This window comes from Massilia paldalensis (assembly GCF_044901715.1).
Lineage (GTDB): Bacteria > Pseudomonadota > Gammaproteobacteria > Burkholderiales > Burkholderiaceae_D > Telluria > Telluria paldalensis.
This window is the reverse complement of the sequence record NZ_JBJCIU010000001.1, coordinates 1710511-1761037: the sequence shown is the minus strand read 5'-3', so window position 1 is coordinate 1761037 and position 50527 is coordinate 1710511. Positions and strand designations below refer to the sequence as shown.

Sequence of the window (50527 nt, the reverse complement as noted above, 5' to 3'; positions counted from 1 at the left end):
GTGTCGAAATTGCTCACGTAGCGCAGGCGCTCCTCGGCCCCGCGCAGCTGCGTGATGTCGATGCCGGTGCCGAGCACGTAGTCGACACTGCCGTCGTCCCGGCGCAGCACGGTGCTGTTCCACAGGAATCAGGGCCATGCGCCCGAAGCGCAGCAGCAGGAAGCCGAGCGGCTTGCCCGACGCGCGCGCCTGCGTTTCCAGTTCGGCGAAGCGCTCGCCCAGCAGCTGGCGGTTCGGGAGGCCCGTGAGCGTGTCGAAATTGCTCACGTAGCGCAGGCGCTCCTCGGCCCCGCGCAGCTGCGTGATGTCGATGCCGGTGCCGAGCACGTAGTCGACACTGCCGTCGTCCCGGCGCAGCACGGTGCTGTTCCACAGGATCGAGCGGATGTTGCCATCGCGCGCGGCCCACTCGCCCTGCACGGGCTGCGGCAGGTTGTCCGCGACGAGCGCGTCGAACATGCGGTGCGCCGCGTCCGGGTCGCCGGCCTGGCGGATCACGTCCCAGCCGTGGCGGCCGATGGCTTCCTGCGCGCGCCAGCCCAGCGTTTCCTCGCAGGCGCGGTTGAACATCACGATCCGGCCTTCGGCGTCCATCAGAAGTACCAGCGCGCCGGCCGTCTCCACGATGGCGGACAGGCGGTTGCGTTCGTAGCGCAGGGCAGCCGTGCGCTCGACCACCAGCGCTTCCATGCGCGCATACAGGTCGGCCCGCTCGAGGGCCAGGGCGACTTGCTTGGCGACGCTGTCGAGCAGCGGCCGTTCGCCCTCCTCCAGTCCTTCGGCCGCGCACACCAGGTGCAGCACGCCGAGCCTGCGCTCCCCCGCCATCAGCGGAACGCACAGGCGCCGTTCGCCATCGGCAGCGCAGGCGCCGGCGCCCCGGCAGTCCGGGCACACGGAGGCGGCCGCGCCTTCGGACCTGACGACATGCAGCAGCCCGTCCGGTCCCGTCGTGCTGAGCGCGGCGCCGTCCAGGGCCGCCAGCTGCAGCAGACGCCCCAGCGCCGCGTCGGCCACGGCCGCTTCCGTCAGGGCTTCGTTGAGCGCGCCGGCGATGCTGCCCAGCAGGGCCAGCGAGCCGACCATGCGTTCCAGGCCCGCCTGCTGTTCCGCCAGCTCCTCGTTCAGGCGCAAGGCTTCCTCATGGGTGGCGACCAGCAGCTCGTAGATGCGGCGCCGTTCACCGGCCAGGAATTCCAGCGGCCGTTCGTCGCCTGCGGCGCGCTGCTCGAGCAGGCGGCGCACGCGGGCGAACAGCTCCTCGGGTTCATAGGGCTTGCGCAGGAAGGCGTCGGCACCCGCTTCCAGGCTGCGCACGATGTCCTGCAGCGTGGACAGGTTCGTCAGCAGCACGACGGGAACGTGGGCCAACGCGGGATCGTCTTTGATCGCGCGGCACAGCGCGTAGCCGTCCATGCGCGGCATCGCGATGTCGCTCAGCACCAGGTCCGCGCGCGCTGCCCGCATCTGTTCCAGGGCGGCGAGCCCGTCGGGGGCGATGCGGACCCGGTAGCCGCCCGTGCCCTGCAGCAGGCGGGCCAGGTACTGGGCCTGGGTCGGGCTGTCCTCGACCACAAGGATGTCCGCCAAGGGGGCGGACGGCAGGATATCTTGCGTTGTCATCATCGTTCTGCGCCGATTGTTCTGAAACCGCCGGGGTGCGAGCAGCCAGCACCCGAATGTGTCTTGCTGTGATGATAGCCAAGATGGTGAAAAAATAACATTGTTTCGTGAACTTGTCGCAAGAGAAACGTATGTACTGCGCAACCTCCTGCAACCCTCATTCTCGGGCATTCCTCCCATGCCAGGCCATCCCCTATCCTTCGATAGGCATGGGCGTCACATATTTAATGACAGCAAGCTTTCACATTGTTGTTTTGGGGCAACTATATGTGTGCGAATCAGCCTGCGAGGCCGTGTTGCAGCGCGTAGCGGATCAGCGAGGCATTGGTCGACATGCCCATCTTGCGGAAGATGCGGCTGCGGTAGGTGTTCACGGAGCTGACGCTGATGCCCAGTTCCGCCGCCACCTGCTTGATCTGCAGCCCGGCCCCGATCAGGGCCACGATTTCCGATTCGCGCGGGGTCAGGTTCTCATGGGGCGCGCGGCCCGTCGGGTCGCTCTCCTGGGCCAGCAAGGCTGCCACCCTTGGACTGACCCAGGCGCGCCCGGCGCCGGCGGACCGGATCGCTTCCACCAGTTCGCTCGACGCCATCGATTTCGACACGTAGGCGAGCGCGCCGGCGCGCAGGGCCGCCAGCGCGTAGCGTTCTTCCGCATGCATGCTCAGCATGACGATCGGCAGCGCGGGAAAGTGGCGGCGCAACTCGGCCAGGCCGTCCAGGCCATCGCTGTCGGGCAGGCTGATGTCCAGCACCGCCACGTCCGGGCGGACCTGGGCGATCAGCGCGATGGCTTGCTTCAGGTCTGCGGCTTCGCCGACGATTTTTAGGTCGGCGCTGTGGCGGACGATCTTTTTGACTCCTTCGCGGATCAATTCGTGATCGTCGGCGATAACTACCCTGGTCAATGTGCTTCCTTATACATCCGAGCCGGTCTGTCCGGCAAAGCGGGCATTCTAGGCACCGGCCTGATCACATTGCAAACATAATTATTGGAGACTTAACAATTGCATTATCTTTCGAGAGAATTTCGTCGATAAAATTTCGTCGCAAAAAGCCGTGCGCCGCGCTTTAGGCTACAATGTTGCCTCCGCCGCGCCTGCTTGCCACGCGCCTGCCATGTGACGGCGGACCATCCATGAACGACAGGCTGTCCCAGGTCCGGTTCGCACCTTCGGTTCCGGAGCGCAGACGGCAGCCGTACAGATGCCTATGAAATCTCTGATGTTTTACGCGCTGGCCCTGGCCGGCGCAGCCAGCAATGCCTTGGCCGACGATACCGGCGACGTCCCCGATCCGCCCCAATCGACCTACTTCACGCAAGCGCCGACCAAGCCCATTCCCGAGGGCAGCAACTGGTACACCTCGGCGGAACTGGGCGCGATCTCGACCTCCGGCAACACGACGGGCACGTCCGTCACGGGCAAGATCGACGCGCGCCACGAAATGAAGAACTGGAGCAACGAGTACATCGTCAGCGGCTATTTCAAGGAAGACGAAATCGTCAACGACGACGGCTCGCGCGAGCGGACCCGCTCGGCCCAGCGCTATTCGGTGTCGGCCAAGGCGGCCTACAAGCTGCTCACGGACGGCAACCGCGCGTTCGTGCTGGGTTCGCACGTGAACGACAAGTTCGGTGCGTACACCCGCTATTCCTCGCTGTCGGTCGGTTACGGCACGCAGCTGATGCGGCGCGAGGACAAGACGGTGGACGTCGAGGTCGGTCCCGGTTACTTCCACGGCGAGAACGCGGAAGGGGGCATCGAGTCCGGCATGACGGTCCGCGGCGCGGCGCAATTGCGCTGGCGCGTGAGCCCGTCGGCCGCGTTCTCCCAGAGCATCAGCGTGGAGCGCAGCACGGCGAACACCCACTCGATCGCCGAGACCGCCCTGTCGACCAAGATCAACGGGACGATGCAGATGAAGGCGGCGTTCAGCGCCCGCAGCGACACCAACGTCCCGGAAGACAAGAAGAACACGGATACGCAGACGTCGCTGACGCTGGTGTACTCGTTCTGACGCTCTCGTCCTGACGCGTTCGTTCGGCCGCAGCCGCTGCGGCTGCGGCGTACCAGCATGCCGTCCCCGGCGCCGCCGGGGACGACGTATTTCTTATTTCTTCAGCAGGATGCGGCCCTTGAGCTGGATCGTGCCCTGCCCGGTCGCCATGTCCTCGCCACCCAGGATGGCGCCGCTGCCGGTCGCCTTGGCGTAGCGGCCGGTGCCGCCCGTGATCGAGAAGCTGGCGTTGGAGAACACGTACTTGGTGCCCTCGCCCGTCGGCACGAACTGGCCGCTGTAGTTGGCGAACAGCAGCTCGCCGGTCAGCGTGGTGATCATGAACTTGCCATCGGTGAACGTGTAGCTGGTACCGTTCTGGTTGATGCAGTCGCTCGACAGGAAGGTCACGCGGCCCAGCAGCTCGCTGGTACCGTAGCCCAGGATCGTGCCGCCGAATTTCGAGGCGCAGCGCAGCGACACCCCCGGGATTTCCTGCAGTACGCCGGACAGCTCGAGGTCCTGGTAGGCGGTCTTGGCGGCGGATGCACCGAAGGCGGCGCTCAGCAGCAGGGAACCAACGACGGCGCGCAGGGCGAATTTGGACATGGTTTCTCTCCGAAACAGTGTAAAAGTTAATTGGAGTTCAATATTAACTATTTCACATTCGGAGCAGCGCACGGCTGAGTTCGATCAGCCCGGAGGCGCGGCGCCTTCCGCACGCGTACGCGGGTAGCGCGGCAATCCATCGTCGATCGCCAGCCACGCCACGCGCTGGCTCGTGAACGTATGATCGTCGGGCGGGGCCAGTTCCGGGTCGTCCAGGCTGCCCGTCGCGACGTCGATCTCGTCCTTCGCCTCGTCCGTCTGCCACGTCAGCGTCGTGCCGCAGTGCGGGCACAGGCCGCGCTCGACGCCGGGGCCGGAACGGCGCAGCAGCGGCGGCGGCGCCGTCCAGCGCAGCGCGTTCGTCGCGACGCTGAACCAGGCAAACGCCGGGGCGCCGCTGGTACGCCGGCAATCGACGCAGTGGCACAGCGTCCGGTTGGACGCCGGTCCCGTTACTTCATAGCGCACCGCGCCGCACGCGCACCCTCCCTGCCACTTCACGTCCGATGCCATGACCGCCTCCCAAACATGTCCGGGCCTTCAGCGTACCGCGGCAGCCGCCTCCCGCGGCGCACTGCCCGCCAGCAGCAGCGCGGCCAGGCTGACGAGCGCCGCCACGCTCAGGTACCAGCCGACCCAGTCCAGGCCGTGGTTCGTCGCGAGCCAGGTGGCGATGTAGGGCGCCAGCGAGGCGCCCAGGATGCCGGCCAGGTTGAACGTGAGCGACGCGCCCGTGTAGCGCACGGCGGGCGGGAACATCTCGGACAGCAGCGTACCCAGTGGGCCATAGGTCATGCCGATCAGGCACTGGCCGATCACCATGAACGCGATCACGAGGGCGAGGCTGCCGGAACCGAACATCGGGCCCAGCACGAGGCCGAACACGGCGATCGCCGCCGATACGCCGATCATGGCGGCGCGCCGTCCATGGCGGTCGGCCAGCACGGCGGCGATGGGGATCGTCAGGCCGAAGAACACGATGGCGACCAGTTGCAGCACGAGGAATTGCTGGCGCGAGTAACCGAGGGCCGTGGTGCCCCAGGACAGCGCGAACACCGTCATCAGGTAGAAGATCACGAAGGTCGACAGGGCCGCCAGCGTGCCCAGCACGAGGGGGCGCCCGTGGTGCGCGAACACTTCGACGACGGGCAGGCGCACGCGCTCGTTGCGGTCCAGCACGGCCTGGAAGTCCGGCGTCTCGGTGATCTTCAGGCGCACGTACAGGCCCACGATGACGAGCAGCGCGCTGGCCAGGAACGGCACGCGCCAGCCCCAGGCGAAGAAGGCGGCGTCGCTCAACGTCTCGGACAGCAGCAGGAAGATGCCGCCGGACAGGAAGAAACCCAGCGGCGCCCCCAGTTGCGGGAACATGCCGTACCAGGCGCGCTTGCCGGGCGGCGCGTTCTCGGTGGCGAGCAGCACGGCCCCGCCCCACTCGCCGCCTAGGCCCAGGCCCTGGCCGAAGCGGCACAGCGCGAGCAGCAGCGGCGCCAGCGTCCCGATCGTCGCATAGGTCGGCAGCAGGCCGATGACGACCGTGGACACGCCCATGGTCAGCAGCGCGGCCACCAGCGTCGCCTTGCGCCCGATGCGGTCGCCGAAGTGCCCGAACAGGGCCGAGCCGACGGGCCGCGCGAAGAAGGCGATGGCGAAGGTGGCCAGCGATTGCAGCGTGGCCGCGGCGGCATCGCCGGCCGGGAAGAACAGCTTGGGAAAGACCAGGACGGCCGCGGTGGCGTAGATATAGAAGTCGAAGAACTCGATGGTGGTGCCGATCAGGCTGGCGAACAGCACGGTCGCCGGTTTGTTGCGCGGTGCAGGTGTCGTCATTCGCCGTCCGCCAGGCTCAATGCGCTCACGACTTCCTGGTCGTCCTCCGGGCGCACGACGCGCGCGATCTCCTGGCCGTTCTTCATGACGATGACCGTCGGCCACAGCTTGACGCGGAACGAGCGTCCCAGCGCGCGGCCAGGCCCGTCCTCGACCTTGATGTGGGCGATTTCCGGGTACTGGGCCAGCGCACGCTCGATGTGCGGCTCGGCGGCCTTGCAGTAGCCGCACCAGTTGGTGCCGAAGTCGATGGCGGTCACGCCACTGCGCGCGTCGATGGCCGCCCGGTCGGGCTGCGCGGTCTCATAGGGCTTGGTCATGCTGGATCTCCTCGTGAATCTCTTCGTTGTCCTTGCCGCTAGCCTACCCCAAATGCGGTTTTACGGGAAGAACGGGCAATCCGGATGCGCGCCTTAGGTGAAACACCGAACGGAATACGGTCCGGCCCGCTGGCATGCTGCAGGCATACCGTTTCGAAGGAGTCCATCATGTCCGACAACCTGAACAACCGCGGCCCGCAGGACCGCAGCCGCATCAGCCTGAGCGAGAAGTGGGAAGTGCAGTACTGGACGAAGGAATTGAACGTGACCGAGGAGCAGCTGCAGCAGGCCGTCAAGCAGGCCGGCAACAGCGTCAACGCCGTGCGCGAGCACCTCGCCAAGCTGCACTGATCGACCCCTGCTGAACGGCGGCCTGTCGTCCGCTTAGTGCCGCCCTGCTGCCCCACCCGGGGCAGCGACCTGTCCGCGTCCGCCGGGCAGCCGCCGCCGGCGCGCCCGGTGCGCCCCTGTGCCATCCACCGCGCCCCCGCCATCCCAACGAAAGGAGCCCAATGGACATCCACGGCTATTTCTCGAACCTCGACATCGAATGGACCAATGCCGCCTTCGCGCTGGCCGCGGCGGTGCTGACCTTCGTCCTCATCCACGGCGCCGTCGCGCTGTTCCGCAAGCGCCTGGCCGCTTTGTCCGGCGAGCGCGCCCACAAGCCCATCGTCGAAGTCTTGCGCCACACGCTGGCGCGCACGAGCCGGTTCGCCATCTTCGCCACCGCCGTGCTGGTCGGCCTGGAAGTGCTGGACCTGCCGGCGCCCTGGAACGCGCGCGTCGACCACCTGTGGTTCATCACGCTGGGCGTGCAGATCGCGCTGTGGCTGCATCGCGCCATCGAAGTCACTGCGCGGCGCTACTTCCGCGTGCACGGCAAGGGCCTGGAAGACGACCAGGTCACCGTCGCCCACACGCTCATGATCTGGGCGCTGCAATGGAGCGTGTGGACGATCTTCGCCCTCGCCATGCTGTCCAACCTGGGCATCAACGTCACCACCTTCGTCGCCAGCCTCGGCATCGGCGGCGTGGCCGTCGCGCTGGCCGTGCAGAACATCCTGGGCGACCTGTTCGCGTCGCTGTCGATCGCCGTCGACAAGCCGTTCGAGGTGGGCGACGCCGTCTCGGTGCCCGAATTCTCCGGCACCATCGAGCACGTGGGCCTGAAGACGACGCGGATCCGCGCGCTGTCCGGCGAACAGATCGTGATCGCCAACGCCGAGCTGCTGCGCAAGGTCGTGCACAACTTCAAGCGACAGAGCACGCGCCGCGTGCAGTACGCGCTGCGCATCAACCCCTCCACGCCGCCGGAACTGGTGAGCCGCGTGCCGGACGCCCTGGGCGACATCATCAAGGCACAGGACAAGGTGAAGTTCGACCACGTGAACCTGACCGCCATGAACCAGGACTACCTGGAGTACGACATCGTCTACAACATGCAGGAAGCGGACTACGGCCTGTTCCTGCGTACCCAGCAGGCCGTGTTGCTGCAGACGATGGCGATGCTGCGCGACCTCGGCATCTCGACGGCGCCGCGCGCCCAGCAGCTGCTGGTGCACGACCCGGCCGCCGATTCGGCCGCGGCGGCGAAGGCTGCCAACGATGCGCGCGGCGCCGACGGGCAGGATGGCGGCGCGATCGAGCTGCCGGACGGCCGCGGCAAGCTGCAGTCGCGCCCCACCCATTGAGGGACCCTTGTTGCGGCGCGGAATACGAACGCCGCGCCGCAGCCGCAGCGCATAGAATTCGAACCTCCACGAATGCAACGGAGGTTGAGAATGCCCGAACAGAACCAGCTACAGCCCGCACAACAGCAGACGCCACCGGGCACCGAGGCCCTGCTCCAGCCGAAGGCCGACCATGGCGAGACGAGCTACGTCGGCCACGGCCTCCTGGAAGGCAAGGCCGCCGTCATCACGGGCGCCGACAGCGGCATCGGCCGCGCCGTCGCCATCGCCTATGCGCGCGAAGGCGCGGACGTGCTGATTTCCTACCTCAGCGAGCACGAGGACGCCAAGGAAACGGCGCGCCTGGTCGAGGAGGCGGGCCGCAAGGCCGTGCTGCTCGCCGGCGACCTGGCCGACCCGGCCCAGTGCCGCGCGCTGGTCGACCGCGCCGTGCAGGAATTCGGCCGCATCGACATCCTCGTCAACAACGCGGCCTTCCAGATGAGCCACGAGTCCATCGAGGAGATCCCGGACGAGGAATGGGAGCGCACGTTCGCCGTGAATATCTCGGCGATGTTCTACATCTGCAAGGCGGCCGTGAAGCACATGCCGAAGGGATCGGCCATCATCAACACGAGCTCGGTGAACTCGGACAAGCCCACGCCCACGCTGCTCGCCTACGCGACTACCAAGGGCGCCATCGCCAACTTCACGGCGGGCCTGGGCCAGCTGCTGGCCGACAAGGGCATCCGCGTGAACTCGGTGGCGCCGGGCCCGATCTGGACCCCGCTGATCCCGTCGACGATGCCGCCGGACGAAGTGGCGAGCTTCGGTTCGCAGACGCCGATGAAGCGTCCCGGCCAGCCGGCCGAACTGGCGGGCACCTTTGTGTTCCTGGCGTCGAACGCGGCCAGTTCCTACATCACGGGCGCGCGCATCGCCGTCACGGGCGGTACGCCGGTGCTGTAAGCCAGTGCTTCAGGCGTCGAGCCGCTTGAGCCGCTGGCCCAGGATCCCCCAGCGGCAATCGACGCCGTCGAGCCGGGCGCACAGCGCCCAGCCGGTGCCGATCTTCTCGACCGTCACGCCCGTCTCGATTTCCCTGGCCAGCTTCTCGGCCCAGATACCGGCCGCGCCCCTGCCCTTGAACAGCTCATTGCCCTCGTAGACGACGGTGGCGTCGAACACGGGCATGGCGAATACGGTCATGGTTTACCTCTGCTTGTTACGTGAAAGCGGCATCGTACCATCGCCGCGGGATCGTTTGCGGCCGCGTGCCGGCGTGCCGGCGCGCGAGCGTCACGCGTCGTTCGGGAAGCGGTTCGCGTCCGCCGGCTGGTCCGCCGGCGGCGCGGGCGCCTCCTCGGCGGGCGGCTGCGGCAGGTCGGCCGGCGGGCCGCCGTCCTGTTCGAATTCTCCACCCTCCTCGACCGGTTCCTCTTCCGGCTCCGCGCGCGGCGCCGGCGGCTGCGGCTTGCGTCCGCCCGGGAACAGCTGGTCGGCGCTGATCTTGCCGCTGTCGAGCATGCCCTTGAAGAAGTCGCCCACGAGCAGGATCGCGCTGTGGCCGCCCTGGCCCCAGTAGTTCGAGCGCATCGTCACCCGGTTGTCGTTGAAGCCGACCCAGGCGCCGGCGACGAGGTTCGGGTGCATCATGATGAACCAGCCGTCCGCATTGTTCTGCGTCGTGCCGGTCTTGCCGGCGACGTCGGCGTAGATGCCGAAGCGGTAGCGGATCGCCGTGCCCGTGCCGCGGTTGATCACGCCGCGCATCATGTCGATCAGCGTCACGGCGCTCTCCTGCGACAGCACGCGCTGCGGCGCCTGCGAGCCGAAGTCGGCGACCACCTTGCCGTCGCGGTCCGTGATGCGGCGCACGAACACGGGGCGGCGGTACTCGCCCTGGGCCGCGATGGTCGAATAGGCGCTCACCATTTCCAGCAGCGTCACGGGGCTCGTGCCCAGCGCGATCGACGGCACCTGCTGCAACTTGCTCTGGCGGATGCCGAGGTTCTGCGCGAGCTTCACGATGGGTGCCACGCCGACGTCGCGCGCGACCTGGGCCGTGATCGTGTTCTTCGACAGCACCAGGCCGTCGCGCATCGTCAGGTGGCGTCCCGTGGTGCCGCTCATGTCGGTCGGCCGCCAGCGCGTGCCGTCGGCGAAGCGGATTTCCGTGACGGCGTCCAGGTAGGGATGCTCGGGGGCGATGCCCTGCTCCAGCGCGGCGGCGTAGACGATGGGCTTGAAGGTGGAGCCGGGCTGGCGCGCGGCCTGGGCCACGTGGTCGTACTGTTCGCGCTGGAAGTCGCGGCTGCCGACCCAGGCCTTCACCTCGCCCGTGGTCGGGTCCATCGCCACGAATCCCGCCTCCAGGCGCGCCTTCGTCGTCTTCAGCGCGCGCATGAACTCGCGGTCGCCTTCCAGGCGCTTCAGCGCGGCGGCCGGAGATTCCCCGCCGTCGACGGCCTTGCGGTACTCGGCCGACTCGCGCACGAAGGTGTCGAGCAGCGCGCCATGCGTCTGCCAGTAGTAGGCGAACGGCGTGACGCCCTCGCGCATACTGGTATAAGTATTGGTCGACGTCGAATTGACCTGCCAGGGATGGGCCCAGTCGACGTCGGCGACTGCCTGCAGCGCGTCGGACTGGCGTTCGACGGCGCGCAGCGCGGCCTGCTGCAGGTCGTAGTCGAGCGTGGTCTGCACCACCAGGCCGTCCTGCTGCAGGTCGGCGTCGTTCTTCTCGGCCCAGTCGATCAGCCACTTGCGCACATAGGTCGTGAAATGGTCGTCCTTGGCCGTACGCTCCTGCTGGCGCGAGAAGCGCAGGCGCAGCGGGCGCTTGACCAGTTGCGCGTAGCGCTTCTCGTCGATGGCGCCGGCCCTGAGCATCTGGCCCAGCACGACGTTGCGGCGCGCCAGCGAGCGTTCCGGATTCGTCACCGGGTTGTAGTAGGCCGTGCCCTTCAGCATGCCGACCAGCGTGGCCGCTTCCGTCTCGTTCAGCTGGGCCGCCGGCTTGCCGAAATAGGTGCGGGCCGCCGCCTCGATGCCGTAGGTGTTGTACAGGAAGGGCACCGTGTTCAGGTAGGCTTCCAGGATCTCCGTCTTGCTGTAGGTGTTCTCGATCTTGAAGGCCGTGATGAGTTCCTTCAGCTTGCGGTTGATGTTGCGCGCGCGGCCGATCTCTTCGCGGAACATATTGCGCGCCAGCTGCTGGGTGATGGTCGAGCCGCCCTGGGCGTCGCCGCGCAGGTTGGCGACCGCCGCCCCGGCGATGCGCGTGAAGTCGACGCCGTGGTGGTCGTAGAAACGGTGGTCCTCGGTGGCGATCAGCGCCGCGATCACGTGCGGCGAGACCTCGGCCAGGCGCACGCGCTCCTGCACGCCGCGCTCGAAGCTGGCCAGTTCGCGGCCGTCGGCGGACAGGACGACGGTCGGGCTGGCCATGCGTGCCTGGCGCACGTCCTTGATGGCCGGCGTCAACGGGAACAGCAGCGCGATATAGCCGGCGAACAGGACCAGCAGCAGCACCAGGCTGCCGGACACGATCCACAACCAGCGCTGCAGCGGCGGCTTCTTCATCAGGTGCGCGCGCGTGCGTTCGTAGCCTTCCTTCGCCTGCGCGCTGGCGCGGTCGATCAGCCGGCGCTCGCGCCCGTCCCACTTGCCGTCGTCATGGTCATCCACGGTGGTCTTGTCCCATCCTGCTTGTCAGAGGCATAAGTATAGCTGAGCCATCCCCCGCGCACGGTTCGCTGCATGACGGCAACCTGCGGCACGGCAGCCCGGCTAGGCCGGCATGCCATGCGGACGAACGTGCCGGCCGTTGCGCAGCAGCGCCTCGACCTCGGGGCCGGAGGCGGCGCGGGCGAACACGTGGCCCTGGACCTCGTCGCAGCCGCGCCGGCGCAGGTAGTCCAGCTGGGCCAGGGTCTCGACGCCTTCCGCGATCACGCGCATGTGCAGGCCGCGCGCCAGCTCGATGATGGCCGACACCAGCGCGGCATCGTCGGGGCTGGACGCGATGTCGCGCACGAAGCTGCGGTCGATCTTCAGCACGTCGACGGGAAAGCGCCGCAGGTAGGACAGGCTCGAGTAGCCGGTGCCGAAATCGTCGATGGACAGCTTCACGCCCATGGCCTTCAGCTCGCCCATGGTCCGGATCGCGCCCTCGACGTCGGCCATCACGAGGCTTTCCGTGATCTCGACTTCGAGAGAGCCGGCGGCCATGCCCGTCTCTTCCAGGACGCGGGCGATCTCGCGCACCAGGCCCGGCTCGGCGAACTGGCGCGCCGACAGGTTCACGGCGATGCGCAGCGGCCCGTAGCCCGCGTGCTGCCAGTCGCGGTGCTGGCGGCAGGCCGTGCGCAGCACCCAGGACCCGATCGGCACGATCAGGCCCGTTTCCTCGGCCAGGTTGATGAAGCGGTCCGGACGCACCATGCCCAGGCTCGGGTGGCGCCAGCGGATCAGCGCCTCCAGCCCCACGACGGACCCCGTGCCGAGGTCGACCTGCGGCTGGTAGAACAGCTCGAATTCGTCCTGCAGCAGCGCGCTGCGCAGCGCGCCTTCCAGGGCCAGGCGGTCGCGGGCCCGCGCGTTCATCGCCGGGGTGAAGAACTGGACGGTGTTGCGGCCCACTTCCTTGGCGCGGTACATCGCGACCTCGGCGTGCTGGACCAGCGTGGCGGCGTCGTTGCCGTCGGCGGGGAATACGGCGACGCCGGCGCTGCCCGTCATGACCAAGTTCTGGCCGCGCAGCACGAGCGGGTGGGCCAGGGCCTCCAGCACGGCGCGCACGGTGGCCGCTGCCTCCCCTTCCGTCTCGCGCCCGGGCAGCACGAGCACGAACTCGTCGCCGCCCGTGCGCGCCGCCGTGTCGCCGCGGCCGATGGCGCCCGCGATGCGCGCGGCCGCCGCCTTCAGCAGCTCGTCGCCGGCCTCGTGGCCCATGGTGTCGTTGACGAACTTGAAGTGGTCGAGGTCGAGGGCCGCCACCCACACGTTGGCCCTTCCGGCGGCGGCATTGATGGCGCCATCGATGCGGTCGTGCAGCAGCGAGCGGTTGGGCAGGCCCGTCAGCGTGTCGAAGCGCGCGCGCGTCTCCAGCTCTGCCTCGTAGCGCCGCGCCGTGCTGACGTCGTACTGCGTCATCACGAAATGGTCGGTCGCGCCGTCGTCGTCGAAGACGGGGGCGATGTAGACCTCCGCATCGATCTCGCGCCCGTCGCCGCAGCGAAGCCGCATCGACACGTGGGCCTCGCGCCGCGCGCGGATGGCCGCGCGCAGCTCGGCGACGGCGGCCTGGTCCGGCTCCTGCATCCCCAGCTCGTGCAGCGGACGCCCGACCACGTCCGCGGGCGCCAGCTTGCGCATGCGCACGAAGGCCGGGTTCACGTATTCGATCGGATAGCCGGGCCGGGTCGCGCTGATCAGGATGATCGCGTTCGCGCTGGCGTCGATCGCGCGCCGGTACAAGCGCAAGCCGTCGAGCGCGCTGCGCAGGTCGGCGGTACGGCGCCGGACCAGGCGTTCGATGCGGCGCGTGCGCTGCACACGCGCCTCGACCCAGGCGGCAACCGCCACGCTGGCCAGGCCGCCGAGGACCAACGTCAGCAGGGGCGCGGTGCCGTCCATCATGCGGCCGGAATAGCCGGCCATGCGCAATTCCCAGGGCTGGCCGGCAAAGGTAAACGCGCGGCTCGCGCGGAAGACGGTGTCGCTCGACCCGGCCAGCCACCAGGGATCCCGCCCCCCGGGCGCCGCCTCGCGCCGGTATGCGAGGCGGCTGCCCATGGCCGAGGGACCGTACAGCTCGATGGTCATGTCGCCCCGCTCCAGCAGCCGCGATCCCCGCATGCTCCTGTCGAGCAGCACGGCGACGTCGATGACGACGGAGGTGTTGCCGAGCACCGTGGCGGCGTTGCGCGGGACGTCTTTCGCATAGACGGGTAGCATCAGGATCAGGGCCAGGTGGTCGGGTTGCTGGAGCAGCGGCATCAGCCCGGTCGATGCCGCCCTGCCCGCGCGAAGCGCTTGCGCGAAGGCTGGCCCCTGGCCCGGCGAGGCCAGCACATCGTAGCCCAGCAAGAATTCATTGCCGGCGAGCGGCGCGACGTAGTCGACGACGAGGTAGCGCTGACGGTTGCTCGCCGGCACCAGGCGGTTGCCCTGGCGTTCGCGGAAGGCGAAGCCGGGATCCAACGCGCGCCGTTCGGCTTCGTAGGCCGGGCGCGCCGCGTCGGCGACGAGCCGGTGGAACACGACGGAACACAGGTAGGCGTGGTCGTCGAGCAGCGGGCCGACAAATGCGGCGAACTCGTCGCGGCCCACGATGCCGACGGCGGCGAATAGTGAGTTGACGGCGCGCAATATGTCAGACGCACCGCCCAGACTGCGCGTCACGGCCGCCTTGCGCACTTCGGCCCGCTGCAGGAATTCCGCGCGCTCCCTTTCGATCTCCGCGTCGCGCACCACGGTAAACAGCACGGCCGTGACGACGAGCCCCGCCAGCAGCGTGAGCAGCGTGGCGGCGGCGGGCAGCCGCATGCGTGCGCGGGCGGTGGGCGCGATCGGTGTCAACATGGCCCATCGTAGCGCAGAAGCCCGGCGGGGCACGCCGCATTGCCGCGCCGTCAGGAACCGGGCGGCGCCTCCGGCGGCGGCAGCCGCTTGAGCTGCAAGCGCGCCAGCATCGGATACAGCGGCGGGCTGATGATGCGCGCCACGGCGAACGCGACCAGCGCGCACGCCATCAGGCTCAGCACCATGGCGTGGCCGTCGACCATTTCCATGACGATGATGAAGGATGTCAGCGGCGCCTGGGTGGCGGCGGCCAGGAAGCCGACCATGCCCAGCGCGATCAGCGCCGGCGCCTGGGTGCCGTACAGCAGCAGCGCGACGTCGTTGCCGATGCCGGCGCCGATGGCCAGCGACGGTGCGAAGATGCCGGCCGGCACGCCCGACCACGTCGTGATCCACGTCGCCAGGAACTTGAACAGCGCGTAGGCGGCCGGCATCGCCGACCAGCCCTCGACCATCATGCGCGTCGATTCGTAGCCGGAGCCGAAGGTGGCGCCGGCCGAGACGAGGCCAATCACGGCGACGGCCAGGCCGCAGCCCCCTGCGAACAGGACGGGGCGGCGCGCCCGCTGGCGCGAGAACCAGTCGCCGCTCGTGCCCGACAGCGAGGCCAGCAGCAGCCGCGAGAACAGCCCGCCGGCCAGGCCCGTCACGACGGCGACCAGCAGCCCCGGCCACAACAGCTCCATGCCCACGTGCTGGGCGTGGATGACACCGAAATAGACGCCGTTGCCGTGCGCGGACACGGCGACGAGGCCAGCCAGCACGATGGAGGCGATGATCAGGCCGCTGCTGCGGTGTTCGGGAGACCGTGCCAGTTCCTCGATGGCGAACATGACGCCCCCGAGCGGGGTATTGAAGGCCGCCGCGATGCCGGCCGCGCCGCCCGCCACCAGCAGGCCGCGGATGCCGACCGCGGGCCGTCCATCCAGCCGTACGCCCAGTCCCCAGGGCAGCACTCGGCGGGCCTGCAGCATGATGCCCGCCGCGATCTGCACGGAAGGACCTTCGCGGCCCAGGGACAGGCCGCCCAGCAGGCCGGCGGAGGTAAGCAGGATCTTGGCCACCGACAGGCGCAGCGAGACGAACAGGCTGCGCTGTTCACCGTCGGCCTGGCGGTCGAGCGCGGCGATGACTTGCGGGATGCCGGAGCCGGCCGCGCCGGCAGCATAGCGGCGCGTCAGCCAGACGACGCCGGCGGCCACGGCCGGGGCGGCCAACAGCGGCGTCCACCAGGCCGCCTCGCGCAGCAGGTCGAAACAGGCGGAAGCCTGTTCGGCCAGCCAGGTGAACAAGACGATGGTCAGGCCGGCCAGGATGGCCAGCGCGACCACGATGGCCCGCATCGCCCACAGCCGCCAGTCGGCCAGTTCGCGGCGCAAGGCGGTGCGCCAGTCGTCGTCGATCTCTTCCACTGCACTCATGGGAGGGCCACCGCCATTCCCATTTCTGGCCGAGCCAGCCTGTTTTCCGCTATCATCCGCTTATGTCCTCATCTTCTTCCGTCAACGCGAGCGAACCGCCGCCGGCCACCCGCGTGCTGCGGCAATTCCGCATCGTCTTCAATTCCGTCAAGACCCACTTCCGCCAGGTCGAACGCGAAGCGGGTGTCGGCGGCGCCCAGCTGTGGGCCCTGTCCGTCATCCAGGGCCAGCCCGGCATCGGGGTCACGGGCCTGGCGCGCGAACTCGACATCCACCAGTCCACGGCCAGCAATTTGCTCAAGGCCCTCGTCGAGCGCGGGCTCGTCGCGGCGGGGCGCGAAGGCATGGACCGGCGCAGCGTCGCGCTGCGCCTGACCCCGGCCGGGGCCGAGGTGCTGAGCAGCGCGCCGATGCCGTTCGCCGGCGTGCTGCCGGACGCCCTGTCCAGCCTGGACGCGGCCACGCTGGCGCGGCTGGAGCAGGATCTCGGCCAGCTCATCGCCCTGCTCGAGGCGGACGAAACGAGTGCCGGCGTGCCGCTGGCCCAATTGTAACGCGCATCATCCCGGCTCGCCGGCACGGAAGCGCCGCAGCGCCGCATCGACGATGGCTTCGCGGCTGCCCTCGGCCTCGAACGCCTGGCGCAGGAACGTCGCGTCGCTGCCCACGTGCGATTCGCGGTACAGCGCGTCCAGCGCCGCCGTGCTGCCCAGCGCCTGCGCATGCGGCTCCAGGCGGCGCAGCGTCGTCATGATGTCCTCGCGCAGCGACAGCTGCTCGTGCGTCTGCGGATGCACGAGGGTGCCGTCCAGGCCGAAACGGCAGGCCTGGAAGCGGTTGTAGTTGTACACGAGGTAATCGTCTTCCAGCGGCGGCGGCTCGCTGCCGGCCAGCAGGTAGCGGCACAGCGCCTGCAGGTAGCAGGCCAGCGCGGCCGCGCGCTCCACCGACAGCGGCGTGTCGCACACGCGCAGCTCGATCGTGCCGTATTCCGGCTTCGGGCGCAGGTCCCAGTAGAAATCCTTCATGCTGCGCACGATGCCGGTGCCGGCCATGCGGTTGAAGTAATCCTCGGCGAACGCCTCCCAGCTCAGGACGAACGGCGCCCGGCCCGACAGCGGGAAGGCGAACACGGAATTCAGGCGCGCGGACTGGAAGCTGGTGTCGAAGCCCTGCGAGAACGGCGACGAGGCCGACAAGGCGATAAAGTGCGGCACGTAGCGGTTCAGCGCGTGCAGCAGGTACAGCGCCTCGTCGCCGCTGCGGCAACCGATGTGCACGTGCTGGCCGAACACGGTGAACTGCTTGGCCAGGTAGCCGTACAGCTGCGAGACTTCCTTGAAGCGCGGCTTCGCGTAGATCCGGCGCTGCGCCCACAACTGGAACGGGTGGGTGCCGCCGCCGCACACGCCCACGTTCAGGCGGTCGCCGGCCGCGAGCAGCGTGTCGCGGATCTGGCGCAGCTGGGCCAGCAGCTCCGTGTAGTTGGTGTGCACGCTGCTGTTAATCTCGATCATGCTTTCCGTGATCTCGGGCGTGACGTTGCCCGGGAACGGCGCGCGGCCCAGCAGCTCCAGCATGTCCGGCGAGGCCGGCACGAGGTCGAAGTCGGACAGGCTGACGAGCTGCAGTTCCAGCTCGACGCCGAAGGTCAGCGATTCGGACGTGTTGAATGGTTCCAGTGCCATGTCAGGCCTCCCTTTCCGGTGAGATTTCCTTCGCGGCGACCACGGCGCGCTGCGTCAGCAAGGGGCCGAACAGCTGCAGCAGCAGCGCGATGGCGGCCAGCGGGGCCAGGCTGTCGAACAGGTCGACGCCCAGGCGCCGCGTCTGCTCGATCAGCAGGATCGCGAACACGGTCATCGGCGCCAGCGCCACGCCGGCCAGCGCACCCTTGCGCACCGAGATGCCGGAGACGCGGGCGAAGGCGGCGCACACGCCGATCTTGACGGCCATGCGCACGAGGACGAGCAGCAGGCCCAGGCCCAGGCCGTTCCAGACGCTGGCCCAGTTCAGCGTCGACGCCGCGAACACGAACAGCAGCACGGTCAGCAGGTCGCCGAGGGCGCCGAAATTACGCTGGGCGATACCGAGCGCGCTGCGGCGATGGCGCGCCACCAGCCCGAATGACAGCGCGGCGAGCACCGGCGACAGCGTCAGCACGTGGGTCACGGCCACGAGCAGCAGGACGGCCAGCGCGAACGCCATCGTCGCGTCGCTGCCGGCGCCGGCGCGGCTGCGCAGCCAGCGCGGCACGAGCACGCCGAACGCCACGCCCAGCAGCGCCGACGCGACCAGGACCAGCAGGCTGGCCCCCGCCGCATGGCCCAGGTGGCCCGAGGTCTGGAACACGCCGATGCCGACGATGACGTTATACACGAACACGGCCAGCACGCAGTTCAGCGCCGTCAGGTGCAGCGCCCGCTCCGTCACCTGGCCGCCGGCATGCTGTTCGTTAAACACGCGCAGCACCCCGGCCGGCGAGCTGGCCATCGCCAGCGACGCCACCAGGCTGGCGGCGAGCACGGGCATGTGGAACTGGCGCCCGACCGCGTACACGGCCGCGAAGGTGAGCAGGCTCTCGGCCAGCGAGGTCACGAGGATCCAGGGGTTCGCCCGCAGCCAGTTCAGGTTGATGCGGTAGCCCAGCTCGAACAGGATCAGGCCGAAGCCCAGGTTCGCCAGCAGCAGGAAGGCATTGCTGTCCGCCGCGGCGAGGAAATTGTTGGCCAGGTTGCCGAACAAGAAGCCGGCCAGGCCATAGATGCTGATGCGGGGGATGCCGGTCCAGCGGAACAGGAGTTCGCCGGCCATCCAGGAGAGTACGAGTGCCAGTGGCCAGGCCAGCTGCCCTACATAGGAGATCAGTTCGGTCATGCACGTCCTTTGACGTCACGGAGCGGCAATCGGGGAACGATGAGGGAAAAAACGGCTCCCGCGGTCGCCCGCCGGGAGCCCAATAGATACCAGGGTATCCTCATCGCTGATCGCGAAGGCAGCGCTCAGCCGCCCCGCTCACGCATACATTGTTGCACAGAACATGTATCGATGGCAACCACATTTGTATCAATACATGCAGATGACGGCGGATCCATCGTGGATTCGGGAAGATGACATGGCGATGCGCGAAGGAGTGCGACGTCGGTATCGATGGGTGCGGGTTGTCGGGCGTCGCCTGCGTTCTTGCCACGTCATCTTCAAGCGAGCTCAACCATTCTAACGGCGCTCCGCGCCCGGCCGGCGCACCATTGACGACATCCCATCATGTACAGCGCATGTGCCGGCGCCGATCCCGCTCCCGGCCTGCCGATATCCGGGGTGGATATAAGCATAGGCACAAAGAGTATTGGCGTGGCAATTGCACGGCTGATAAGCTTCGCCCCCTCGCCGGCCATGGCGCCGGCGCCTCGCATCCAACAAGAACACAGAGAAAGAAAACCATGAGCGTCAAACATACCCAGCCGAGCCCGGCCCGCGCGCTGCTCGCGCTTGCCCTCGTCGCCGCCCTCCCCCCGGCCGCCCGTGCGCAAGCCCAGGCCGGCGCCGACCAGAACGCCCAGGCCGCCGATGCGGCCGCCACCGTCGTCGTCACCGGCACGCGCGCGGTGAACCGCCGCACCCTGGATTCGCAATCGCCCGTCGATGTCATCGGCAGCAAGGAATTGCTGAGCACCGGTTCGAGCGAACTGGCCACCGTGCTGGGCCGCCTGCTGCCGTCGATGAACTTCCCGCGCCCGTCCGGCGCCGATGCCAGCGACGCCGTGCGTCCTGCCCAGCTGCGCGGCCTGTCGCCGGACCAGACCCTCGTCCTCGTCAACGGCAAGCGCCGCCACACCTCGGCCGTCATCAACGTCAACGGCACGCTGGGCCGCGGCTCGGCACCGGCCGACCTGAACGCGATCCCGCTGGCTGCGATCGACCACATCGAGGTGCTGCGCGACGGCGCCGCCGCGCAGTATGGCTCGGACGCCATCGCCGGCGTCGTCAACATCATCCTCAAGCACGGCGCCGAAGGCGGCGAGGCGGAAATCGGCTACGGCCAGTACGATGCCGGTGACGGCGAACAGGTCACACTGCGCGGCTCGAAGGGCTTCGCGCTGGGCGACCAGGGCTGGGCCCGCGTCTCGGTCGAACTGGCCGACCGCAACCCGACCAACCGCGCCGGCCCCGACCCGCGCCCGCAGGCCGGCCCGCGCCAGGGCCAGGTGAACGCCCGCCTGGGCGATCCGGAAAGCCGCCCGCACAGCATCTTCCTGAACAGCCAGGTCCGCCTCAACGACAACGTCGACTGGTACGCGTTCGCTGGCTACAGCGAGCGCTACACCTCCGCCGCCGCCACGTTCCGCACCGCCTACACGAGCGATGCGCGCACGACGCTGCGCACGCCGCTGTACCCGGAAGGCTTCCTCCCGCTGGAAAACAGCATGTCCTACGATAATTCCGTCGTCACGGGCCTGCGCGGCGAACTGGCCGGCTGGCGTTGGGACGCGAGCGCGAACTACGGCCGCAACCGCTTCAAGCTGGACGTCGACCACACGGTCAACTACGACCTCGGTGCCGCCAGCCCGACCCATTTCTACGCGGGCGAGCTGACCGCGACCCAGCAGGTGGCGAACCTGGACGTGGCGCGCGACTTCGACGTTTCCTGGCTGGCCGGTCCCCTGACGGTGGCCTGGGGCCTCGAGTACCGCCACGAGGACTACGAGATCGGCGCGGGCGAGCCGAACTCCTATTACAAGTCGGGCGCCCAGGGCTTCTCCGGCTTCCGTCCCGAGAACGCGGGCAAGAACAGCCGCCACAACCAGTCGATCTACCTGAACCTGGAAGGCGACATCGTCAAGGACCTGTCCGGCTCCCTGGCCGTGCGCCACGAGCGCTACAGCGACTTCGGCAACACCACGTCCGGCAAAGGCTCGCTGCGCTATGCGTTCACGCCGACGTTCGCGCTGCGCGGCACCGTGTCGAACGGCTTCCATGCGCCGTCGCTGGCCCAGCAGTTCTACACGATCACGACGACCAACCTGCTGACGGTGCAGAACCCGGCCACGGGCCAGTACGATTACGTGCCGGTCGAGACGGGCACCTTCGCCGTCGGCAGCCCCGCCGCCCAGGCGCTGGGCGCGACCCAGCTGAAGCCCGAACGTGCGCGCAACATCAGCATCGGCGCCCAGTGGCAGCCGTTCAAGAACTTCACGGCAACCGTCGACGCCTACCGCATCGACATCGACGACCGCATCGTGTTCTCGTCGAACCTGCAGCTGTCGCAGGCGCTGCAGCAGTCGCTGGCCGGACAGACGGGCAACTACGTGGGCGCGGCGCGCTACTTCACCAACGCCGTCGACACCCGCACCAAGGGCGTCGACGTGGTCGGCACCTACCGCCTGAACCTGCAACAGGGTGCGCGCGCCGACTTCACGCTGGCCTACAACCACAACGACAACGAGGTGCGCCGCCTGGCCGACAACCCGGCCTTCCTGACGCGCCAGAACCTGACGCTGCTGGACCGCCAGTCGATCAACCGCCTGACCGTCGGCTCGCCGAAGGACAAGCTGAGCCTGACGGGCGACTATACGCGCGGCATCTGGAACGGCCGCGCCACCGTCACCCGCTACGGCGAGTTCACGTTGCCGCAGAATAACGCGGCGTTCGACCAGACCTACGATCCGCAGTGGGTGCTGGACCTGGCCGCGACCGTGCGCATCGCCAGCAACTGGCGCCTGACGGGCGGCATCGACAACGCGACCAACCGCTACCCGGCGCAGATCACGTCGCTGTCGAACCTGAACCAGAACGGCACCAGCCCGTACAGCGGGTTTGCGCCGAACGGGTTCAATGGCCGTTACTTCTATGTGAAGGCCGGCTACAACTGGTAATCAGCCGCCGCCGCGCGGCATGAAACGACGTCGCCCCTGCGCAGGCAGGGGCCTAATTTGCTCGCTTTATCGTGACGCGAACAGAATTAGGCCTCTGCCTGCGCAGGGGCGACGGATTTTGGAGTGGCGGTTTAATTGAAACTCAAGCCGCTGCCGTTCGCATTGCTGATCTTCTTCCCCTTCAAATCGACCGTGAAATGATCGCTGGGCTTGGCCGAACCGAGTCCCTTGAAGATCGCGAACACCTGCTTGAACTGGTTCTGGAACGGCACGCCGACCGGGTTCTGGTCCGACGGCTTGTCGCCCACGCGGGCGATGGCTGCCGGACTGGCCGGGAACGCGGCCATCAGCACCTTGTACATCGCCACGCGCTGGGCGCCCATGTCGCGCAGCGCGAGCTCGCCCGCATAGACGGTGCGGTGGAAGTCGCCGTAGAACTCGTAGGCGCTGATCTGGGCGAAGTCGTCCAGCTTCAGGCCCGCCGCGGCGGCCAGCTTGTCGGCGCGGACGGTGGCATCGGCCCAGTCGGCCGTCAATTGCGAGGCGGCGACGCCCGTGCCGGCCGCCGTGCCTACGCCAGTACCTGCGGCAGCGCAGCTGGCCGTCAGCGGCACGACGCCCGGATTGTCCTTCAGCTGGGCGAGCGTGACCTTCGTCTGGAGTTGCGACAGGATCAGCATCTGCTTCGCGTTCAGGTTCGTCGCCGCTTCCTTCATCTCGCACGGCCAGTACTCGTCCATGAAGCGCAGGCGCGAGAGCTCGCCGAAGTAGTAGCGCGTGTACTCGCCGTAGGTGCGCGTGTCGAGCACGGCGCGGTCCCAGCGCTTGGCCACGTCGGCCGTCGCCGTGCTGCCTTTCAGGTAATCGTTCTCGACCTGGTAGTACGGGAACAGCACGTTGAAGTTGGCCACCGTGCCGAGGGGGACGGTCTGGACGTCGACCGTGTCCAGGTCCTTGTACGTCAGGATCTTGTAGGCGGCGCCGTACACGGCCAGCGACGGCGACTGCACGTTGGCCAGGTAGTTGCCGCCCGCGTCCGTATAGTCGTTGGTGCCGTTGAAGTGCATGTGGCCGCCCACGTGCAGGCGCAGGCCGGTGGCGGCGACGGCCGCCGTCGTGGCGGCTTCCGGCACGCGCGCCGTCTGGAAGGCGCCCGGCTTGAACACGGCCTTCATCGCGTCCGTCTGGTTCGCGTAGAAATCCATGGTCGGATAGTGCGAGAAGGCCATCAGCTGCTTGCCTTCGGCCCTGGCGCGAGCGGCGACGGACTTGATCCATTCCATCAGGTGGATCTTGTGCGTGAGGACCTTGTTCCAGCCGGCGTTGCCCGCCCCTTCGTAGCCCTTGAAGTTCTGCGGGTTGGCGGGATCGAAGTTTGCGTTCGGCACGTAGACGTTGGCGTCGATCGCCAGCAGCCACAGGCCTTTCACGGGTTCGACCAGGTAGCTGGCGTCGAACATCTGGGCGCAGCGGGTATAGGACTTGCCCAGCTTCGCTTCGCCCGCCGCCTTGTACGCGCCGCCCTCGCCTTCCGCGCAGATCTCGTACTGGCGGTTCTTCAGCGCGGATTGCGCCGCCGCCTCGTCGTAGCTGTACTTGCCGCCCGTGTACTTGCTGAACGGCGTTTCCCACAGCACGTCGGACTTGTTCGGCATGAAGCCGAAATCGGACAGCTTGGCGACGAGCTTCTCGTAGCCCTGCTCCATCAGCTGGTCGGTGCAGACCACCGTCGGATCCTTGGACTTGCAGGCCGCGTTAGCGGTGGCGTACACCTTCTGTTCCTTGCCGTCCTTGGTAAGGAAGTCGCTCTTGCCCGCCTCCATGTCGTCGTACGGCTCGTTCGGGTCGTGGTTGCCCGGCGCGATGAAGAAGCGCATGCCCTTGGCCTGGTATTCCTTCAGGATGTCGGCGATGCCGTCGATGTTGATCGGCTGGGCGTCGTCCGAGTAGTCGCCCGGCAGCGCGACGTGGCGGATGCCCTTCGCATACGCGTCGTCCAGCGCGGCGCGGAAGGCGAAGTAGTTCTCGTTGAACAGGCGGGTCGAGGTAAGTTGCGCGTACATCGTGCGGATCGTCGCATTCTTCCCATCCTTGGTCGGGATGCCCGCGAACTGGCTGCTCTTGAAGTCGCCGTAGACGTTCTCGAAGTGCACGTCCGTCATGAAGGCCACGCTGGTGTTGGCCGCCGTGACGGGCGGGGTGGGCTCGGGGGCGACCGGGGCCGGCGCAGGGGCGTCGTCGCTGCTGCTGCAGGCGGACAGCAGGGCCAGCGCGACGGCGCCCGCGACGGAAGAAAGATGACGGGCACGGTACGGGTCGTTCAGGGGCATGCGGGTCTCCACGCGATCAAGGAGTGGAAATGATTCCATTCCTGCATGACCGGGTCATTACACGCCGCAGCCCGCCGCAGTCCGCCAACCGTAGCCCGCCAGCCTTCATACGCGCGGCGGATCCGTCTCCCGCGCATACACCCGGTGCCCTGCCAGCACGGCCATGAAGCTGGCCAGCCCCGTCTCCAGGCCGCCGTCCTCGGCCACGATCACGCCCGGATCGGGTTCGCCGTTGGGCAGTGCGGGCGGGATACCGGCCGCCGCCAGCAGCTGGCTGCCCGCGCCCAGCGCGAGCAGGGGTTTGCCGTGGCGGTACTGGTCGCGCACGAAGTCAAGCACGCGGGCGTCGCGCGCGAGTGCCGCCACCGACGCCTCGCCCGGCGCGATCACGATCCCGTCGTACATGACGGACGGCGTCGCTTCGAAGGTGACCTCGACGTCGAGCGGCTTGCCGACGGCCGGGCGCAGCTCGCCCAGGCGCTGACCCAGCACGCGCGGCTGGGCGCCCTCCTTCAGCAGCACGGCGTAGACCTGGCGCGCGACGTTGGCGTCGACGCCCTCGCCCGCCGCCAGCGCGACGCGGCGCGTGCGGATGCCCATCTCGCCGGGATGGGCGAACAGCGACAGCGAAGGCGACGGCGGATACTCCGGCACGGGCGTGTCGTTCACGCGCTGCAGCGGATCCGGCACCGGGATGCCGAGGCCTTCCGCCACGGTCTTCGCCAGCCCCATGTCGACGTTGACGAGGCCCGCGACGATGCGTTCGCGGATCGCCGGTATCTGCACCCGCGTCAGCTCGAAGCGGAAGGCGTCGGCGATGTGGCGCCGCTCGGCCGGCGTCTGGCTCTGCCAGAACAGGCGCGCCTGCCCGTAGTGCTCCGCGAACAGCTCCGGCTTGCTGCGCACCTTGCTGCCCGCGACCGGTTCCGGATAGCTGACGAATCCCCGTGCGCCGGCCTGGAACGGGCAGCCGCCGGCCAGCGAATTCGGCTCGTAGGCGACGCGTCCGCGGTTGATCGACTGGCGGTGTATGCCGTCGCGCTGGTTGTTGTGCACGGGCGCGACGGGGCTGTTGATGGGGATTTCGTGGAAATTGGGGCCGCCCAGGCGCGTGAGCTGGGTGTCGATGTACGAGTGGATACGGCCCTGCAGCAGCGGGTCGTTGCTGAAGTCCAGGCCCGGCACCACGTGCGCCGCGCAGAACGCCACCTGCTCGGTCTCGGCGAAGAAATTGTCGGGATTGCGGTCCAGGACCAGCTTGCCGACCGTCCGCACCGGCACCAGTTCCTCCGGCACGATCTTGGTCGGGTCCAGGATGTCGAATTTCTGGAAGGCGGCGGCCTGCTCCTCCGTGAACACCTGCAGGCCCAGTTCCCATTCGGGGAAGTGTCCGGCCTCGATCGCCTCCCACAGGTCGCGGCGGTGGAAGTCCGGGTCGGCGCCGCCCAGCTTGACGGCCTCGTCCCACACCAGCGAATACGTGCCCTGGCGCGGCGTCCAGTGGAACTTCACGAAGTGCGACTCGCCCTTGTCGTTCACCAGCCGGAACGTGTGCACGCCGAAGCCCTGCATCGTGCGGTAGCTGCGCGGGATCGCGCGGTCCGACATCACCCACAGCAGCATGTGGAAGATCTCGGGCGAGAGGCCGGCGAAGTCGTAGAAGGTGTCGTGCGCGCTGGATGCCTGCGGGATCTCGTTGTGCGGTTCCGGCTTCACGGAATGGATCAGGTCCGGGAACTTCATCGCGTCCTGGATGAAGAAGACGGGGATGTTGTTGCCGACCAGGTCCCACACGCCTTCGTCCGTGTAGAACTTGGTGGCGAAGCCGCGCACGTCGCGCGCCGTGTCGGCCGAGCCGCGCGACCCGGCGACGGTCGAGAAGCGCACGAACACGGGCGTGCGCTTGCCCGCCTTGGCGAACAGCGAGGCGCGGGTCAGGGCGGACAGGTCGTGGTAGTTCTCGAAGTAGCCGTGGGCGCCCGCGCCGCGCGCATGCACGACGCGCTCGGGAATGCGCTCGTGGTCGAAGTGCGTGATCTTCTCGCGCAGGATGAAGTCTTCCAGCGCCGTCGGACCGCGCAGGCCGACCTTCAGCGAGTCCTGGTTGTCCGCCACCTTGACGCCCTGGTTCGTCGTCAGCTCGCGGCGGCTGTCGTCCACCCGCACCCGGTCCAGCGGGCCGTTCAGCGGATTGGCGCCGATGTCCGGCTTGCCGTCGCCCGCCTTGCGCGAGGCGATGTCCTCGGTGGTCGTGCTGGCCGTGGCCAGCGGCGTGTCCGGCTCGCGCACGGCGCCGCGGTGCGGCGTGAACGCGGCCTCGCCGTATTCCAGGCCCTTGGTCTCGTTGAACGGCATCTCGGCGGCCAGCTCGCCGCCCTCCGTGACTTTTTCCAGCAGGCGTCCGTCCTCGCGCGTGTCGAATCCCAGGCTGGCGGGTTCGGCCGGGTCGGACGGGCCGCCGACGGTGCCCAGGATCGAACCGGCGCCGTCGTACGGGCCGTTGTTGTGCGTAGCCATGCATCACCTCTTGGTCGGGTTGACAGGATGCGCACGGCCTATATGCCCGTTGGAAAAACGAAGTCACCGGACGCGGCGGGTGCGCAAATGCCGAGTCTGCTAGGCATCGCGCATACCGTCTTGAGCTAGTGCAAAGGCAGTCGCGGGATTCAGGCGGCCACGGCCGCGGCGGACTGCGGGAAGCCCCGCGCGGCAGCCAGGTCGGCCAGCAGCCGTCCCAGGAAGCAGCCGTTGACGATGCCGAACAGCAGGCAGACAGCGGCGATGAAGGCGGCGTCCTGGCGCGTATGGGGCAGGATGGCGACGGCGACCGATGCCGCGTACTTGGTGAGGAACACGGCCATCATGAGGGCCAGCGGCGCCCAGCTGCCCGCCACCCGCACCGTGCCGGGCCGGGTGGCTGGCGCGACGCGCACGGGACCGAAGCGCAGGACCAGCAGCGTCGTGGCCGCGGCGCCCGCCGCCCACGCGGCCAGCGGCAAGGCCGAGGTGCCGAACTTGGCGGCGATGTCCTGCAGGGACAGGGCCAGCATCGCCAGCGGGATGATCCACATCTTCCTGACGGCGACGTGGCGGTCGCGGCTGGCGATCATGCCGCGCGCGACGAGGAAGGCGAGGATGGCCCAGACGTAGACGGGGGTGTGGGTGACGATGTGGCTCAGCATGGTCGGCTCCTTGGAGAGGTTCGTGATCGAATGGCTCCATGGTGCCGTGTTCGGCGGCCGGGCCGGCGGCGCTGCGACGGATGGCCGTCTGGCGGCGCGAGATGCAGCGGGGCGGCGCGAAATGTGGCCGATACTGTGCGGCCGATACTCTGCGGCCGATACTGTGCGGTCGACTACTGTGCAGCCGCCTACTTGACCCGCTGCTTTTCCAGCTTGCGCGCCAGCGTCCGGCGGTGCATGCCGAGGCGACGCGCCGCTTCCGAGATATTGAAATCGGTCTCGGCCAGCACTTCGTGGATGCGCTCCCACTCCAGCGTCTTGATCGACGTGGAGCGGTTCGTCAGCTCGAGTTCCGTATTGCCGGCCACGTGGCCGAAGGCGGCCTCGATGTCGTCCGTATTGGACGGCTTGGCCAGGTACTGGGAAGCGCCCAGCTTGATCGCCTCGACGGCGGTGCCGATGCTGGCGAAGCCCGTCAGCACGACGATCAGCATGTCCGGGTCGTGGGCATGCAGCATCTGCACGCAGGCCAGGCCCGAGCTGTTTCCCTTGAGCTTGAGGTCGACCACGGCATAGCCGGGATTGTGGTCCTTCAGGAGTTCCTGGGCTTCGTCCAGCCCGGGTGCGAGCAGGACCTTGTAGCCGCGCCGCTCGAACGAGCGGCCGAGGGTGCGCGCGAAGGCGTCGTCGTCCTCGATGATGAGTAGCAGGGGTTCGGTGTTAGGCATTGCGCAATTTTACATGCAAGCGGGATGGCCTGCTGCGGCCGCGGCGGACTATTCCTGCCGCAGCGCGATCGCCGACAGCGGCAGCGTGAGCGTGACGCGCGCCCCGCCCTCGGGACGGTTGACGGCCGTGACGCTGCCGCCCAGCGTGCGCGCCACGTTCACGGCCAGGAAGACGCCGAGGCCGCCGCCGGGACGGCCCTTGGTGGACTGGTATGGCTTGCCGAACTGCGCCAGGATCGCCGGGGCGAAGCCGGGGCCGCGGTCGGTGACGGTCAGGATCAGGATGCCGTCGTCGACGCCGGCATCCAGGCCCACCCAGTCGGGCGACGCTTCCAGGGCATTGTCGAGCACGTTGTCGATCATCTGCTTGAGCGCTTCGTCGAAGGCGACGGGCATGTCGGCACCGATGCGGTTCACGTACTCGAACGCGCGCACGGGCCGGCTGCCCTGCCATTGGCGCACGAGGTTATCGAGGAAGGTGCGGATCGTCGTGCGGCGCGCCGATTCGCCGCGCGCCTCGCCGGCCGACAGCAGGATGCCGCTGACGATGGACTTGCAGCGCTGCAGCTGGGTCTGCATCTCGGAGATTTCCTCGATCAGGTCCGGGTTTTCCTTGAATTCCGGCATGCGCTTCCAGTCGCCCAGGATCACGGACAACGTCGCGAGCGGCGTGCCCAGCTCGTGGGCGGCGCCCGAGGCGAGCAGGCCCATGCGCACGATGTGTTCTTCCTCGGCGGCGCGCTGGCGCAAGTCGGCCAGCTGGCTGGCGCGCGTCTTGAGGGTATTCGTGATGCGCAGGATGAAGATGACCAGCAGCGCCGCGTCCAGAACGAAGCACAGCAGCAGCCCCTGCACGTACAGGCTGGAGATGCCGCGCGCATGGTCCGGCGGCAGCGGCAGCGGCTGGGCGAAGATCGACAGCCCCGCCAGACACGCCAGCGTGATGGCGACGATGGTCCAGGTCGACCAGGCTTCCAGCAGCACGGCCGACAGGATCACCTGCAGCAGGTACAGGAAGGCGAACGGATTGCTCGCGCCGCCGGACAGATACAGCTGCATCGTCAGGCTGGCGACGTCCACGAGCAGCGCGAGGAACAGTTCGCTGTTGGTGACGGGCCGGTGTTCGTGCCAGCGCAGGTGGCTGGCGATATTGAAGGCGATCAGGCAGGCCAGCACTTCGAGCATCTGCACCAGGGGCAGCGGGACGTCGAAGATCAGGATGGCGCCCGCGATCGTGGTGATCTGGCCGATGACGGCGATCCAGCGCAGCTCGATGAGCTGCAGCATGTTCTTGTGGCCGGCGACGTATTCGACGTCGGCGACGGAATTCATGCGCCAGCGCCGTCCCGGGCCCTTGCCCGCGGTCGCCGTCGGGTCACTCATCGTCGTCCGGGTCCTGCGCGCCGGCGCGCGGGCCGCGCGTCACGCGCCACCAGCCGAAGACGACCATCAGGGCCAGCGCGTGCCAGGTCAGCGCGTAGACCAGGTGGCTGTTGTGGAAGCTGACGACGGTGAGGCCGCCGGTCGGACGGTCCGGCGAATCGGACGGGTTCTGCGCTGCTTCCGCGTCGACGAAATACGGAGCGACGGATTTCCCCGTCGCGCCCAGCTTGCGGGTGGCGGCGATGGCCGCCACGTCGCGCGAATACCAGCGGTTGTTCGCCGGGTCGTTGTCGCGCGCAAACGAGCCGCCGCGCTCGCTGATGCGCAGCAGGCCGACGACGCGCACGGCGGGTTCGTGGCGCGCGGCGACGCCGGCGCACGGGTTGCCATCCGCGGCCAGCGGCGCGTAGCGCGTACGTGCGCCCAGGTCGGCCGGAATGAAGCCGCGGTTGACGAGGATGATCGTGCCGTCCGTGGCGCACATCGGCGTGATCAGCCAATAGCCGCTGCCCTGCTCGGTGAGGGCCTGGACGGGGGTGGTGAGGTCGTACAGGTAGGTGCCGTTGAGTTCCAGGCGACGGTATTCGTCGTCGGCGGCATTGATGCCGGCCCAGCCGGCCGCGGGGGGCGGCGCGGCGGGAACGGCGTGCACGCGTGCATCGACGCGTGCGATCAGGTCCAGTTTCCACTGCAGGCGGAACACCTGCCAGGTACCGAGACCGGCGAACAGGACGATCAGGAGCAGCGCCAGGACTGCCAGGACGGGAGAAGCTCCCTTGCGCCGGGACGCGCCCGGCGCTGCTGCGAGATCGTTGCCCGCCATTTACTGCATGTCGTGCATGCCGTGAACCGAGCCGCCATCGTTGCTGATGTGCGGCATCATGTTCGCGTTCATGTGGTACATGACCCAGATCGAGCCGACCAGCACGATGACCAGCAGGATGATGGTCAGGATCAGCGCCATCAGGTTCCAGCCGCCTTCCGACTTCGAGTTCATGTGCAGGAAGTAGACCATGTGCACGACGACCTGCACGGCGGCGAAGCCGAGGATCACGAACTTGGTCGTGTCCGGCGCCAGCTGGTGGGTCATCACCAGCCAGAACGGGATCACGGTCAGGATCACCGCGAGGATGAAGCCGATCGTGTAGTCCTTCATGCTGCCGTGGGCTTCCAGGTGGTCGTCGTGGTCGACGTGGCCGTGGCCATGGTGGTCGTGGCCGTGGGCGTGGTGAATATTGCTCATGGCAGGACTCCCATCAGGTAGACATAGGTGAACACGCCGATCCAGACGACGTCCAGGAAGTGCCAGAACATCGACAGGCAGGCGAGGCGGCGGTAGTTGGCGCCGTTGATGCCGTGCTTACCCAGCTGGAACATCAGCGTCACGAGCCACACGATACCGAAGGTCACGTGCAGGCCGTGGGTGCCGACCAGCGAGAAGAACGCGGTCAGGAAGCCGCTGCGCCACGGGCCGAAGCCCTCGTGGATCAGGTGCGAGAACTCGTACAGTTCCAGGCCCAGGAAGCAGGCGCCCAGGATGCCGGTGATGCCCAGCCAGAGCTGGGTGGAACCGAGGTTCTTCTTCTGGGCGGCCAGCATCGCGAAGCCGTAGGTGATCGACGAGAACAGCAGGAAGGCCGTGTTGACGGCCACCAGCGGCAGGTCGAAGATCTCGGCGCCCGACGGGCCGCCTGCGTAGTTGCGGCCCAGGACGGCATAGGTCGCGAACAGGCAGGCGAAGATGAGGCAGTCGCTCATCAGGTAGATCCAGAAACCGAGCAGCGTGCCGTTTTCCGGATGGTGCTCGGTCACGTAGTAGCGCGAGCTCGGGTCGGCGCTCGCGGCGCCGGCGTGGGTGGCGTTAATCTCAGACATGGGCTTCCAGCATGCGGGTGCGCTCTGCTTCCGTGCGGGCAACGTCTTCCGCCGGGATGTAGTAGTCGCGTTTGTAGTTGAACGTGTGGTAGATGGTCGTGGCGACCAGGGCGAAGAAGCCCACGGCGACGAGCAGCCACATGTGCCAGATGATGCCGAAACCGACCACGAACGACAGACCCGGGATGACCGGACCGGCCCAGGTGTTGGCAGGCATGTGGATCGGCACGTAGCCCTTCAGCGGACGCTGGTAGCCGTTCTTCTTCATGTCGGCCCAGGTGTCGTTGTCATGCACGACCGGGGTGAACGCGAAGTTGTAGGCCGGCGGCGGCGACGAAGTGGCCCACTCCAGCGTACGGCCGTTCCACGGGTCGCCCGTGACGTCGGCCAGCTTCTTGCGGTTGATGACCGAGACGGCGATCTGCATCAGCAGGCAGCCGATACCGGCGGCAATCATCAGGGTACCGAACAGCGAGATCTGGAACAGGTAGTGGATCGACGGGTCCTCGAAGTGGCTCATGCGGCGGGTCACGCCCATGAAGCCCAGGATGTACGGCGGGATGAACGCGAACCAGAAGCCGATCGACCACAGCCAGAACGAGCGGACGCCCCAGGTACGGTCCAGCTTGAAGCCGAACATCTTCGGCCACCAGTAGTTCAGGCCGGCAAACAGGCCGAACAGCACGCCGCCGATGATGACGTTGTGGAAGTGGGCGATCAGGAACAGCGAGTTGTGCAGCACGAAGTCGGCCGGCGGGACCGCCAGCATCACGCCGGTCATGCCGCCGATGATGAAGGTGATCATGAACGACACGGTCCACATCATCGGCAGTTCATAGCGGATGCGGCCCTTGTACATGGTGAACAGCCAGTTGAAGATCTTGGCGCCGGTCGGGATCGAGATGATCATCGTCGTGATGCCGAAGAACGAGTTCACGCTCGCGCCCGAACCCATCGTGAAGAAGTGGTGCAGCCACACGAGGTAGGACAGGACCATGATGACGGCGGTCGCGTACACCATCGAGGTGTAGCCGAACAGGCGCTTGCCGCAGAAGGTCGCGACGACTTCCGAGAAGATGCCGAATGCCGGCAGGATCAGGATGTACACCTCCGGGTGGCCCCAGATCCAGATCAGGTTCACGTACATCATCGAGTTGCCGCCCAGTTCATTCGTGAAGAAGTGGGTGTCGAACAGACGGTCCAGGCCCAGCATGGCCAGGACGGCGGTCAGGACCGGGAAGGCCATGACGATCAGGATGTTGGTGCACAGTGCGGTCCAGGTGAAGACGGGCATCTTCATCAGGTCCATGCCCGGGGCGCGCATCTTGACGATGGTGACGACCAGGTTCACGCCCGACAGCAAGGTGCCGACACCCGCGATCTGCAGCGACCAGATGTAGTAGTCGACGCCGACGTCCGGGCTCGCCAGGATGCCGGACAGCGGCGGGTAGGCCAGCCAGCCGGTACGGGCGAATTCGCCGACGAACAGCGAGGCCATGACCAGGATGGCACCGGCGGTGGTCATCCAGAACGAGAAGTTGTTCAGGAACGGGAACGCCACGTCGCGGGCGCCGATCTGCAGCGGCACGACGTAGTTCATGAAGCCCGTCACCAGCGGCATCGCCACAAAGAAGATCATGATCACGCCGTGGGCGGTGAAGACCTGGTCGTAGTGGTGCGGCGGCAGGAAGCCGTGGGAATCCCCGAACGAGAACGCCTGCTGGGCGCGCATCATCAGCGCGTCGGCAAAGCCGCGCAGGAACATGATCAGGCCGAGCACCATGTACATGATGCCGATCTTCTTGTGGTCGATGCTGGTGAACCACTCTTTCCAGAGATAGCCCCACAGCTTGAACTTGGTAATGGCGCCCAGGACGACGACGCCGCCCAGGAGCACCGCGATAAAGGTACCGATCAGGATCGGCTCATGGTAGGGAATCGCTTCCCAGCTGAGCCGACCGAAGATCAACTTCGCTAAGTCAAATTGCTCGTGCATGATGGTTACTTCTTCTTCACAGATTCATCGGGCGTGGTGCAAACCTCGCCGTTGGCCTGGGCCAGACGGGTCGCTGCCGCTTGTTGGGGCATCCGGCGCATGGCCATCTCGCGTGCCTTGTTCGCGTCTTCCTGCATCATCTTGTCCATGCAGACGACGCCGTCGGCGACGCAGCGGTTCAGGACACGATAGAACAGGTCGCCGTCCACGCTGCCGTAGTGGCGCACGGGATCCTTGATGCTCGGCTTCTCGAGCGCCAGGTAGTTGGCGCGGTCGAGGTTGCCGGCGCTGCCGCTCTTGACCGACTGCACCCAGCCGTCGAAATCGCCCTGGGCGACGCCGCGGTAGGAGAAACGCATGTCCGAATAGCCGGCGCCGCTGTAGTTGGCCGAGAAGCCCATCGACTGGACCGGCTTGTTCTGGACGGCGTTGAGCGTGGTTTCCATGCCCGGCATCGCGTAGATCATGCCGGCCAGTTCAGGAACGTAGAACGCATTCATGACCGAGGTCGCGCTGATCTTGAAGCGCACCGGCACGTCGACCGGGACCACCAGTTCGTTCACCGTCGCGATGCCCTGCTCCGGGTAGATGAACAGCCATTTCCAGTCCATCGCCACGGCCTGCACCACGAGCGGCTTGGCGGAAGCGGGGATCGGACGGTTGGCGTCCAGGCGTTCCAGCGGACGGTACGGGTCCAGCTTGTGGGTGTAGATCCAGGTCACGAGACCCAGCACGATCACGATCAGGAGCGGAGCGCCCCAGATGACCAGTTCGAGCTTGGTCGAGTGATCCCAATCCGGCAGGTATTCTGCTTCGGTATTGCTCGCACGGTATTTGCGGGCAAACCAGATGATCAGGATCATCACCGGAACAATGATCAACAGCATCAGGATCACCGAGATGGTGATCAGATGCGCCTGCTGTACAGCAATGTCACCGGACGGGTTCATCACCACCGTATTGCAGCCGGCCAGCGCTGCCAACGGGGCGAGGAGCAGTCCTCGACGGGCGGTTTTAGGAATCATGCTTGTGTTTTACGTTACATGGGAAAGATAACATGCTAATGTAACTCCATCGGCGTGCCTTTGGCGATTGGACGTTTTGTCCCACCCCTTTCGTTTTAGCAACTTTTCAAGGGGGTTGAGCAAAGTATCCGGCCGGGGGCTGCCAGCTTCCCAAGGAGACCCTTATGCAGAGCTCGACGACGTACGGCGACGCAGGCGCCGCTCCCATCACCGGACACCACAGCGGTGCCCGCAACATCAACGCCCGCGACGACCGCGTCGCACCGGGCGACATCGCGGTCGGCGTGGTCATCGGCCGCGCTTCCGAATACTTCGATTTCTTCGTGTACGCGATCGCCTCGGTGCTCGTGTTCCCCGCCGTGTTCTTCCCGTTCGCGGACCGGCTCGAAGGTACCCTGTATTCGTTTGCCATCTTCGCACTCGCCTATGTGGCGCGCCCCATCGGCACGCTGGTGTTCATGGCGATCCAGCGGCATTTCAGCCGCGAGATCAAGCTGACCATCGCCCTCTTCATGCTCGGCACCGCGACGGTGTCCATCGCCGGCCTGCCGACCTACTCGCGCTGGGGCGAATGGGCCATCGTCTCGCTGATCATCCTGCGTCTCGGCCAGGGGGCCGCGCTGGGCGGCTCCTGGGACGGGCTGCCGTCGCTGCTTGCCCTGAGCGCACCGGAAGGGAAGCGCGGATGGTACGCGATGCTCGGACAACTGGGCGCACCGGTGGGCTTCATCATCGCCGCCGGCATCTTCGCCTACCTGATGTCCCAGCTGTCCCAGGACGACTTCCTCGTCTGGGGCTGGCGTTTCCCCTTCTTCGTCGCCTTCGCGATCAACGTCGTCGCGCTGTTCGCCCGCCTGCGCCTCGTCTCCACGCCCGACTACGTGCACCTGCTGGACGAACACCAGCTCGACGCCGTGCCGGCCCGTGAAGTGGTCGGCAACCAGGGCACCACCATCGTGCTCGGCGCCCTCGCCGCCCTGGCCAGCTACGCGCTGTTCCACCTCGTGACCGTGTTCCCCCTGTCCTGGATCCAGCTGTACGACACCCGCTCGATGGCCGACTTCCTCGTCGTCCAGATGTGGGGGGCGGGCCTGGGCATCGTCGGCGTCCTGGCCTCCGGCTGGATCGCCGATAAATTCGGCCGCCGCAACACCCTCGGCACGCTGGCCGCCCTGATCGCCCTGTTCGCCGGCTTCGTGCCGACCCTCATGGACGGCGGCACCTCGGGCCAGAACACCTTCATCCTGGTGGGCTTCCTGCTGCTGGGCCTCTCCTACGGCCAGGCCGCCGGCGCCGTCACCTCGAACTTCCTGCCGAACTACCGATACACCGGCGCCGCGCTGACCTCGGACCTGGCCTGGCTGGTCGGCGCCGCCTTCGCGCCGCTGGTCGCCCTGGGCCTGGCCGCCAACTTCGGCCTCGGCTACGTCAGCCTCTACCTGCTGTCCGGCGCCGTCGGCTCGCTTGCGGCACTGAGCCTGAACCGCGCCCTGGAGATCCGCCGCTAGTCCCGGTTCCCGTCCGCACCAAGCCCCGGCCTGTGCCGGGGCTTTTTCTTGCGGTACGGCGACAGATTGCCTTATATATAGCTGGCGCGCGCCTGGCAAAAGATAGGACAGCGTAGAATCGGCGGGCAACCGCGTGCATTGCCCCGTCCCTCCTGGAGGAATCATGAAAAGATTGTTCCTGATGGCTACCCTGGTCTGCGCAAGCGCCTGGGCCCACCATGGCTGGAGCGAATACGACGCCGCCAAGCCGCTCGAACTCACGGGCACCATCCAGCAATCTGGCTACGAGAACCCGCACGGCTACGTCGACCTGAAGACGGCGGACAAGGCCTGGCATGTCGTGCTGGCCCCGCCGGCCCGCATGGACAGCCGCGGGCTGTCGAAGGCGATGCTGGCCGACGGTACCAGCGTCACCGTCTACGGCTATCCGCACCGCAGCAAGTCAGGCGAATTGCGCGCCGAGCGCATCACGATCGCCGGCAAGGCCACCGAGCTGCGCTGAACCGGATGGAGCCCCTCGCGCAGGCCCCGACGCGGCTGGCGGCGTCGCCGCTGGCCGAGGGCTTGCGCGGCGATGCCTGGCTGTACCCGCTGGTGGAGACCGTCCACATCCTCGGCTTCGTGCTGCTGGTGGGGGCGGTGCTCGTGTTCGACCTGCGCGTCCTCGGCTTCGGCGCCGCCCTGCCGCTGCGCGCCCTCGCCCGTCACACCCTGCCCTGGTCGCTGGCCAGCCTGCTGCTCGTCGTTCCCAGCGGCCTGCTGCTGTTCGCCACGCAGGCGCCGGACCTGCTCGCCAACCGCGCCTTCCTGCTCAAGCTGGGCCTGCTGGCGACGGCGGGCCTGAATGCGCTTGCCTTCCACCTGGGCCCCTGGCGCACGGCGCCGGACAGCGGGCCGGCGCCGCTGCGCGCGCGCCTGCAGGCCGGCGTGTCGATCCTGCTGTGGATCGCCGTCATCGCCTGCGGCCGCTTGCTGGCCTATGTATGACGGGTGCGGATGAGCGTCAGCGCACAGAACCGACCGTGCTGAGCAATTATGGTTAACATATATTGAACAGCATCCAACTCCGCTACCACGGCAGTGCCAGCTATACTGCGTGCATGGCGGGCGCTCGCACGGGCGCTCCGCACGCAGGGTGCCGGAGCTGGCATCGGAACGTTGGGAGAACAAGATGCGCAGACGCCTCGGCCTCGGACTCACCGGATTGGCAACCATCGCCGCACTGGTGATTCCACCCTGGCTGGCCTGGCGCGAGGCGCAACGCCAGGCCTGGGCGGCGGAGGCCGAGCATGCGCTGGCCGTCGCGCGCGACGTGCTGCACCGCACCGACGAGGCGGCACTGCAGATCATCAAGGGCAACCGCACGCTGGCGCGCTCCGGGCTAAAGCCCTGTTCGCCCGCCTCGCTCGCGCTGATGCGCCGCATCGCGCTCGGCTCCAGCTACATCCACGCGATCGGATGGGTGGAGAACGGCGTCCTCGTCTGCTCGTCGATGGGCCCGTTCCCGATACCGCTCGGCAGCGACGTCGTGCATACCAATTCCGGCGCCCTGCTGTATCCGAACGTGCCGCTGCCCGGCGCCGCCCAGGGCGCGCTGCTCGCCGTGGAGGGTGGCGGCTACGCCACCATCATCCACCGCGACACGCCCGTCGACGCGTCCGGCGCCGCGGCCGGCGTGGCCCGCGGCGTGCTGCACCTCTCCAGCCGCCGGGCGGTCGTGGCGCATGGCCGGCTCGACCCTGCCTGGGTCGGGCGCCTGGGCGCGGCCAGCACGACCACGTTCGCCGACGGCGATATGCTGGTGGCCATCGTGCGCTCCAGGCTGGACACCATCGCCGCCGTCGCCGCCGTGCCGCTGACAGGGGTGGCGCAGCGCGCGCATGCGATCGCGCTGCGCCTGGTGCCGGCCGGCCTCGTGTCCGGCCTCGTCGCCGCCACGGCCATCGGGCTGCTGCTGCGGCGCCGCATGTCGCTCGGGATGTCGCTGGCGGCGGCGCTGCGGCGCGGCGAATTCTTCCTGCTCTACCAGCCGATCGTCGACCTGCAGACGGGCCGATGGGTGGGCGCCGAGGCCCTGTTGCGCTGGCGCCGCGCCAATGGCGAGCTGGTCGGCCCCGACGTGTTCATTCCCGCCGCCGAGCAGAGCGGCCAGATCGTCAAGCTGACGGAGCACGTGATCGACGTCGTGGGCCGCGACGCCGGCGCCTTTCTGCGCGCGCATCCCGACTTCCACGTGGCCATCAATTTGTCCGCCGCCGACGTGCAATCGCCGGCCATCGTCGACCGGCTGGCCGCCATGCTGGCGTCCTGCGGCGCCCGTCCCTCGAACCTGATCGTGGAAATCACGGAACGGGGCTTCCTGCACCTGGAGGCGGCGCGCGAGGTGATCCGCCTGCTACGCGCGCAGGGCATCGGTGTCGCCATCGACGACTTCGGCACCGGCTATTCGAGCCTGTCCTACCTGGAGAGCCTTGATCTGGACTACCTCAAGATCGACCGCGCGTTCATCGAGGCGATCGGCACCGATGCGCCGACCAGCGGCGTGGTCGGCCTGATCATCGAGATGGCGCGCTCGATGCAGCTGGCGATGATCGCGGAAGGCATCGAGAACCCGGCCCAGGCGGCCTACCTGCGCGAACGGGGCGTGGAATTCGCCCAGGGCTGGCTGTTCGGCAAGCCGATGCCGTTCGCCGACATCGCACACGGCGCCGACGGCCTGCGCCACGCAGCCTAGGCGCGCTCAGCCCAGCGCCGTATCGAGCACCGTCATCAGCACGAAGCCGAACACGAGCGCCACGCTGGCCCAGGTACCGTTGCCGTTCTGGTGCGACTCCGGCACGACGTCGTTGACGATCACGAACAGCATGGCGCCCGCGGCGGCGGCCAGCGCGAACGGCAGCAGGCCGGACGAGACGCCGATCAGCGCGGCGCCGGCGACGGCCGCCACCGGCTCGATCAGGCCCGAGGCCATCCCCAGGCCCGCCGACAGCACCCGGCCGTAGCCGACCGTGCGCAGGGCCAGCGCCACGACGAGGCCTTCCGGCACGTCCTGGATCGAGACGCCCGTGGCCAGCGAATTGGCCTTCTCGAGGTCGATGCCCGCGTAGGCGACGCCGATGGCCAGGCCTTCCGGCAGGTTGTGCAGCGCGACGGCCCAGACGAACAGCCAGGCGCGCCGCATCGAGTGGGCCGTGCGCGCATCGTGCTGCTCGAGGATGCCGTCGACGCGGATATACCGTTCCAGCACCAGCAACAGGGCGGCGCCGGCCATGATGCCGGCGCCCACGGAGAGGCTGGCGCCCCAGTTGCCGGCGCCGGCGGATTCGGCGGCGGCCAGCGCTGGAATGACGAGGGAGAACGAGGTCGCGCCCAGCATCACGCCGGCGCCGAAGCCCAGGAAGCAGTCGTAGGTGCGTTTTGAGAAGTGCTGGGACAGCAGCACGGGGATCGTGCCCAGCGCCGTCGCCGCGGCCGCGGTGCCACCGCCGACCAGGGCGCCGCGCAGATTCGGGGTGGCGCGGACGAGCTGCTCGAGCAGGCCGGCCAGCAAGGCCACGGAACCCAGCGCGCAGATGAAGAGCCCGACCATGCGCCGCGCGCCGAACGCGCGCGGAAGGTGGGACTGCTGGCGGGCTTTGGGAAGTGGCGTTTCCATCTTGTATCCAATCATAGGCGAAACGAACGGATGCGGCGCACGGCTGCGCGCCGCCCGTGCGCGAATACGACAACGCCGCGCAGCCATCGGCGCGCAGCGTCGGGGACCGGCCGGACCATCACGGCCGGCCGGGCAAGGCTAGCGAATGGCCGGCTGGCCGATCACTTGCCGCTGACGGTCTTGCCGTCGGCAACCGTCTGGTTGCCCATGCCCAGCTCGGCGCCCGTGGGCGGGTCGATCGTCGGGTCGGACAGCGTGCGGGCCGACATCTGCTTGAGCAGGTCGATGTCCTTGGCCGGCAGCTTGACCTCCGCTTCGCCCGTGCCGCCGTCGACGGCCATCTGCTTGTCGCGGTCCGTGACGAAGTTCCACTTCTCGCCCTGGTTCCACGGGCCGCGCATCTCGCCGGGACCTTGCGACATATTGAAGTAGGTGTCGGCGAAGCGCGGGTCGCCCGGCATTTTGCCCGGAGGGAAGTTCGGCGAGATCGAATACAGCGCCTTCTCGAACGACTTCTGGTGGGCGATCTCGCGCGTCATCAGGAAGCCCAGCGCCTCCTTGATGCCCGGGTCGTCGGTCAGCGCGATCAGGCGCTCGTAGACGATCTTGGCGCGCGACTCGGCCGCGATGTTCGAGCGCAGGTCGGCGGTCGGCTCGCCGATCGTGTCGATGTAGGCGGCGGTCCAGGGGACGCCGGCCGAATTGACCAGCGGCGTGCCCGCACCGTACAGCACCTGCGTGACGTGGCTGTCGTTGCCCGCGCCCGTCAGCTTCTTGTACATCTCGGCTTCGCTGTCCACCGCCTCTGCCAGTTCGCCCTTGGCGCCCTTGTTCAGCATGGCGATGATGTGGCCGATCACCTCGAGGTGGCTGAGCTCCTCCGTCGCAATGTCGAACAGCATGTCCTTGCGGCCAGGATCGTCGTCGCTGACGGCCTGGGTGAAGTAGCGCATGGCCGCGGCCAGCTCGCCTTGCGGGCCGCCGAATTGTTCGAGCATCAGGTTGGCCAGGCCGGGATTCGGCTCGCTGACGCGCACCGTGTACTGCAAGCGCTTGTTGTGTGCAAACATTCGAGATCTCCAGTTCACTGTGGGGGTTGAGCCGGCCACGACGCGTCTTGCGTCGGCGGCACGGCGCCAGGGTCGCGGCGAGTGCGACCCGTTGTGCATTCATGATCGCAGGCTCAAAAATCGGGAACATCGGCTTTCCCGCCGTCTGCCTGTAGGACATTCGACGACAGATTGTTGTCGTGAACCGATAGCAATGTAATAATGCAATTTTAGGGAACGATAGCCCCCCATGATCGATGCCGCCCCCGTGACGCCGTCCGTTCCGCCCTCCGCACGCATCCGGGACGCCGTGTCCGCCGATGCCGGCAGCATCGCTGCCCACTACAACCACTACGTGCTGACGACGCCGGTGTCGATGGAAACCGAACCCGTGGACGCTGCCGAGATCGCGCGCCGCATGGCCGAGGTCCAGGACGGCGGATTGCCGTGGATCGTGCTGGAGGAAGATGGCTGGCTGCTCGGCTGGGCCTATGCCAGCAAGTGGCGCGCACGCCCGGGCTACCGCCACGCGGTGGAAACGACCGTCTACCTGGCGCCCGGCGAGGGCGCCCGCGGTCGCGGCACGCGGCTGTACGGCGCGCTGCTGGAACGCTTGCGCGGACGCTTCCACTGCGCCATCGGCGGCATCGCCCTGCCGAATGCGGCCAGCGTGGCCCTGCATGAACGGCTGGGGTTTCGCCAGGTCGCCCATTTTGCCGAGGTGGGCCGCAAGTTCGACGCCTGGGTCGACGTCGGCTACTGGCAGCTGATGCTGGGCGGCGGGCCGGAACCCTGACGTCGACTGGCGGTCGGCGCCGTGCACCGCATCGACACGTAGTACACTGACAACGCCATGCGCGTGCCTCCTACGCGGCCGCAACGGCGGCGGGTCTAGCATGTTCCTCACCCCCACACAGGCGAGGAGCAGATAATGTTTTCTCTGAATAAATTGAGCCCCACCATCACGGACATGATCCGTTTCGATCACTCGCACGTGATGACGATCTTCCACCAGTACACCAAGGACAAGCGTCCGAGCGTCAAGAAGGCGCTGGCCGAGACCATCTGCGATGCGCTGGAAATCCACGCGACGCTGGAAGAGGAAATCTTTTATCCCGTCATGCGTCCGAAGGCGCACGACCAGAAGGTCATGGAAAAAAGCGAGCCGGAGCACGACGAGATGCGCCGCGTGATCGCCGAGCTGCGCCGCACCGATCCCGCATCCCCGCGCCACGACGAACTCGTGTTCGAACTGATGCGCGACGTGGTCCACCACGTGGCGGACGAGGAAACCGTGCTGCTGCCGGAAGCCGAGCAGACCATGAGCAAGGACCAGTTATCCGAACTGGGCAGCCGCATGACCAAGCGCCGCCTGCAGCTGGTCGGGCCGAAGGCCGGCAAGCTGGCAGCCAACCACGCCGTCGGCTTCTCGGGCAGCACCGCCGCCATCGTCGTCGGTGTCGCCAGCGCGCTGTTCGCCGCGCGGGCATTTACCCGCAAGCCCGCATAAGGCACGACGTCGGCGCGTATCGATTCTCTCCCGCGAGCGGCCTTGCCGCCTGCGCTCCCCCGGCGGCGTCGCCGCACGGCGCCGCCCCGCCCGCACCCGCGTCCGCGCGCGGATGCGGGCATTTTTCGTGGGGGCTCCGCCCTTATTTTCCCATCCAGTCCAGCATCAGCGGCACCAACCAGGGTGCGAGCAAGGCCGTGAGCACGCCGTTCAATCCCATGCCCAGGCCCGCATAGGCGCCCATCTCGGCGCTGACCTGGAAGGCGCGCGCCGTACCGATGCCGTGCGAGGCGACGCCCAGTGCCAGGCCGCGCGCCGCGTGCGACTCGATGCGCAGCGCGTTGAAGAGGAATTTCGCCATGACGGCGCCGCAGATGCCGGTCAGGATCACCAGCACGGCCGTCAGCGCCGGCACGCCGCCCAGGTGTTCGGAGACGGCCATGGCGATCGGGGTGGTCGCCGATTTCGGCGCGATCGAGCGCTCCAGCTCCGGCGACGCGCCCAGGATGGCGGCGACGCCGACGGCGCTGACGATGGCCGTCACGCTGCCGCTCACGAGCGCGCAGGCCAGCGGCACGAGGTTGCGGCGCAGGCGCGGCACCTGGCGCGCGAGCGGCACGGCCAGCGCCACCGTGGCGGGGCCGAGCAGGAAGTGCACGAACTGGGCGCCGGCGAAGTAGCGCTGGTAGGACATGCCGCTGGCGACGAGGACGATGGCGATGATGGTGATGGCGATGGCGACCGGGTTGGCCAGCGGCGAAAAGCCGCAGCGCGCGTAGATCCACTGCGCGCACAGGTAGGCGCACAGCGTCAGCGTGAGTCCCAGCAGCGGCGAGGCGGCCAGGTAGACCCAGAAGTGGGTGAATTCGTCGAAATTAAACATCGCCGCCCTCCTTGCTGCCCGCCCCGCCGGTAGCCTTCAGGACCAGCGCCGTGACGGCCAGCGTGAGCAGCGTGCTGACGACGAGGCCGGCCACGACGGCCAGCCAGTGCCCGCCCACGCTGGACGCGGCGACGACGATGCCGACGCCGGCCGGCACGAACAGCAGCGACAGGTGGCGCAGCAATTCGTTGGCGCCCTGCTCGACGACGTCATGCAGCCGCGGCCAGGCGACCAGGGCGGCGAGCAGCAGGAGCATGCCCGCGACGGGGCCGGGTACGGGGAGGCGGAACAGGAACACGAGGGCCTCTCCCAGGCACTGGAAGAGGAGCAGGATGGCGAAGGCGGGCAGCAAACGAGGCTCCTTGTGCGAAAAGGACAAGGATAGCAGGTATGCGGGATGAACTTGGGCCCCTGCCTGCGCAGGGGCCCAATGGCGCACTTACGCGGCCGTTTTCAGCGTCCCGCGCTTGAGCTGGTCGCGCTCGATCGACTCGAACAAGGCCTTGAAGTTGCCTTCGCCGAAGCCGTCGTCGCCCTTGCGCTGGATGAACTCGAAGAACACGGGACCCAGCTGGTTTTCCGAGAAGATCTGCAGCAGCAGGCGCTTGCCCTCGCCTTCGACCTTGCCGTCCACCAGCAGGCCGCGCGCCTGCAGGGCGCCGATGTCTTCGCCGTGGCCCGGCAGGCGGCCTTCGAGCATCTCGTAATAGGTCGCCGGCGGGGCGCTCATCAGCGGGACGCCGGCGGCGCGCAGGCCGTCGACGCTGGCGAAGATGTCGTCGGTCAGCAGCGCGATGTGCTGGATGCCTTCGCCGTTGAACTTGAGCAGGAATTCCTCGATCTGGCCGCCGCCGGCCTGGCCTTCCTCGTTCAGCGGGATGCGGATCTTGCCGTCCGGGGCCGTCATCGCCTTCGAGGTCAGGCCCGTGTACTCGCCCTGGATGTCGAAGTAGCGGATCTCGCGGAAGTTGAACAGCTTCTCGTAGAAGCCGGCCCAGTAGGCCATGCGGCCGCGGTACACGTTGTGGGTCAGGTGGTCGATGATGGACAGACCGTGTCCCTTCGGCTTGCGCTCGACGCCGTCGATGAATTCGAAATCGATGTCGTAGATGGACTTGCCGTCTTCAAAGCGGTCAATCAGGTACAGCGGCGCGCCGCCGATGCCCTTGATGGCCGGCAGGCGCAGTTCCATCGGGCCGGTCGGGATGTCCATCGGCTGGGCGCCCAGTTCCAGCGCGCGCTTGTAGGCCTCGTGCGCGTTCTTCACGCGGAAGGCCATGCCGCAGGCGGACGGGCCGTGTTCGGCGGCGAAGTAGTAGGCGGCGCTCTTCGGCTCGTTGTTGACGATGAAGTTGATGTCGCCCTGGCGGTACAGCACCACGTCCTTGGAGCGGTGCACGGCCACCTTCGTGAAGCCCAGCGCCTCGAACACGGGTTCGAGCACGCCCGGCGTGGGCGACGCGAATTCGACGAATTCAAAGCCCATCAGGCCCATCGGGTTCTCAAACAAGTCAGCCATCGTAGTCTTCCTTCTTATAAAAATTGGTCTCCTCCGGGCGTGCGCGGCACTACTCCGCGAACACGTCGGCGATCAGTCCCCGCAGCCACTGGTTGCCGGGGTCGTGGTGGAAGCGCCGGTGCCAGAAGACGTTGGTCTGCAACGTCGGCAAGGCCAGCGGCGGCTCGATCCACTTCAGGCCGAACGGCTTCGCCGCGCTTTCGGCCAGCTTCTGCGGCACCGTCACCACCAGCTCGCTCGTGCTGACGATGTACGGCACCGCCGTGAAATGCGGCACCCGGAACCGGCTGTTCGCCCCGACCCCGGCTTTTTCCAGCAGCACGTTGATGCGGTCGTAAGGACTCTGGGCCGAATCGACGATCAGGTGCGTGGCGGCGACGAAACGTCCCAGGTCGACCTTGCCGGCGTCCAGCGGATGTCCCTTGCGGAACATGCTGACGAAGCGCTGGCGGAACAGCTGCCGCTGGTACAAGGCTTCCGACACGTCCTCGAACGCGCCGATCGCCAGGTCTACCCTTCCCGTCTCCATCCCGTCCTTCAGCGTCGCCGCGTTGGCCCGCACCGAGGCGACCTCGATCCCGGGCGCCAGCGCGCGGCAGCGCTCGACCAGCACGGGCATGAAGTACACCTCGCCCACGTCCGTCATCGCGAGCGTGAAGCGGCGCGTGCTCGTGGCCGGCTCGAAACGGCTGCGCTGCGACAGCGCCAGGGCAACCTGCGCCATCGCCGCTCCGATCGGCTCGGCCATCTGCTGGGCCAGCGGCGTCGGCTGCATCCCGTGCGCCGTGCGCACGAACAGCTCGTCGCCGAAGGTCCGGCGCAGGCGCGCCAGCGCGTTGCTCACGGCCGACTGCGTCAATCCCAGGCGCCGCGCCGCCCCGGAAATCTGGCGTTCGCGGTACACCTCCTGGAACACGGACAGCAAATTCAGGTCGATGCTAGAGGGTTCGATCATGCACGAGATAGCCTTATTGACGATATGAATAGTCTACATTTTTATATTCATCTCGTAAAATCGGCGCCGCTACTCTAGAGTAAAGATAAAGACACGGGAGGAGACACCTTGAACGACGAGACTTGCTTGAGCGTCCAGTCGAGCACTTACATGAGCGGCTTCGGCAACGAATTCGCCACCGAAGCGCTGCCGGGCGCCCTGCCCGCGCACCGCAATTCGCCGCAGCGCGTGGCGTACGGCCTGTACGCCGAACAGATTTCAGGCACCGCCTTCACGGCGCCGCGCAGCCACAACCGCCGCTCCTGGCTGTACCGCATCCGGCCGGCCGCCCAGCACGGCAATTTCGAGCGCATCGACAATCGCGGCATCGAGGCCGACGTCGAGCGCATGGCCGCCTCGCCGAACCAGATGCGGTGGAGCCCGCTGCCCATTCCCGATGCGCCCACCGATTTCATCGACGGCTGGGTCACGATGGCCGGCAACGGCTCGCCGGCCGCCATGACGGGCTGCGCCATCCATCTTTACGCAGCCAACCGCTCGATGACGGGCCGGTATTTCTATTCGTCCGATGGCGAGCTGCTCGTCGTGCCGCAACAGGGCCGCCTCGCGATCGCCACGGAACTGGGCCTGCTGGAGGTCGAACCGCAGAAGATCGCCGTCATTCCGCGCGGCGTGCGCTTTTCCGTCGCGCTGCCGGACGGCGCCGCGCGCGGCTACGTGTGCGAGAACTTCGGCGCCCTGCTGCGCCTGCCCGACCTGGGCCCGATCGGCTCGAACGGCCTCGCGAACCCGCGCGACTTCCTGACGCCCGTGGCCCGCTACGAGGACGTCGAGGGCGACTTCGAACTCGTCGCGAAGTTTTCCGGCCACCTGTGGGCCGCGCGGATCGGCCATTCGCCGCTGGACGTCGTCGCCTGGCACGGCAACTACGCGCCCTACAAGTACGACCTGCGCCACTTCAACACGATCGGGTCGATCAGCTACGACCATCCCGACCCGTCGATCTTCCTCGTCCTGCACTCGCCGAGCGACACGCCGGGCGTCGACAACCTCGATTTCGTGATCTTCCCGCCGCGCTGGCTCGCCGGCGAGGACACCTTCCGCCCGCCCTGGTTCCACCGCAACGTGGCCAGCGAATTCATGGGCCTGATCCACGGCGCCTACGACGCCAAGGCGGAAGGCTTCGTGCCGGGCGGCGCCAGCCTGCACAACTGCATGAGCGGCCATGGACCGGACGCCGCCACCTTCGACAAGGCCAGCAGCGCCGACACGAGCCGCCCGCACAAGGTGACGGACACGATGGCCTTCATGTTCGAGACGAGGAACCCGCTCGCCGCTACCCAACAGGCGCTGGCATCGCCGCTGCTGCAGCGGAACTACCAGGACTGCTGGGCGGGCATCGCGCGCAATTTCGATCCCAACAGGCCGTAAATAAGCCGATAAGCGGGCAATAAGGAAGGAAAAAAGGACGATACCGGCCGTGTGGACGTTGGCGGGACCGGGTTGGCATGCGATCATCCGGTAACGAGGAACGGCATGGGCCGCTCCGCCACCAACAAGAACGCATGTCAGACATCTTCATCATCCTTGCCCTCATCCTCCTGAACGGCGTGTTCGCCATGTCCGAACTGGCCGTCGTCTCGTCGAAGCGCCTGCGCCTGGAGCGCCTGGCTGCCGACGGCAGCGCCGGCGCCGCCACGGCGCTCGGGCTGCACGAGGATCCCAGCCGCTTCCTCTCGACCGTACAGGTGGGCATTACGCTGATCGGCATCTTCACGGGCGCATTCGGCGAGGCCTCGCTCGTCGCGCGCCTGGCGCCCACCTTCGTCGCCCTGGGCCTGGACCCGGAGTATGCCCGCGCCGCCGCGCTGGCCATCGTGGTCGTCTGCATCACCTACGTGTCCATCGTGCTGGGCGAACTGGTGCCCAAGCGCATCGCGATCCTCTACCCGGAGGCCATGGCGGCGATCATCGCGCGTCCCTTGAACCTGCTGTCGCGCATCATGCATCCCTTCGTGCGCCTGCTGTCGTTCACGACCGATTTCATCATGCGCCTGATCGGCATGCACCACCGCAAGGACGAGACGCCGACGGAGGAAGACGTCACGGGCATGATCAAGGAGAGCACGGATGCCGGCGTGTTCGAGAAGGCCGAGTACGACATTGCCGCGCGCGCCCTGCGCCTGGACGACTGGCACCTGCGCGCCTTGATGACGCCCCGTGTCGACCTCGAATACATCGACCTCGACCGGCCACTGGCCGAGAACCTGGGGCGCATCGCCGACTCGCCCTACAGCCGCTTTCCCGTGTACCGCGGAGACCGGTCCCAGGTGGCCGGCATCGTCCGCGCCCGCAACCTGTTCGGCCAGGCCATCCGCAAGCAGTCGCTGGAGGCGATCGACATCGCCGCGGCCATCGAACCGGTGGTCTACGTGCCGGAGTCCGTGAGCGCCATCGACCTGCTGGAACAGCTCAAGAAGCACCGCGCGGAACTGGCGATGATCGTCGACGAGTACGGGGACATCCAGGGCATGATCACGCTCACCGACGTGATGAACGCCCTCGTCGGCGAAGTCGCGGCCGACGGCGAGGCAGGCCACGAGGATGCCGTGCAGCGCGAGGACGGCAGCTGGCTCGTCGACGGCGGCATGGTCCTGGACCGCTTCCGCTACCTGACGGGCGCCGAGATCGACTTCCCGGACGAGGAAGAGGACGCCTACCACACGCTGGCCGGCTTCATTCTGTACCAGCTGGGCGTGATCCCCAAGGCCGGCGACCGCCTGGACTGGGGCGGCTGGCGTTTCGAGGTCGTCGACATGGACGGCAACCGCATCGACCGGCTGCTCGTCTCGCGCGTGGAGCCGGCCCCGGCTGCACAGGCGCCAAGCGAACGGCGCGCCCCGTCGTGAGCCGCTAGGATCTCCCCATCCCACCACGATGAAGGAGATCCCATGCCTGCCCAGCGTCATGTTCGCGTAGTGCTCCCCGGCGCGCTCGTCGCCGGATTCGTCGCCGGATTCGCCGCCGCGGCTGCCCTGCCGGCCCTCGCCCAGGACGCCCGTCCCCGCACGGCGCCCGCGGGCGAACCGAAGGCGCCCAAGACCCTCGCGCTGGAAGCGGGCGCCAAGGCCCTGCAAGGCAACGCGCCGCTGGCCGGCTTCGACGTCTATCTCGTGGGCTTCCACCCGATGAAGGACGCGCCGGAAAACCAGATCGAGGCCCACCACTTCTGCCACCAGGTCAACGAAGACATGGCCCAGTGCGCCTTGTTCGATGGCAATACGCGCACGGCGAACATGAACGGGATCGAGTACATCATCTCCGAAAAGCTGTTCAACACCCTCCCCGCTGCCGAGCGCAAATACTGGCACCCGCACAACGGCGAGATCCTCAGCGGCCAGCTGGTCGCCCCGGGCATTCCCGACGCCGCCGAGCATGCGCTGATGAAGACCAAGATGAACAGCTACGGCAAGACGTGGCATGTGTGGAACACGGGCTACAACGGCAAGCGCGGCGACGGCCTGCCCCTGGGCCCGGCGCAACTCGCCTGGTCGTTCAACCGCGACGGCGAGATCCTCCCCAACCTGCAGGAAGAACGGGACACGAAACTGAAGATCCGGACGAGCGAAAAGCGCAAGGATCGGGCCGACCTGCGGCCGCTGGCCAAGCCGCAATCGGGTGTGGACGACCTCAAAGGACAATTCAAGCGGCCAACGCAGGATATCCCGGGCGTGGTCGATAGCGGCGCCGCTTCTGCTCGCTGATCTGACCGCTCATCGTTTGTTCTCCGGCGCCACGGATCCAGGCCCCTCTGTGCTGGTGGCGGGGTTCTGGGTGGTATGGATTCGCCTGTCGGTTAGTTGCATTTTAAAGTCGAGGAGAACGCCTGGGCACCGGCGCGATCAAAGTTCCACCAACGAGGAGGATTCGTCATGACCATAGACTGGCAACACTTCACCCCTGGTTCCGCGCTGATCGGCGGCGTCCTGATCGGGCTGGCAACGACCGTGCTGCTGCTGGCCAATGGCCGCGTCGCCGGCGTCAGCGGTATCCTGGGCGGCCTGTTGCGCCCCGCCCGCGGCGACATGGCCTGGCGCGGCGCCTTCCTGCTCGGCCTGTTCGTCGCGCCCCTGGTGTGGCTGACGGCCGGCGTCATGCCGCCCGGGCAGATCGACCATTCCGTGCGCATGCTCGCCCTCGCCGGCCTGCTGGTCGGCATCGGCACGCGCTTCGGTTCGGGCTGCACCAGCGGCCACGGAGTATGCGGCATCGCGCGCTGGTCGCCCCGCTCCCTGGCCGCCACGGCGTGCTTCTTGGTCGCGGGTGCCGTCACCGTTTTCGTGACGCGTCACGTCGTGCACTGAGGCGGAGGCTGCCATGTCCCTCGTGACCGCCTTCCTCGCCGGCCTGCTGTTCGGCTCCGGCCTGATCCTGTCCGGCATGACCAACCCGGCCAAGGTGCTGGCCTTCCTCGACGTCGCCGGCCAATGGGATCCGTCGCTGGCCTTCGTCATGGTGGGCGCCATCCTCGTCGCGGCCGTCGCCTTCCGCTATGCAGGCAGCCGCGCGCGCTCCCTGCTCGGCGCGCACGTACGCCTGCCCGGCGCCACCCGCATCGACGGCCGCCTGCTGGCGGGCAGCGTCGTGTTCGGTGTCGGCTGGGGCCTGGTCGGCTACTGTCCCGGGCCGGCGCTGGCGGCGCTGGCCGTCGGCGGCAGGCCTACCCTCATCTTCGTTGCGGCGATGGTGGCCGGCATGGCACTATTCGAGGTCTACGAACGCTTCCGGTTCGCCCACGCGCCCGGCATGCGGCCGCCCGCCACCAGTACAAGGGAGTAATACCGATGCAGATGCACCTGAATCCGATCCAGCTGTTCGACGCCGTCTCGTCGACGTTCACCTACATCCTGGCCGGGCCGGAAAACGGCGAGGCGGTGATCATCGACCCCGTCGACCAGCATTGGGAGCGCGACCTGGCGCACATCGAACGCCTG

46 protein-coding genes (1 of these 46 cut by a window edge) are annotated in these 50527 nt (G+C 67.6%); 18 read left to right on the top strand and 28 right to left on the bottom strand.

Annotated features, from left to right (window positions below):
- The coding region (locus tag ACI1V7_RS07720; RefSeq protein WP_404531165.1) for a response regulator at window positions 1-1626 on the bottom strand (1626 nt) is incomplete at its 3' end.
- 275 nt (window positions 1627-1901) lie between these two features.
- Entirely contained in the window at window positions 1902-2531 is a 630-nt protein-coding gene (locus ACI1V7_RS07715; RefSeq protein WP_404531164.1) for a response regulator, read from the bottom strand.
- Between the two features lie 316 nt (window positions 2532-2847).
- Here ACI1V7_RS07715 and ACI1V7_RS07710 point away from each other — a divergent pair, with 316 nt between their 5' ends.
- Window positions 2848-3642, top strand: coding sequence for a DUF481 domain-containing protein (locus tag ACI1V7_RS07710; RefSeq protein ID WP_404531163.1), 795 nt, complete (start codon window positions 2848-2850; stop codon window positions 3640-3642).
- A gap of 93 nt (window positions 3643-3735) precedes the next feature.
- On the opposite strand, the gene ACI1V7_RS07705 is transcribed toward ACI1V7_RS07710, so the two are convergent.
- From ACI1V7_RS07705 to ACI1V7_RS07690, 4 genes are all read right to left on the bottom strand, one after another.
- Window positions 3736-4230 (bottom strand): hypothetical protein, encoded by a 495-nt coding sequence (locus tag ACI1V7_RS07705; protein WP_404531162.1) that lies wholly within the window; start codon window positions 4228-4230, stop codon window positions 3736-3738.
- 84 nt (window positions 4231-4314) lie between these two features.
- Window positions 4315-4743: a GFA family protein gene (locus tag ACI1V7_RS07700; protein ID WP_404531161.1), complete on the bottom strand. Its 429-nt coding sequence runs from the start codon at window positions 4741-4743 to the stop codon at window positions 4315-4317.
- 27 nt (window positions 4744-4770) lie between these two features.
- Window positions 4771-6060 carry an MFS transporter gene (locus ACI1V7_RS07695; protein WP_404531160.1) on the bottom strand — a complete coding sequence of 430 codons (1290 nt, stop codon included), beginning with the start codon at window positions 6058-6060 and terminating at the stop codon, window positions 4771-4773.
- Complete coding sequence (locus tag ACI1V7_RS07690; protein WP_404531159.1) at window positions 6057-6380, bottom strand: thioredoxin family protein; 324 nt, start codon at window positions 6378-6380, stop codon at window positions 6057-6059. Before ACI1V7_RS07690 ends, ACI1V7_RS07695 begins: the two co-directional genes overlap by 4 nt.
- 168 nt (window positions 6381-6548) lie before the next feature.
- Here ACI1V7_RS07690 and ACI1V7_RS07685 point away from each other — a divergent pair, with 168 nt between their 5' ends.
- From ACI1V7_RS07685 to ACI1V7_RS07675, 3 genes are all read left to right on the top strand, one after another.
- Window positions 6549-6731, top strand: a complete 183-nt coding sequence (locus tag ACI1V7_RS07685; protein WP_404531158.1) for a DUF3606 domain-containing protein — start codon at window positions 6549-6551, stop codon at window positions 6729-6731.
- A gap of 161 nt (window positions 6732-6892) precedes the next feature.
- A complete protein-coding gene (locus ACI1V7_RS07680) occupies window positions 6893-8074 on the top strand; it encodes a mechanosensitive ion channel family protein (RefSeq protein ID WP_404531157.1) in 1182 nt (393 codons plus the stop codon).
- A gap of 90 nt (window positions 8075-8164) precedes the next feature.
- Window positions 8165-9022 carry a glucose 1-dehydrogenase gene (locus ACI1V7_RS07675; protein WP_404531156.1) on the top strand — a complete coding sequence of 286 codons (858 nt, stop codon included), beginning with the start codon at window positions 8165-8167 and terminating at the stop codon, window positions 9020-9022.
- 9 nt (window positions 9023-9031) lie between these two features.
- On the opposite strand, the gene ACI1V7_RS07670 is transcribed toward ACI1V7_RS07675, so the two are convergent.
- From ACI1V7_RS07670 to ACI1V7_RS07655, 4 genes are all read right to left on the bottom strand, one after another.
- Entirely contained in the window at window positions 9032-9262 is a 231-nt protein-coding gene (locus ACI1V7_RS07670; RefSeq protein WP_404531155.1) for a hypothetical protein, read from the bottom strand.
- A gap of 90 nt (window positions 9263-9352) precedes the next feature.
- Window positions 9353-11743, bottom strand: a complete 2391-nt coding sequence (locus ACI1V7_RS07665; RefSeq protein WP_404531154.1) for a penicillin-binding protein 1A — start codon at window positions 11741-11743, stop codon at window positions 9353-9355.
- A gap of 102 nt (window positions 11744-11845) precedes the next feature.
- On the bottom strand, window positions 11846-14641 hold the full coding sequence (locus ACI1V7_RS07660) for a bifunctional diguanylate cyclase/phosphodiesterase (RefSeq protein WP_404531153.1): 2796 nt from the start codon (window positions 14639-14641) through the stop codon (window positions 11846-11848).
- 50 nt (window positions 14642-14691) lie between these two features.
- Entirely contained in the window at window positions 14692-16062 is a 1371-nt protein-coding gene (locus tag ACI1V7_RS07655; protein WP_404531152.1) for a chloride channel protein, read from the bottom strand.
- A 62-nt stretch (window positions 16063-16124) separates the two neighbouring features.
- Between ACI1V7_RS07655 and ACI1V7_RS07650 the strand changes: the two genes are divergently transcribed.
- A complete protein-coding gene (locus tag ACI1V7_RS07650; RefSeq protein ID WP_404531151.1) occupies window positions 16125-16616 on the top strand; it encodes a MarR family winged helix-turn-helix transcriptional regulator in 492 nt (163 codons plus the stop codon).
- A gap of 6 nt (window positions 16617-16622) precedes the next feature.
- On the opposite strand, the gene ACI1V7_RS07645 is transcribed toward ACI1V7_RS07650, so the two are convergent.
- Window positions 16623-17750 (bottom strand): YbdK family carboxylate-amine ligase, encoded by a 1128-nt coding sequence (locus ACI1V7_RS07645; protein WP_404531150.1) that lies wholly within the window; start codon window positions 17748-17750, stop codon window positions 16623-16625.
- 1 nt (window position 17751) lies between these two features.
- Window positions 17752-18939, bottom strand: a complete 1188-nt coding sequence (locus ACI1V7_RS07640) for a cation:proton antiporter (protein ID WP_404531149.1) — start codon at window positions 18937-18939, stop codon at window positions 17752-17754.
- 563 nt (window positions 18940-19502) lie between these two features.
- Here ACI1V7_RS07640 and ACI1V7_RS07635 point away from each other — a divergent pair.
- Window positions 19503-21935, top strand: coding sequence for a TonB-dependent receptor plug domain-containing protein (locus ACI1V7_RS07635; RefSeq protein ID WP_404531148.1), 2433 nt, complete (start codon window positions 19503-19505; stop codon window positions 21933-21935).
- Between the two features lie 131 nt (window positions 21936-22066).
- On the opposite strand, the gene ACI1V7_RS07630 is transcribed toward ACI1V7_RS07635, so the two are convergent.
- The 10 genes from ACI1V7_RS07630 to cyoA all read right to left on the bottom strand — a co-directional run bounded on the left by ACI1V7_RS07630 (window position 22067) and on the right by cyoA (window position 34454).
- Window positions 22067-24265 carry a metallophosphoesterase gene (locus ACI1V7_RS07630; RefSeq protein WP_404531147.1) on the bottom strand — a complete coding sequence of 733 codons (2199 nt, stop codon included), beginning with the start codon at window positions 24263-24265 and terminating at the stop codon, window positions 22067-22069.
- A 105-nt stretch (window positions 24266-24370) separates the two neighbouring features.
- On the bottom strand, window positions 24371-26782 hold the full coding sequence (locus ACI1V7_RS07625; protein ID WP_404531146.1) for a catalase: 2412 nt from the start codon (window positions 26780-26782) through the stop codon (window positions 24371-24373).
- 149 nt (window positions 26783-26931) lie between these two features.
- Window positions 26932-27474 (bottom strand): DUF6622 family protein, encoded by a 543-nt coding sequence (locus tag ACI1V7_RS07620; protein WP_404531559.1) that lies wholly within the window; start codon window positions 27472-27474, stop codon window positions 26932-26934.
- A gap of 161 nt (window positions 27475-27635) precedes the next feature.
- On the bottom strand, window positions 27636-28175 hold the full coding sequence (locus ACI1V7_RS07615; protein ID WP_404531145.1) for a response regulator transcription factor: 540 nt from the start codon (window positions 28173-28175) through the stop codon (window positions 27636-27638).
- A 48-nt stretch (window positions 28176-28223) separates the two neighbouring features.
- Window positions 28224-29507, bottom strand: a complete 1284-nt coding sequence (locus ACI1V7_RS07610) for an ATP-binding protein (RefSeq protein WP_404531558.1) — start codon at window positions 29505-29507, stop codon at window positions 28224-28226.
- Between the two features lie 43 nt (window positions 29508-29550).
- Entirely contained in the window at window positions 29551-30381 is an 831-nt protein-coding gene (locus tag ACI1V7_RS07605; RefSeq protein ID WP_404531144.1) for an SURF1 family protein, read from the bottom strand.
- A complete protein-coding gene (cyoD, locus tag ACI1V7_RS07600; RefSeq protein ID WP_404531143.1) occupies window positions 30382-30801 on the bottom strand; it encodes a cytochrome o ubiquinol oxidase subunit IV in 420 nt (139 codons plus the stop codon).
- Window positions 30798-31433 (bottom strand): cytochrome o ubiquinol oxidase subunit III, encoded by a 636-nt coding sequence (cyoC, locus tag ACI1V7_RS07595; RefSeq protein WP_404531142.1) that lies wholly within the window; start codon window positions 31431-31433, stop codon window positions 30798-30800. Before cyoC ends, cyoD begins: the two co-directional genes overlap by 4 nt.
- On the bottom strand, window positions 31426-33429 hold the full coding sequence (cyoB, locus tag ACI1V7_RS07590; RefSeq protein ID WP_404531141.1) for a cytochrome o ubiquinol oxidase subunit I: 2004 nt from the start codon (window positions 33427-33429) through the stop codon (window positions 31426-31428). The genes cyoC and cyoB overlap by 8 nt, the downstream gene beginning before the upstream one ends.
- Before the next feature lie 5 nt (window positions 33430-33434).
- A complete protein-coding gene (gene cyoA / locus ACI1V7_RS07585) occupies window positions 33435-34454 on the bottom strand; it encodes a ubiquinol oxidase subunit II (RefSeq protein ID WP_404531140.1) in 1020 nt (339 codons plus the stop codon).
- A 164-nt stretch (window positions 34455-34618) separates the two neighbouring features.
- On the opposite strand from cyoA, the gene ACI1V7_RS07580 reads away from it, so the two are divergent.
- From ACI1V7_RS07580 to ACI1V7_RS07565, 4 genes are all read left to right on the top strand, one after another.
- Window positions 34619-35962, top strand: a complete 1344-nt coding sequence (locus tag ACI1V7_RS07580) for an MFS transporter (protein ID WP_404531139.1) — start codon at window positions 34619-34621, stop codon at window positions 35960-35962.
- Window positions 35963-36125: 163 nt separating this feature from the next.
- A complete protein-coding gene (locus ACI1V7_RS07575) occupies window positions 36126-36464 on the top strand; it encodes a DUF6152 family protein (RefSeq protein WP_404531138.1) in 339 nt (112 codons plus the stop codon).
- A 5-nt stretch (window positions 36465-36469) separates the two neighbouring features.
- Window positions 36470-36949 carry a DUF6644 family protein gene (locus tag ACI1V7_RS07570; RefSeq protein WP_404531137.1) on the top strand — a complete coding sequence of 160 codons (480 nt, stop codon included), beginning with the start codon at window positions 36470-36472 and terminating at the stop codon, window positions 36947-36949.
- 184 nt (window positions 36950-37133) lie between these two features.
- On the top strand, window positions 37134-38696 hold the full coding sequence (locus ACI1V7_RS07565) for an EAL domain-containing protein (RefSeq protein ID WP_404531136.1): 1563 nt from the start codon (window positions 37134-37136) through the stop codon (window positions 38694-38696).
- 6 nt (window positions 38697-38702) lie between these two features.
- Here ACI1V7_RS07565 and ACI1V7_RS07560 read toward each other — a convergent pair whose 3' ends face one another.
- Together ACI1V7_RS07560 and ACI1V7_RS07555 are read right to left on the bottom strand one after the other, a co-directional pair.
- Window positions 38703-39617, bottom strand: coding sequence for a ZIP family metal transporter (locus tag ACI1V7_RS07560; RefSeq protein WP_404531135.1), 915 nt, complete (start codon window positions 39615-39617; stop codon window positions 38703-38705).
- Between the two features lie 161 nt (window positions 39618-39778).
- Window positions 39779-40687, bottom strand: a complete 909-nt coding sequence (locus ACI1V7_RS07555) for a manganese catalase family protein (protein WP_404531134.1) — start codon at window positions 40685-40687, stop codon at window positions 39779-39781.
- 229 nt (window positions 40688-40916) lie between these two features.
- Here ACI1V7_RS07555 and ACI1V7_RS07550 point away from each other — a divergent pair, with 229 nt between their 5' ends.
- Together ACI1V7_RS07550 and ACI1V7_RS07545 are read left to right on the top strand one after the other, a co-directional pair.
- Window positions 40917-41462 carry a GNAT family N-acetyltransferase gene (locus ACI1V7_RS07550; RefSeq protein ID WP_404531133.1) on the top strand — a complete coding sequence of 182 codons (546 nt, stop codon included), beginning with the start codon at window positions 40917-40919 and terminating at the stop codon, window positions 41460-41462.
- 135 nt (window positions 41463-41597) lie between these two features.
- Window positions 41598-42176 (top strand): hemerythrin domain-containing protein, encoded by a 579-nt coding sequence (locus ACI1V7_RS07545; RefSeq protein ID WP_404531132.1) that lies wholly within the window; start codon window positions 41598-41600, stop codon window positions 42174-42176.
- Between the two features lie 142 nt (window positions 42177-42318).
- On the opposite strand, the gene ACI1V7_RS07540 is transcribed toward ACI1V7_RS07545, so the two are convergent.
- From ACI1V7_RS07540 to ACI1V7_RS07525, 4 genes are all read right to left on the bottom strand, one after another.
- Window positions 42319-43059: an LrgB family protein gene (locus ACI1V7_RS07540; protein ID WP_404531131.1), complete on the bottom strand. Its 741-nt coding sequence runs from the start codon at window positions 43057-43059 to the stop codon at window positions 42319-42321.
- The gene (locus ACI1V7_RS07535) at window positions 43052-43411 is read right to left on the bottom strand and encodes a CidA/LrgA family protein (RefSeq protein ID WP_404531130.1); all 360 of its coding nucleotides are present in this window, start codon (window positions 43409-43411) and stop codon (window positions 43052-43054) included. Before ACI1V7_RS07535 ends, ACI1V7_RS07540 begins: the two co-directional genes overlap by 8 nt.
- A gap of 87 nt (window positions 43412-43498) precedes the next feature.
- The gene (hppD, locus tag ACI1V7_RS07530) at window positions 43499-44578 is read right to left on the bottom strand and encodes a 4-hydroxyphenylpyruvate dioxygenase (protein ID WP_404531128.1); all 1080 of its coding nucleotides are present in this window, start codon (window positions 44576-44578) and stop codon (window positions 43499-43501) included.
- Window positions 44579-44627: 49 nt separating this feature from the next.
- Window positions 44628-45533 carry a LysR family transcriptional regulator gene (locus ACI1V7_RS07525; RefSeq protein ID WP_404531127.1) on the bottom strand — a complete coding sequence of 302 codons (906 nt, stop codon included), beginning with the start codon at window positions 45531-45533 and terminating at the stop codon, window positions 44628-44630.
- 150 nt (window positions 45534-45683) lie between these two features.
- Here ACI1V7_RS07525 and hmgA point away from each other — a divergent pair, with 150 nt between their 5' ends.
- The 6 genes from hmgA to ACI1V7_RS07495 all read left to right on the top strand — a co-directional run.
- Window positions 45684-46964, top strand: a complete 1281-nt coding sequence (gene hmgA, locus ACI1V7_RS07520) for a homogentisate 1,2-dioxygenase (protein WP_404531557.1) — start codon at window positions 45684-45686, stop codon at window positions 46962-46964.
- Window positions 46965-47098: 134 nt separating this feature from the next.
- Window positions 47099-48442, top strand: a complete 1344-nt coding sequence (locus ACI1V7_RS07515) for a hemolysin family protein (RefSeq protein ID WP_404531126.1) — start codon at window positions 47099-47101, stop codon at window positions 48440-48442.
- Between the two features lie 42 nt (window positions 48443-48484).
- Complete coding sequence (locus ACI1V7_RS07510; RefSeq protein ID WP_404531125.1) at window positions 48485-49297, top strand: OBAP family protein; 813 nt, start codon at window positions 48485-48487, stop codon at window positions 49295-49297.
- A 168-nt stretch (window positions 49298-49465) separates the two neighbouring features.
- The gene (locus ACI1V7_RS07505; protein WP_404531124.1) at window positions 49466-49897 is read left to right on the top strand and encodes a YeeE/YedE family protein; all 432 of its coding nucleotides are present in this window, start codon (window positions 49466-49468) and stop codon (window positions 49895-49897) included.
- 13 nt (window positions 49898-49910) lie between these two features.
- Window positions 49911-50372 carry a DUF6691 family protein gene (locus tag ACI1V7_RS07500; protein WP_404531123.1) on the top strand — a complete coding sequence of 154 codons (462 nt, stop codon included), beginning with the start codon at window positions 49911-49913 and terminating at the stop codon, window positions 50370-50372.
- A gap of 11 nt (window positions 50373-50383) precedes the next feature.
- Window positions 50384-50527, top strand: the 5' end (the start) of a protein-coding gene (locus ACI1V7_RS07495) for an MBL fold metallo-hydrolase (protein WP_404531556.1). It continues 561 nt past the right edge of the window; only the first 144 of its 705 coding nucleotides appear in the window; it begins with the start codon at window positions 50384-50386; its stop codon lies off the right edge, out of view.

Excerpts from the sequence above, each read along its gene's own strand:
- ACI1V7_RS07545 (WP_404531132.1), top strand. The coding sequence starts at position 41,598 with ATGTTTTCTCTGAATAAATTGAGCCCCACCATCACGGACATGATCCGT.
- hmgA (WP_404531557.1), top strand. The coding sequence starts at position 45,684 with ATGAGCGGCTTCGGCAACGAATTCGCCACCGAAGCGCTGCCGGGCGCC.
- ACI1V7_RS07650 (WP_404531151.1), top strand. The coding sequence starts at position 16,125 with ATGTCCTCATCTTCTTCCGTCAACGCGAGCGAACCGCCGCCGGCCACC.
- ACI1V7_RS07515 (WP_404531126.1), top strand. The coding sequence starts at position 47,099 with ATGTCAGACATCTTCATCATCCTTGCCCTCATCCTCCTGAACGGCGTG.
- ACI1V7_RS07580 (WP_404531139.1), top strand. The coding sequence starts at position 34,619 with ATGCAGAGCTCGACGACGTACGGCGACGCAGGCGCCGCTCCCATCACC.
- ACI1V7_RS07670 (WP_404531155.1), bottom strand. The coding sequence starts at position 9,262 with ATGACCGTATTCGCCATGCCCGTGTTCGACGCCACCGTCGTCTACGAG.
- ACI1V7_RS07645 (WP_404531150.1), bottom strand. The coding sequence starts at position 17,750 with ATGGCACTGGAACCATTCAACACGTCCGAATCGCTGACCTTCGGCGTC.
- ACI1V7_RS07630 (WP_404531147.1), bottom strand. The coding sequence starts at position 24,265 with ATGCCCCTGAACGACCCGTACCGTGCCCGTCATCTTTCTTCCGTCGCG.
- ACI1V7_RS07635 (WP_404531148.1), top strand. The coding sequence starts at position 19,503 with ATGAGCGTCAAACATACCCAGCCGAGCCCGGCCCGCGCGCTGCTCGCG.
- ACI1V7_RS07555 (WP_404531134.1), bottom strand. The coding sequence starts at position 40,687 with ATGTTTGCACACAACAAGCGCTTGCAGTACACGGTGCGCGTCAGCGAG.
- ACI1V7_RS07500 (WP_404531123.1), top strand. The coding sequence starts at position 49,911 with ATGTCCCTCGTGACCGCCTTCCTCGCCGGCCTGCTGTTCGGCTCCGGC.
- ACI1V7_RS07550 (WP_404531133.1), top strand. The coding sequence starts at position 40,917 with ATGATCGATGCCGCCCCCGTGACGCCGTCCGTTCCGCCCTCCGCACGC.
- cyoD (WP_404531143.1), bottom strand. The coding sequence starts at position 30,801 with ATGAGCAATATTCACCACGCCCACGGCCACGACCACCATGGCCACGGC.
- ACI1V7_RS07540 (WP_404531131.1), bottom strand. The coding sequence starts at position 43,059 with ATGTTTAATTTCGACGAATTCACCCACTTCTGGGTCTACCTGGCCGCC.
- ACI1V7_RS07565 (WP_404531136.1), top strand. The coding sequence starts at position 37,134 with ATGCGCAGACGCCTCGGCCTCGGACTCACCGGATTGGCAACCATCGCC.
- ACI1V7_RS07655 (WP_404531152.1), bottom strand. The coding sequence starts at position 16,062 with ATGAGTGCAGTGGAAGAGATCGACGACGACTGGCGCACCGCCTTGCGC.
- ACI1V7_RS07700 (WP_404531161.1), bottom strand. The coding sequence starts at position 4,743 with ATGGCATCGGACGTGAAGTGGCAGGGAGGGTGCGCGTGCGGCGCGGTG.
- hppD (WP_404531128.1), bottom strand. The coding sequence starts at position 44,578 with ATGGCTGACTTGTTTGAGAACCCGATGGGCCTGATGGGCTTTGAATTC.
- ACI1V7_RS07705 (WP_404531162.1), bottom strand. The coding sequence starts at position 4,230 with ATGTCCAAATTCGCCCTGCGCGCCGTCGTTGGTTCCCTGCTGCTGAGC.
- ACI1V7_RS07695 (WP_404531160.1), bottom strand. The coding sequence starts at position 6,060 with ATGACGACACCTGCACCGCGCAACAAACCGGCGACCGTGCTGTTCGCC.
- ACI1V7_RS07560 (WP_404531135.1), bottom strand. The coding sequence starts at position 39,617 with ATGGAAACGCCACTTCCCAAAGCCCGCCAGCAGTCCCACCTTCCGCGC.
- ACI1V7_RS07525 (WP_404531127.1), bottom strand. The coding sequence starts at position 45,533 with ATGATCGAACCCTCTAGCATCGACCTGAATTTGCTGTCCGTGTTCCAG.
- ACI1V7_RS07575 (WP_404531138.1), top strand. The coding sequence starts at position 36,126 with ATGAAAAGATTGTTCCTGATGGCTACCCTGGTCTGCGCAAGCGCCTGG.
- ACI1V7_RS07685 (WP_404531158.1), top strand. The coding sequence starts at position 6,549 with ATGTCCGACAACCTGAACAACCGCGGCCCGCAGGACCGCAGCCGCATC.
- cyoB (WP_404531141.1), bottom strand. The coding sequence starts at position 33,429 with ATGCACGAGCAATTTGACTTAGCGAAGTTGATCTTCGGTCGGCTCAGC.
- ACI1V7_RS07570 (WP_404531137.1), top strand. The coding sequence starts at position 36,470 with ATGGAGCCCCTCGCGCAGGCCCCGACGCGGCTGGCGGCGTCGCCGCTG.
- ACI1V7_RS07660 (WP_404531153.1), bottom strand. The coding sequence starts at position 14,641 with ATGTTGACACCGATCGCGCCCACCGCCCGCGCACGCATGCGGCTGCCC.
- cyoC (WP_404531142.1), bottom strand. The coding sequence starts at position 31,433 with ATGTCTGAGATTAACGCCACCCACGCCGGCGCCGCGAGCGCCGACCCG.
- ACI1V7_RS07675 (WP_404531156.1), top strand. The coding sequence starts at position 8,165 with ATGCCCGAACAGAACCAGCTACAGCCCGCACAACAGCAGACGCCACCG.
- ACI1V7_RS07640 (WP_404531149.1), bottom strand. The coding sequence starts at position 18,939 with ATGACCGAACTGATCTCCTATGTAGGGCAGCTGGCCTGGCCACTGGCA.
- ACI1V7_RS07680 (WP_404531157.1), top strand. The coding sequence starts at position 6,893 with ATGGACATCCACGGCTATTTCTCGAACCTCGACATCGAATGGACCAAT.
- ACI1V7_RS07690 (WP_404531159.1), bottom strand. The coding sequence starts at position 6,380 with ATGACCAAGCCCTATGAGACCGCGCAGCCCGACCGGGCGGCCATCGAC.
- cyoA (WP_404531140.1), bottom strand. The coding sequence starts at position 34,454 with ATGATTCCTAAAACCGCCCGTCGAGGACTGCTCCTCGCCCCGTTGGCA.
- ACI1V7_RS07615 (WP_404531145.1), bottom strand. The coding sequence starts at position 28,175 with ATGCCTAACACCGAACCCCTGCTACTCATCATCGAGGACGACGACGCC.
- ACI1V7_RS07505 (WP_404531124.1), top strand. The coding sequence starts at position 49,466 with ATGACCATAGACTGGCAACACTTCACCCCTGGTTCCGCGCTGATCGGC.
- ACI1V7_RS07510 (WP_404531125.1), top strand. The coding sequence starts at position 48,485 with ATGCCTGCCCAGCGTCATGTTCGCGTAGTGCTCCCCGGCGCGCTCGTC.
- ACI1V7_RS07610 (WP_404531558.1), bottom strand. The coding sequence starts at position 29,507 with ATGAATTCCGTCGCCGACGTCGAATACGTCGCCGGCCACAAGAACATG.
- ACI1V7_RS07625 (WP_404531146.1), bottom strand. The coding sequence starts at position 26,782 with ATGGCTACGCACAACAACGGCCCGTACGACGGCGCCGGTTCGATCCTG.
- ACI1V7_RS07605 (WP_404531144.1), bottom strand. The coding sequence starts at position 30,381 with ATGGCGGGCAACGATCTCGCAGCAGCGCCGGGCGCGTCCCGGCGCAAG.
- ACI1V7_RS07710 (WP_404531163.1), top strand. The coding sequence starts at position 2,848 with ATGTTTTACGCGCTGGCCCTGGCCGGCGCAGCCAGCAATGCCTTGGCC.